59 protein-coding genes (1 of these 59 running past the window's edge) are annotated in these 55,329 nt (G+C 62.9%); 25 read left to right on the forward strand and 34 right to left on the reverse strand.

Translation table 11 applies throughout. The features are described 5' to 3' along the window. Positions 1-18: 18 nt before the first annotated feature. Genes ACQK2M_RS02635 through ACQK2M_RS02650 form a run of 4 tightly spaced genes read left to right on the forward strand, consistent with a single transcriptional unit; the run spans position 19 to position 1,889 of the window. Positions 19-813: a hypothetical protein gene (locus ACQK2M_RS02635; protein ID WP_425416510.1), complete on the forward strand. Its 795-nt coding sequence runs from the start codon at positions 19-21 to the stop codon at positions 811-813. Next, a complete protein-coding gene (locus ACQK2M_RS02640; protein ID WP_425416511.1) occupies positions 804-1,379 on the forward strand; it encodes a type II toxin-antitoxin system VapC family toxin in 576 nt (191 codons plus the stop codon). Before ACQK2M_RS02635 ends, ACQK2M_RS02640 begins: the two co-directional genes overlap by 10 nt. After that, positions 1,376-1,522, forward strand: coding sequence for a hypothetical protein (locus tag ACQK2M_RS02645; protein WP_425416512.1), 147 nt, complete (start codon positions 1,376-1,378; stop codon positions 1,520-1,522). The genes ACQK2M_RS02640 and ACQK2M_RS02645 overlap by 4 nt, the downstream gene beginning before the upstream one ends. Then, complete coding sequence (locus ACQK2M_RS02650) at positions 1,515-1,889, forward strand: hypothetical protein (protein ID WP_425416513.1); 375 nt, start codon at positions 1,515-1,517, stop codon at positions 1,887-1,889. Before ACQK2M_RS02645 ends, ACQK2M_RS02650 begins: the two co-directional genes overlap by 8 nt. 77 nt (positions 1,890-1,966) lie before the next feature. On the opposite strand, the gene ACQK2M_RS02655 is transcribed toward ACQK2M_RS02650, so the two are convergent. After that, positions 1,967-2,254: a hypothetical protein gene (locus ACQK2M_RS02655; protein ID WP_425416514.1), complete on the reverse strand. Its 288-nt coding sequence runs from the start codon at positions 2,252-2,254 to the stop codon at positions 1,967-1,969. Positions 2,255-2,625: 371 nt separating this feature from the next. On the opposite strand from ACQK2M_RS02655, the gene ACQK2M_RS02660 reads away from it, so the two are divergent. Next, on the forward strand, positions 2,626-3,102 hold the full coding sequence (locus ACQK2M_RS02660; protein WP_425416515.1) for a hypothetical protein: 477 nt from the start codon (positions 2,626-2,628) through the stop codon (positions 3,100-3,102). A 30-nt stretch (positions 3,103-3,132) separates the two neighbouring features. On the opposite strand, the gene gshB is transcribed toward ACQK2M_RS02660, so the two are convergent. From gshB to rph, 7 genes are read right to left on the reverse strand one after another with little or no spacing between them, the layout of a single operon-like run. Next, positions 3,133-4,071, reverse strand: coding sequence for a glutathione synthase (gene gshB, locus ACQK2M_RS02665; RefSeq protein ID WP_425416516.1), 939 nt, complete (start codon positions 4,069-4,071; stop codon positions 3,133-3,135). 57 nt (positions 4,072-4,128) lie between these two features. Beyond that, on the reverse strand, positions 4,129-4,500 hold the full coding sequence (locus ACQK2M_RS02670) for a YraN family protein (RefSeq protein ID WP_425416517.1): 372 nt from the start codon (positions 4,498-4,500) through the stop codon (positions 4,129-4,131). Further along, positions 4,490-5,380, reverse strand: a complete 891-nt coding sequence (rsmI, locus tag ACQK2M_RS02675) for a 16S rRNA (cytidine(1402)-2'-O)-methyltransferase (RefSeq protein ID WP_425416518.1) — start codon at positions 5,378-5,380, stop codon at positions 4,490-4,492. The genes ACQK2M_RS02670 and rsmI overlap by 11 nt, the downstream gene beginning before the upstream one ends. Beyond that, a complete protein-coding gene (gene hemW / locus ACQK2M_RS02680; RefSeq protein ID WP_425416519.1) occupies positions 5,377-6,579 on the reverse strand; it encodes a radical SAM family heme chaperone HemW in 1,203 nt (400 codons plus the stop codon). Before hemW ends, rsmI begins: the two co-directional genes overlap by 4 nt. Further along, positions 6,557-7,207 (reverse strand): RdgB/HAM1 family non-canonical purine NTP pyrophosphatase, encoded by a 651-nt coding sequence (rdgB, locus tag ACQK2M_RS02685; RefSeq protein ID WP_425416520.1) that lies wholly within the window; start codon positions 7,205-7,207, stop codon positions 6,557-6,559. The genes hemW and rdgB overlap by 23 nt, the downstream gene beginning before the upstream one ends. Further along, positions 7,204-7,617: a VOC family protein gene (locus tag ACQK2M_RS02690; RefSeq protein WP_425419971.1), complete on the reverse strand. Its 414-nt coding sequence runs from the start codon at positions 7,615-7,617 to the stop codon at positions 7,204-7,206. The genes rdgB and ACQK2M_RS02690 overlap by 4 nt, the downstream gene beginning before the upstream one ends. 8 nt (positions 7,618-7,625) lie before the next feature. Continuing rightward, positions 7,626-8,348, reverse strand: coding sequence for a ribonuclease PH (rph, locus tag ACQK2M_RS02695; protein ID WP_223477691.1), 723 nt, complete (start codon positions 8,346-8,348; stop codon positions 7,626-7,628). Positions 8,349-8,494: 146 nt separating this feature from the next. Here rph and hrcA point away from each other — a divergent pair, with 146 nt between their 5' ends. The 3 genes from hrcA (at position 8,495) to ACQK2M_RS02710 (ending at position 11,116) form a co-directional block, all read left to right on the forward strand. Next, positions 8,495-9,565, forward strand: coding sequence for a heat-inducible transcriptional repressor HrcA (hrcA, locus tag ACQK2M_RS02700; RefSeq protein ID WP_223477690.1), 1,071 nt, complete (start codon positions 8,495-8,497; stop codon positions 9,563-9,565). A gap of 149 nt (positions 9,566-9,714) precedes the next feature. Next, complete coding sequence (gene grpE, locus ACQK2M_RS02705) at positions 9,715-10,443, forward strand: nucleotide exchange factor GrpE (RefSeq protein WP_425416521.1); 729 nt, start codon at positions 9,715-9,717, stop codon at positions 10,441-10,443. Between the two features lie 103 nt (positions 10,444-10,546). Further along, positions 10,547-11,116, forward strand: coding sequence for an outer membrane protein (locus tag ACQK2M_RS02710; protein ID WP_425416522.1), 570 nt, complete (start codon positions 10,547-10,549; stop codon positions 11,114-11,116). A 56-nt stretch (positions 11,117-11,172) separates the two neighbouring features. On the opposite strand, the gene ACQK2M_RS02715 is transcribed toward ACQK2M_RS02710, so the two are convergent. Then, positions 11,173-12,171, reverse strand: coding sequence for an adenosine kinase (locus ACQK2M_RS02715; protein ID WP_425416523.1), 999 nt, complete (start codon positions 12,169-12,171; stop codon positions 11,173-11,175). 116 nt (positions 12,172-12,287) lie between these two features. On the opposite strand from ACQK2M_RS02715, the gene ACQK2M_RS02720 reads away from it, so the two are divergent. Then, positions 12,288-13,019, forward strand: a complete 732-nt coding sequence (locus ACQK2M_RS02720; RefSeq protein WP_425416524.1) for a sulfate transporter family protein — start codon at positions 12,288-12,290, stop codon at positions 13,017-13,019. A 6-nt stretch (positions 13,020-13,025) separates the two neighbouring features. On the opposite strand, the gene nth is transcribed toward ACQK2M_RS02720, so the two are convergent. Next, positions 13,026-13,784, reverse strand: a complete 759-nt coding sequence (nth, locus tag ACQK2M_RS02725) for an endonuclease III (RefSeq protein WP_425416525.1) — start codon at positions 13,782-13,784, stop codon at positions 13,026-13,028. 22 nt (positions 13,785-13,806) lie between these two features. Here nth and ACQK2M_RS02730 point away from each other — a divergent pair, with 22 nt between their 5' ends. From ACQK2M_RS02730 to ACQK2M_RS02740, 3 genes are read left to right on the forward strand one after another with little or no spacing between them, the layout of a single operon-like run. Beyond that, on the forward strand, positions 13,807-14,313 hold the full coding sequence (locus tag ACQK2M_RS02730; protein ID WP_425416526.1) for a DUF2244 domain-containing protein: 507 nt from the start codon (positions 13,807-13,809) through the stop codon (positions 14,311-14,313). Between the two features lie 40 nt (positions 14,314-14,353). Further along, the gene (locus ACQK2M_RS02735) at positions 14,354-14,890 is read left to right on the forward strand and encodes a GrpB family protein (RefSeq protein WP_425416527.1); all 537 of its coding nucleotides are present in this window, start codon (positions 14,354-14,356) and stop codon (positions 14,888-14,890) included. A 25-nt stretch (positions 14,891-14,915) separates the two neighbouring features. Continuing rightward, on the forward strand, positions 14,916-15,803 hold the full coding sequence (locus tag ACQK2M_RS02740) for a methylated-DNA--[protein]-cysteine S-methyltransferase (protein ID WP_425416528.1): 888 nt from the start codon (positions 14,916-14,918) through the stop codon (positions 15,801-15,803). A 20-nt stretch (positions 15,804-15,823) separates the two neighbouring features. On the opposite strand, the gene ACQK2M_RS02745 is transcribed toward ACQK2M_RS02740, so the two are convergent. The 7 genes from ACQK2M_RS02745 to ACQK2M_RS02775 all read right to left on the reverse strand — a co-directional run bounded on the left by ACQK2M_RS02745 (position 15,824) and on the right by ACQK2M_RS02775 (position 23,721). Continuing rightward, positions 15,824-16,465, reverse strand: a complete 642-nt coding sequence (locus ACQK2M_RS02745; RefSeq protein WP_425416529.1) for a 2,3-bisphosphoglycerate-dependent phosphoglycerate mutase — start codon at positions 16,463-16,465, stop codon at positions 15,824-15,826. 25 nt (positions 16,466-16,490) lie between these two features. After that, positions 16,491-17,306, reverse strand: a complete 816-nt coding sequence (gene dapB / locus ACQK2M_RS02750) for a 4-hydroxy-tetrahydrodipicolinate reductase (protein ID WP_425416530.1) — start codon at positions 17,304-17,306, stop codon at positions 16,491-16,493. A 28-nt stretch (positions 17,307-17,334) separates the two neighbouring features. Continuing rightward, positions 17,335-19,146, reverse strand: a complete 1,812-nt coding sequence (locus ACQK2M_RS02755; protein ID WP_425419972.1) for an ABC transporter ATP-binding protein — start codon at positions 19,144-19,146, stop codon at positions 17,335-17,337. 125 nt (positions 19,147-19,271) lie between these two features. Then, positions 19,272-20,303 carry a glucokinase gene (locus ACQK2M_RS02760; protein ID WP_425416531.1) on the reverse strand — a complete coding sequence of 344 codons (1,032 nt, stop codon included), beginning with the start codon at positions 20,301-20,303 and terminating at the stop codon, positions 19,272-19,274. Positions 20,304-20,328: 25 nt separating this feature from the next. Continuing rightward, positions 20,329-20,712, reverse strand: coding sequence for a methylglyoxal synthase (locus ACQK2M_RS02765; protein WP_425416532.1), 384 nt, complete (start codon positions 20,710-20,712; stop codon positions 20,329-20,331). 77 nt (positions 20,713-20,789) lie between these two features. After that, a complete protein-coding gene (gene mepA / locus ACQK2M_RS02770; RefSeq protein ID WP_425416533.1) occupies positions 20,790-21,824 on the reverse strand; it encodes a penicillin-insensitive murein endopeptidase in 1,035 nt (344 codons plus the stop codon). A gap of 82 nt (positions 21,825-21,906) precedes the next feature. Beyond that, positions 21,907-23,721, reverse strand: coding sequence for a GtrA family protein (locus ACQK2M_RS02775; RefSeq protein ID WP_425416534.1), 1,815 nt, complete (start codon positions 23,719-23,721; stop codon positions 21,907-21,909). Positions 23,722-23,888: 167 nt separating this feature from the next. Between ACQK2M_RS02775 and ACQK2M_RS02780 the strand changes: the two genes are divergently transcribed. Next, complete coding sequence (locus tag ACQK2M_RS02780) at positions 23,889-24,296, forward strand: GtrA family protein (RefSeq protein WP_425416535.1); 408 nt, start codon at positions 23,889-23,891, stop codon at positions 24,294-24,296. A gap of 41 nt (positions 24,297-24,337) precedes the next feature. Next, the gene (locus ACQK2M_RS02785) at positions 24,338-25,471 is read left to right on the forward strand and encodes a zinc metalloprotease HtpX (RefSeq protein WP_425416536.1); all 1,134 of its coding nucleotides are present in this window, start codon (positions 24,338-24,340) and stop codon (positions 25,469-25,471) included. 35 nt (positions 25,472-25,506) lie between these two features. On the opposite strand, the gene ACQK2M_RS02790 is transcribed toward ACQK2M_RS02785, so the two are convergent. From ACQK2M_RS02790 to rpmI, 7 genes are all read right to left on the reverse strand, one after another. Continuing rightward, on the reverse strand, positions 25,507-26,493 hold the full coding sequence (locus ACQK2M_RS02790) for a Gfo/Idh/MocA family protein (protein WP_425416537.1): 987 nt from the start codon (positions 26,491-26,493) through the stop codon (positions 25,507-25,509). 87 nt (positions 26,494-26,580) lie between these two features. After that, positions 26,581-26,946: a DUF1304 domain-containing protein gene (locus tag ACQK2M_RS02795; RefSeq protein ID WP_425416538.1), complete on the reverse strand. Its 366-nt coding sequence runs from the start codon at positions 26,944-26,946 to the stop codon at positions 26,581-26,583. A 62-nt stretch (positions 26,947-27,008) separates the two neighbouring features. Beyond that, on the reverse strand, positions 27,009-29,417 hold the full coding sequence (pheT, locus tag ACQK2M_RS02800; RefSeq protein ID WP_425416539.1) for a phenylalanine--tRNA ligase subunit beta: 2,409 nt from the start codon (positions 29,415-29,417) through the stop codon (positions 27,009-27,011). A gap of 3 nt (positions 29,418-29,420) precedes the next feature. Further along, entirely contained in the window at positions 29,421-29,573 is a 153-nt protein-coding gene (locus ACQK2M_RS02805) for a hypothetical protein (protein WP_425416540.1), read from the reverse strand. After that, positions 29,570-30,658 (reverse strand): phenylalanine--tRNA ligase subunit alpha, encoded by a 1,089-nt coding sequence (gene pheS / locus ACQK2M_RS02810; protein ID WP_425416541.1) that lies wholly within the window; start codon positions 30,656-30,658, stop codon positions 29,570-29,572. Before pheS ends, ACQK2M_RS02805 begins: the two co-directional genes overlap by 4 nt. 124 nt (positions 30,659-30,782) lie before the next feature. Further along, the gene (gene rplT, locus ACQK2M_RS02815) at positions 30,783-31,184 is read right to left on the reverse strand and encodes a 50S ribosomal protein L20 (protein WP_223477668.1); all 402 of its coding nucleotides are present in this window, start codon (positions 31,182-31,184) and stop codon (positions 30,783-30,785) included. 31 nt (positions 31,185-31,215) lie between these two features. Next, entirely contained in the window at positions 31,216-31,416 is a 201-nt protein-coding gene (gene rpmI / locus ACQK2M_RS02820) for a 50S ribosomal protein L35 (protein ID WP_223477667.1), read from the reverse strand. Positions 31,417-31,643: 227 nt separating this feature from the next. Between rpmI and ACQK2M_RS02825 the strand changes: the two genes are divergently transcribed. Beyond that, entirely contained in the window at positions 31,644-32,270 is a 627-nt protein-coding gene (locus ACQK2M_RS02825; RefSeq protein ID WP_425416542.1) for a class I SAM-dependent DNA methyltransferase, read from the forward strand. Positions 32,271-32,326: 56 nt separating this feature from the next. Here the strand turns inward: ACQK2M_RS02825 and infC are convergent, their stop codons facing one another. Then, the gene (gene infC, locus ACQK2M_RS02830; RefSeq protein ID WP_223477720.1) at positions 32,327-32,863 is read right to left on the reverse strand and encodes a translation initiation factor IF-3; all 537 of its coding nucleotides are present in this window, start codon (positions 32,861-32,863) and stop codon (positions 32,327-32,329) included. A 180-nt stretch (positions 32,864-33,043) separates the two neighbouring features. On the opposite strand from infC, the gene ACQK2M_RS02835 reads away from it, so the two are divergent. From ACQK2M_RS02835 to ACQK2M_RS02880, 10 genes are all read left to right on the forward strand, one after another. Continuing rightward, the gene (locus ACQK2M_RS02835; protein ID WP_425416543.1) at positions 33,044-33,823 is read left to right on the forward strand and encodes an alpha/beta hydrolase; all 780 of its coding nucleotides are present in this window, start codon (positions 33,044-33,046) and stop codon (positions 33,821-33,823) included. A gap of 239 nt (positions 33,824-34,062) precedes the next feature. Then, the gene (locus ACQK2M_RS02840; protein ID WP_223477664.1) at positions 34,063-34,533 is read left to right on the forward strand and encodes a DUF2852 domain-containing protein; all 471 of its coding nucleotides are present in this window, start codon (positions 34,063-34,065) and stop codon (positions 34,531-34,533) included. Between the two features lie 121 nt (positions 34,534-34,654). Next, a complete protein-coding gene (locus tag ACQK2M_RS02845) occupies positions 34,655-35,419 on the forward strand; it encodes a M48 family metallopeptidase (RefSeq protein WP_425416544.1) in 765 nt (254 codons plus the stop codon). 94 nt (positions 35,420-35,513) lie between these two features. Beyond that, complete coding sequence (locus ACQK2M_RS02850) at positions 35,514-36,176, forward strand: phosphoribosylanthranilate isomerase (RefSeq protein WP_425416545.1); 663 nt, start codon at positions 35,514-35,516, stop codon at positions 36,174-36,176. 4 nt (positions 36,177-36,180) lie between these two features. Further along, positions 36,181-37,401, forward strand: a complete 1,221-nt coding sequence (trpB, locus tag ACQK2M_RS02855) for a tryptophan synthase subunit beta (RefSeq protein WP_425416546.1) — start codon at positions 36,181-36,183, stop codon at positions 37,399-37,401. Beyond that, a complete protein-coding gene (locus tag ACQK2M_RS02860) occupies positions 37,398-37,646 on the forward strand; it encodes a hypothetical protein (RefSeq protein ID WP_425416547.1) in 249 nt (82 codons plus the stop codon). Before trpB ends, ACQK2M_RS02860 begins: the two co-directional genes overlap by 4 nt. Next, positions 37,643-38,068: an arsenate reductase (glutaredoxin) gene (arsC, locus tag ACQK2M_RS02865; RefSeq protein WP_425416548.1), complete on the forward strand. Its 426-nt coding sequence runs from the start codon at positions 37,643-37,645 to the stop codon at positions 38,066-38,068. The genes ACQK2M_RS02860 and arsC overlap by 4 nt, the downstream gene beginning before the upstream one ends. Then, positions 38,065-38,904, forward strand: a complete 840-nt coding sequence (gene trpA / locus ACQK2M_RS02870) for a tryptophan synthase subunit alpha (protein ID WP_223477658.1) — start codon at positions 38,065-38,067, stop codon at positions 38,902-38,904. The genes arsC and trpA overlap by 4 nt, the downstream gene beginning before the upstream one ends. A 42-nt stretch (positions 38,905-38,946) precedes the next feature. After that, a complete protein-coding gene (gene accD / locus ACQK2M_RS02875; protein WP_425416549.1) occupies positions 38,947-39,894 on the forward strand; it encodes an acetyl-CoA carboxylase, carboxyltransferase subunit beta in 948 nt (315 codons plus the stop codon). Between the two features lie 25 nt (positions 39,895-39,919). Continuing rightward, positions 39,920-41,299, forward strand: a complete 1,380-nt coding sequence (locus tag ACQK2M_RS02880; protein ID WP_425416550.1) for a bifunctional folylpolyglutamate synthase/dihydrofolate synthase — start codon at positions 39,920-39,922, stop codon at positions 41,297-41,299. 52 nt (positions 41,300-41,351) lie between these two features. Here the strand turns inward: ACQK2M_RS02880 and trxA are convergent, their stop codons facing one another. The 9 genes from trxA to ACQK2M_RS02925 all read right to left on the reverse strand — a co-directional run. After that, positions 41,352-41,675 carry a thioredoxin gene (gene trxA, locus ACQK2M_RS02885; RefSeq protein WP_223477656.1) on the reverse strand — a complete coding sequence of 108 codons (324 nt, stop codon included), beginning with the start codon at positions 41,673-41,675 and terminating at the stop codon, positions 41,352-41,354. An 84-nt stretch (positions 41,676-41,759) separates the two neighbouring features. After that, positions 41,760-45,266 carry a double-strand break repair helicase AddA gene (gene addA / locus ACQK2M_RS02890; protein WP_425416551.1) on the reverse strand — a complete coding sequence of 1,169 codons (3,507 nt, stop codon included), beginning with the start codon at positions 45,264-45,266 and terminating at the stop codon, positions 41,760-41,762. Beyond that, a complete protein-coding gene (gene addB, locus ACQK2M_RS02895) occupies positions 45,259-48,390 on the reverse strand; it encodes a double-strand break repair protein AddB (protein WP_425416552.1) in 3,132 nt (1,043 codons plus the stop codon). The genes addA and addB overlap by 8 nt, the downstream gene beginning before the upstream one ends. A 60-nt stretch (positions 48,391-48,450) precedes the next feature. After that, positions 48,451-49,185 carry a nucleotidyltransferase family protein gene (locus tag ACQK2M_RS02900; RefSeq protein WP_425416553.1) on the reverse strand — a complete coding sequence of 245 codons (735 nt, stop codon included), beginning with the start codon at positions 49,183-49,185 and terminating at the stop codon, positions 48,451-48,453. A gap of 2 nt (positions 49,186-49,187) precedes the next feature. After that, positions 49,188-50,702, reverse strand: a complete 1,515-nt coding sequence (gene tsaE / locus ACQK2M_RS02905; RefSeq protein ID WP_425416554.1) for a tRNA (adenosine(37)-N6)-threonylcarbamoyltransferase complex ATPase subunit type 1 TsaE — start codon at positions 50,700-50,702, stop codon at positions 49,188-49,190. A 36-nt stretch (positions 50,703-50,738) separates the two neighbouring features. Continuing rightward, the gene (locus ACQK2M_RS02910) at positions 50,739-53,243 is read right to left on the reverse strand and encodes an ATP-binding protein (RefSeq protein WP_425416555.1); all 2,505 of its coding nucleotides are present in this window, start codon (positions 53,241-53,243) and stop codon (positions 50,739-50,741) included. Positions 53,244-53,456: 213 nt separating this feature from the next. Further along, positions 53,457-54,857, reverse strand: coding sequence for an adenosylhomocysteinase (gene ahcY / locus ACQK2M_RS02915; protein ID WP_425416556.1), 1,401 nt, complete (start codon positions 54,855-54,857; stop codon positions 53,457-53,459). A 96-nt stretch (positions 54,858-54,953) separates the two neighbouring features. Then, positions 54,954-55,229 carry an HPr family phosphocarrier protein gene (locus tag ACQK2M_RS02920; protein ID WP_223477649.1) on the reverse strand — a complete coding sequence of 92 codons (276 nt, stop codon included), beginning with the start codon at positions 55,227-55,229 and terminating at the stop codon, positions 54,954-54,956. Positions 55,230-55,245: 16 nt separating this feature from the next. Continuing rightward, a protein-coding gene (locus ACQK2M_RS02925) for a PTS sugar transporter subunit IIA (protein WP_223477718.1) crosses the window boundary here: on the reverse strand, positions 55,246-55,329 show its end. 318 nt of this gene lie beyond the right edge of the window; only the last 84 of its 402 coding nucleotides appear in the window; its start codon lies off the right edge, out of view — the gene reads right to left on this strand; it ends in the stop codon at positions 55,246-55,248.

A 55,329-nucleotide genomic window follows, 5' to 3' on the forward strand; every position in this document is an offset into this window, starting at 1 on the left:
GGATGGTTAGCCATATGCATGGGTGATGATCGGGAGAAGCTGACGCTAACCCTTCACGGGTTGCCCGCTTTCAACAAGGACGTTGATGGCGAGGCTTTCGCGCGGAAATTTTTCAAGTTTATGCAGGCGCTGGCGGAAGCCGACAAGCAAGCAAATGGCGAGCGTCGCTCCAAATATCTGATTGATGCCTTGGAAAAGAACACGGCGACAGCGCGTGTAAGGGAAATGCCATCCAGTTCCGCAGAACACCATTCCGGGGTGAGGTATTTTCGGGACGGAGTTTCCAGCATCTATTATGACCGGCCCGCCGCTCGGCGACTCTCTCTCCCGTTTGTGAACTACGTTCGTGAGCTTTCCTCCGATGTCGGGAACACTTTCGCGTTTGGAGAAATCAAATCTGACAATCAGAACACTGTCCGAATTGATGAAGGGCTGAGAAAGAACGCAGACAAGGTCGCAGCCGATATTCGGCGCATATCTTTGGGCGTTGTCCAACCGTTTGCGGGCGAGGCGCGGGCGTCTTTTGACGGGACTATTCTCGCATTGGACAGCCGAAAAGACAAAGACTTGGCGGTTATCCGCCTGACCGCTGGCGGTAGAGAGATTGAATGCAAAGTCGATCAAATCTCTGACGATGATATGGTGAGGTTCTACAAGAAGCGGTGCACGATCTTTGGTGTTGGTCATTATAGTGGAAATGACCGGCTGCCAGACTGGATACAGGTTGCTAAAATCGAATTGGTAGAGCCCAGTGGAAGTTGGGGCACTTGGAAGGCAGCTTTCCCTGAATTGAAATTGGATGAGTGGCACTAGATTTGGATCTTCCCCAAAACGTCTATTGGGATACATGCGTATTCATCGCTCATCTATCGGGCGATGCGGTAGCCTACGGTGACTATCTCGCAGATATTGACCAGTTTCTCCGGGAAGCCGAGAACGGCAAATTGTCCATTCATTGTTCAACAATAACCATCGCAGAAATCACCAGAGCCAATCTCGGCACAGGACTGGAATATTCTGATTTCGAAAAAATGTGGGGCAACGGCGTTGTGCCGATTTCGCCAGACGTAAATACTATGCGTGTGGCTTCTGAGCTGAGAAGCCTTGTCTATACAAAGACAGGAGGAAAGCGGAAGCTGTCCACCCCTGACGCTATCCATCTGGCATCGGCCTTGGAGCTTCAGGAAACGTACGGCGTTCCTCTTGATATGTTCCATACCTTCGATAGGGGGAACTCGCGTGACCACGACGGGAAGGGAGTGCCAATCATCGGGTTTGAAACATGGTGTGAGGCATGCCTGGATGACCCATTGGCGAAAAAGATAATTGCGCTGAACCGTTCTGAGCCAGCGCACCCAAACAAAGAGCTTGCGGTATGACTGACGGAAAGAAGACCCAAGCAGACAAGTTCCGCGAAGCCGCTCGCGAAGTCGAAACAGACGACGACGAAAAGCGCTTTGACGAGAAACTTAGGCGGATAACGAAAGCGCCTGAGAAGAAACCGGAGAAGGACGATGGCTGACGACCTTCAGACCTTTCGCGAGGTAACGCAAAGCCTAAGGGGCGTCCGCGTTGAGCTTCGCCTCTACGTGGCAGGCTTCGCGATTGCTCTGGGCGTTCTCGGGTGGGCGATGAATAAAGGCTTCGACAAGCTGGACGCGCTGGAGGCGTCAAACGCTCGCATCGAAGGCATGATGTCCACGCTGGTCACGGATGCGAAGCAGATCAAAGAGAACACCGCTCTCGCCAGCGCCGACCCGCTTAAGCCTGCGGCTGATAGCTTTGACGGCTACGTGGGTGTTCAAACTGAACGGCTTCAGGCCGATGCCGTGCCTGCCCTAATGGAGGGCAAAATAAAGGACGGGTGGGTCTTTCTCCCAGCCGAATAAGCCGAACATCAAGCAAATCTGAGGTCCGCCGTTTGAGCGGGCTTTTTCTATGGAGAAGTCGTGGCGTAGAGACCCGCCTAATTCCATTGTTGCCAAGTGCCGTCCTGATTGCACTGCAGGATCACTGGCGGCTGCGTGTCGGTGCTTTGCATCGCGCCAACACTAAAAAACTTACCGTCGCTGAAGCAGCCAGCCGCCCAAGTGTCAGTATTTTGCCAGCTAGATTCAGGAGTGCATACCATGATGGAATTGCCAGCCCGCACAGTTACTCCGGGGGAGAAGCTGGCGCTTCCCATCCAGCAGCGTTCCTCCGCCGCAGCGCCAAGAGAAAACAGCGCCATGACAATCGCAAGAGCTACCCGCATCGCAACCTCCTATGGTTGCTGAACCATACCAAACTCACGTGGGTTTGTAAAAGATAACATCGCCACTCATAAATAGGAACAAGACAAGAACATATTCGCAACTTGTGCACGCAAAGCGTGTTTCCGGGTTGTATCCGGTTGTGACCGCGGAACAAAAGGTTAAGTGCGCGAGCCTCATCGCTTCGCCCCGACCGCGCCCCGCAGCAGAGCGGAATTCTCCGCGCAATCGGATGATCGGCACATTTACTTAAGGAAGCCGACGGACTCGACCGATCAGAGGTCCTCAACTTTTCCAGGCAAACCAGCCCATTCATTGCTTTGACGCGAATATTTTCACGTTGCTGCAATTATTTTGGGATTTTCTGTCCGTCATGGACAGTCAGTACCGCGAAGTCGCCGGAGCAAACTCGCCCAGCCCGTTTCGAAAATGGGGCCTCTGGGCCGTACTCTTGGGCGCGCTGGCGCTGGCGCTCGTCTTCTTCCAGATCGCCGCGCCGTCCTTCGAACCGAAACCGTCCGTCGGAGCACAGATCGGCGAGATTGCCGGAGAGATCAAGCGGTCGGCCTGGCGCACATTTCTCGGGCTGCCGAAACCGGCGGTCAAGGCGGAATCCGCCCCGTTGACCTACTACCTCTCCTTCGCGACGCCCATCCTCGGCATCGTCGCCATTCTCCTCTCGCTGATCTCCGGCATCCTGCGCGAAAACTGGCGATATGCCGCCTATGGCGTCAGCCTCGGCGCGACCGCGATCGTCTTCCAGTATTTCTGGTGGCTGGCGCTTGTCGTCGCGGCTGTGGTCCTGCTGGTCGCGATCATCGAGAATATCGGCGACATCTTCAGTTTCTGACAAGGGTTGCGGGCGCGCCGTCCGGAAGCCCTAAATCTTCGCCTCAACGGCATCCCAGAACAGCGCGGCAATGTCGGCGCCGCCGAATTTCTTCACCTCGCGCACGCCGGTGGGCGAGGTGACGTTGATCTCGGTCATCAACCCGCCGATCACGTCGATGCCGACCAGGGTAAAGCCCCGATCACGCAGGGACGGGCCGATGCGGTCGCAGATTTCCCGCTCGCGTTCGGTCATCACGGTTTCGACGGCCTTGCCGCCGACATGCATGTTGGAGCGCGCGTCGCTTTCATCCGGGACACGATTGATCGCGCCGACCGGCTCGCCGTCGATCAGAATGATCCGCTTGTCGCCGCCGCGCACGTCGTCGAGATAACGCTGCACGATGAGCGGCTCGCGGGTGAGCTGGGAGAACATCTCCATCAAAGACGTCAGGTTGCGGTCGCCGTCGCGCAGGTGGAAGACACCCGCGCCGCCGTTGCCGTAAATCGGCTTGATGATGATGTCGCCATGGTCCCGGCGGAAGGCGCGAATCTCCTCCATGTCCTTGGTAATCATCGTCTCCGGCATCAGGTCCGGGAACTCCATGACGAAGATCTTCTCGGGCGAATTGCGCACCCAGACCGGATCGTTGACGACCAGCGTCTCGGGGTGAATGCGCTCGAGCAGATGCGTGGTGGTGATGTAGTTCATGTCGAAGGGCGGGTCCTGGCGCAACAGGACGACGTCCATCTCAGAGAGGTCCGTACGCACGGCGGCGCCGAGCGTATAATGATCGCCTTCGACATCGCGCACCGAAAGCGGCTCCAAGCGCGCCGACACGGTTCCGCCGAGCATGGTCAGCCGGTCGGGCGTATAATGAAAGAGTTCATGGCCGCGCTTCTCGGCTTCGAGACACAGCGCGAAAGAGGTGTCACCGGCGATCTGGATGCCGGAGATATGGTCCATCTGGACCGCGACCTTGAGAGGCATGGAACGGTTTCCCTTGAATTCGACCCGTTAAGTGGCGCGCGCGGCGCGGAAAATCAATCAGGGATATATGCCGGGAACGTGAACCGGCCAACGGCGCGGCAGCACCGCGACGAGATCGAAGCGCATCGATAGGCGGGCGTGGTCCGGCTGACGGGAGAGCCACAAATCGGCTGCGGACTCGATACGGTGAAGCGCATTGGGCGTCACGGCATCCATCGCTTCCGTCAAAGTGGGCCGCGCCTTGACCTCGACGATGGCGACAAGATCGCCCCGCCGGGCAATCAGGTCGATCTCGCCGGCCGGCGTACGGTAGCGGCGAGAAAGGATGCGGAAGCCTTTTAGACGCAGGGCAAGCGCGGCGAGAAACTCACCGCGATGGCCGAGACCATAGGCGGCGCGCCGCTTTTGTTTTGCCGGCTCAGTTTTCATCCTTCAAAGCCAGCAGACGCGCATAGAGATCGGATTTCGGCAGGCCCGTCGTTTGCGCGGCCTCACGGGCGGCCTTCGACACGGACATGGACTGCAGCAGGTCGCGCAGCAGCGCATCGGTGCTTTCCGGCGTCCATCGCGTTTCGCCCTCCGGCGCTGGCGCGATGAGGATTACGATCTCGCCCTTGATCGTTTCAGTTTCGAATCTCTCCGTGATTTCCCTGGCCGCTCCCGTCCGGATCGTTTCAAACCGCTTCGTGAGTTCGCGCCCGACGGACACGATACGATCCGGGCCGAAAATTTCCGCTATCGACGCCAATGCGGCCTGCAGGCGGTTCGGCGATTCGAAAGCGATAAGCGTGGACGATTCATGCGCCAGTTCCGAAAGACGGGTACGGCGCGCCGTATCCTTTGCCGGCAAAAAGCCTATGAATCGAAAATCGTCGCTCGGCAATCCGGCGGCGGAGAGCGCGGTCAGCGTCGCGGATGGGCCTGGAATCGGAATAACACGAATGTCGGCGTCGCGGACGGTCCTGACAAGCCGAAAGCCAGGGTCGGAGACGAGCGGCGTTCCCGCATCGGAGACGAGCGCCACGGTCTTTCCCGCTTCCAGCGCCTCGACGAGTTTCGGGCCGGCCACATCGGCATTGTGTTCGTGATAGGCGACGGGTTTCGCCCGGATGCCATAGCGATCGAGCAGGCGGCGCGTTACTCGTGTGTCCTCACAGGCCAGCACATCACAGGCCGCCAGCGTTTCCAGCGCGCGGATCGTGATGTCGCCCAGATTCCCGATCGGTGTGGCGACGACATAAAGACCGGGCTCAAGCGGCGGCGCGGAAATCTCGTGGCCACCGACGATGAATCCGCGCCCGCCACTCATGCCGCCAGTTCCGCGACGAGGGCGTTCAGCACCAAACGCCCGGCCGGCGTGGCGCGCAGACGGCTGTTGGCGACAGGCTCGACCAGTTTCTCGGCCTGCAACATGGCGAGCCGCGCGGGGTCGAAAGCCCGGCCGGAAAGGGATTCATAGCGCGCGACATCGATGCCTTCCGCAAGCCGCAGGCCCATCAGAAGCATCTCGTCACCCTGCGCCTCACTGTTGAGGATTTCCTCCTCGGTCACGCCATGGCCCCGTTGCTCGACGGACGACGCCCATGTCTCGGGATGCCGCTCCGTGATGGTGACGCGCTTGCCGCCGCCCGGCAGCGAGAAGCGGCCATGCGCGCCGGGACCGGTTCCGACATAGTCGCCATAGCGCCAATAAGTCAGGTTATGACGCGATTCCGCGCCAGGCGCGGCATGATTGGAGATCTCGTAAGCCGGCAGGCCGAGATCCGCCGTAACGGCATTGGTTAGGTCGTAGAGATCGGCTGCGCGGTCCTGATCGGGGATGGCGATCCTGCCGGCCTCGAAAAGCGCCTTGAACGGCGTGCCGTCCTCGATGGTGAGCTGGTAGAGGGACAAATGGTCGGCGGCATATCCGACAGCCTCGCGCAGCTCCGTCTCCCAGGCATCAAGCGCCTGGCCCGGACGGGCATAGATCAGATCGAAAGAGAGGCGCGGGAAGGTCGCGCGGGCCATGGCGATCGCCTGCAGCGCTTCCTTCGTATTGTGAAGGCGGCCGAGAAACTTCAGATCGGCATCGTTCAGCGCCTGAACGCCCAGAGACAGACGGTTGACTCCCGCCGATCGATAGCCGGCAAATCTTCCGGCGTCCGCAGAGGACGGGTTCGCCTCCATCGTAATCTCGATACCGGCCGGAAACCCCCATATCCGGTCGGCTGTCTCCAGAAGCGCCGCCACAGTCTCGGGCTGCATCAGCGAGGGCGTGCCGCCGCCGATGAAAACCGAGGTGACGTCGCGCGGGCCGGTCCAGCCGCGCATGGTTTCCATCTCCCGGCGAAACGCCTCGACGTAACGCGCCTGATCGACGGGCTTGTGGCGGACATGGGAGTTGAAGTCGCAATAGGGGCACTTGGCCGCGCAGAAGGGCCAATGGATATAGACGCCGAAACCGGGCGCGCCATCGTCGCCATTCGGCCGGGAGACGGCGGGTCTATTCGACACCGAGGCAGTCATGGGCGAAGGCCTTGAAGGCGCGGGCGCGATGCGACAGGGCGCTCGCGTCGCCGGGCTTCCAGCCATGTTTTTCCTCCGCGGACATCTCGCCGAAGGTAATGTCGTAGCCCTCTGGTTTGAAGGCCGGATCGTAACCGAAGCCGAGCGTGCCGCGCGGCGGCCAGACCAGCGTTCCTTCAACCTCGCCACGGAAATACTCGACATGGCCGTCCGGGAAAGCGAGGCAAAGGACGGATACGAAACGGGCGGTGCGGTCCTTCGGGTCGGATGCGCGCTTTTCCGCCAGCTTCTCCTCGACATTGCGCATCGCCATGGCGAAGTCGCGTGTGCCGTCGGGCATTTCCGCCCAGTCGGCGGTGTAAACCCCCGGCTGGCCCTCGAGCGCATCGACGCAAATGCCGCTGTCGTCGGAGAGCGCCGGAAGACCGGTCGCCTGCATCGCGGCGACGGCCTTGGTCCTGGCATTCTCCTCGAAGGTCGTGCCGTGCTCGGGTGGCTCGGCAAGTCCCAGTTCGCCGGCCGAGGTTACCTCGAAGCCGAACGGACCGATCAGGTCGCGCATCTCCGACAGCTTGCCGGCATTGTGTGTCGCGAGCACGAGCTTGCCGGGTTCGAGTTTGCGCGTCATTCCAGTCCCCAGAGTTTCGGTTCGGCGATTTCCAGGCTGTTGCCGGCCGGATCTCGGAAATAGAGGGAGCGGGCGCCATTCGGCCAGCGGAAATCGGCTTCGATTTCCACGCCCGCAGCCTCCAGATGGCCGCGCCAGGCATCCAGATCCACCGGCGTTGCCTTGAAACAGGCGTGGCCCGGGCCTGTCGCACCATGGGTCGGCACCGGCATGGCCGGATTCCTGGACGGCTGGAGCGTCTGGTCCGGCCGGAACAGGAGAAGCACGCCCGTGCCGCAGGCGAAGAAAACGTGCCGCCCCTCGACCTTGGCGATGCGATCGAGCCCCATCACCTCGCCATAGAAGCGCTCGGCGGCGTCGAGATCGGCCACGTAAAGCGCCGTCTCCAATATGCCGTCCGGGCGCAACATGGCCGGCATCAGGCCCCGACCGCCTGTTTCTGCATTTCGACGAGCTGCTGAATAGCGTTCGACGCCTGGTCGAACAGCGCATTGAACTCGTCGCGCGAGAACGGGACGCCTTCCGCGGTGCCCTGGATTTCGACGACCCCGCCGGAGCCCGTCATGACGAAATTGGCGTCGGTTTCGGCCTCGGAATCCTCGGCGTAATCGAGATCGGTGACCGGAGTTCCCTTGTAGATACCGCAGGAAACGGCCGCGATGTGGTCCTTGAGAACCCGCGTCTTCGACGCCATCTGACGCTTATGCATCCAGTCGAGGCAATCATGCAAAGCGACCCAACCGCCGGTGATCGACGCCGTGCGGGTGCCGCCGTCCGCCTGGATCACGTCGCAGTCGATGGTGATCTGGCGTTCGCCGAGGGCTTCGAGATCGACGATGGCGCGCATCGAGCGGCCGATCAGGCGCTGGATTTCCAGCGTGCGGCCGCCCTGCTTGCCCGCCGACGCCTCGCGGCGCATGCGATCGCCGGTGGAACGCGGCAGCATGCCGTATTCGGCGGTCACCCAGCCACGGCCGGAATTGCGCATCCATGGCGGGACGCGCTCCTCGAGGCTCGCGGTGCAAAGCACATGCGTGTCGCCGAATTTCACCAGGCAGGAGCCCTCGGCATGTTTGGAAACGCCACGCTCGAAGGAAATGGCGCGCATCTGGTCGGGCATGCGCCCGGACGGTCTCGTCATGAATGTACCTCTTGGACTCAAACGTGCGGGCGTTCTAGAGGAACGCCGCGCCCGTGCATAGGGTGCGTCGATCGACGTTTCCCGTGTTTGATCGGGCGAAGGCGCATTATATAGATGATGTGAAACCGGAGCTGTCGCGTAGCACGATGCCAACAAACCTCAATTTCAGTTCCGAGCTCGACGACCGGTCGCAGGAGATCTTCCGGCTGATCGTGGAGAGCTACCTGCAGGAAGGCGAGCCGCTGGGCTCGCGTACCCTGTCGAAAAAGCTGCCCATGTCACTGTCGCCCGCCTCGGTGCGGAATGTGATGAGCGATCTCGAGGCTCTCGGCCTGATCTACTCGCCGCATGTCTCGGCCGGCCGCCTGCCAACCGAACAGGGACTGAGATTCTTCGTCGATGCCTTCATGGACACCGGCGAGGTGAACGACACCGAGCGGTCGCTGATCGAATCGCAGATCAAGCGCGACGGCCAGCACCAGTCGATGGAGAAGCTGCTGACCGACGCCAGCCAGATGCTGTCCGGCATTTCGCGCGGCGCGGGGCTCGTCATGACGACCAAGCGCGAAGGAATCCTCAAGCACATCGAGTTCATCCGGCTCGAGGAAAAGAAGGCGCTCGCCGTTTTGGTGTGGGAATCCGGTGAAGTGGAAAACCGTGTCATAGACCTGCCCGCCGGGACGACCGCCGCGCAGCTCTCGGAAGCGGCCAACTATCTCAATCACCACGGCCGTGACCGCAGCCTGTCGGAAGCGCGGCGGGCGATCGGCCAACGCCAGGAAATCCTGCGTTCCGAAGTCGATGCGGTCAGCGCCGACCTGATCGCCCGCGGCCTCGCCATGTGGTCCGGCAATGGAGACGGGCAGCCGGCACAACTGATCGTGCGCGGCCGCTCCAACCTGATCGAGAACGTCCAGGACAAGGAACAGATCGAGCGGCTGAAGCTCCTGTTCGACGAGCTGGAGCGAAAGGACGAGATCGCGCGCATGCTCGAACTCACGGAATCGGGCTCCGGCGTGAAGATCTTCATCGGGTCGGAGAACAGGCTGTTCTCGCTGTCCGGCTCCTCGCTGGTGGTCGCCCCCTACCGGGACTCGAACCGCCACGTGGTCGGCGCCATCGGCATCATCGGCCCGACGCGTCTCAACTACGCTCGGATCGTGCCGGTGGTGGACTATACCGCGCAGCTGATCGGAAAACTGCTGGAAGACGGCTAGTTATGGCGGCTTGTCGCGCGTGACCGAGACCGGGCGGCAAGGGCTTGCGCATCGCGACCGGCGAATCTCGCGCCTGCCCTTGATTTTTCACGGTCAAACCTCGATATCGCCGACAAAAGAAATCCCCGAACATCATGGAAGACATCCAGATGGCTGACGAGAAAAAGACGGCTGCCGAAGACATGAACACCAATATCAATCCGAACGACCGCGATGCGCTGAAACGCGCCGCCGACGACATCCTCAAGAAGGGTCGCAAGACGAACGCGGCCGAGAAATCGGCATGGGCGAACGACTCCGAAGGAGAGGAAGGCGAGACCTCCAGCGAAGAGGCCGTCAATATCGGAGACGAGATCGCGGCGATCCAGGCCGAGAATACGGATATGAAGGACCGGCTGCTTCGGTTGGCCGCCGACATGGAAAACCTGCGCCGGCGTACGGAGCGCGAAGTGCGCGACGCTAGGACATTCGCGATTTCCAAATTCGCCGCCGACATGCTGGGCGTCGCCGACAATCTGCGCCGTGCCCTCGACCATGTCACCGAGGAACAGCGCGAAGCCGCCGACGAAACGCTGAAGACACTCCTCGAAGGCGTCGAACTGACCGAACGCTCCATGCATTCGACCATGGAACGCCACGGCGTGAGGAAGCTGGAGCCCGAAGGGCAGAAGTTCGATCCGAACTTCCATCAGGCGATGTTCGAAGTGCCCAATCCGGAGGTGCCGAACAACACGGTCGTCCAGGTCGTGCAGGCCGGATACCAGATCGGCGACCGCGTGCTGCGGCCTGCCATGGTCGGCGTCGCCAAGGGCGGTCCGAAGCAGACGGCGGAAGCGGAACCGGGCGCACCGAACCCGGAATCCGAAAAAGACGCCTGAAAACAGAGTCGATTCAGCGGCGTTAACCATGCCGCTTCACGCTTCGAAAAGAAATTTTAACTAATCCGGTAGCCATCGCTTAACCAAAGCCATGGAGCTACCGATGAAAATCAACGTCTTTCTGACGACCGCAGCGGCCCTTGCCTCGCTGAGCGCGGTGGCGAACGCTGCCGACACGACTTACTACGATCCGGCTCCGCAGCCGCAATACTCCGCCCAGACGCAGTACCAGTCGCCGAACTGGCAGGGCGCCTATGCCGGCGTTCAGCTTGGCGGCGGGCAAATCCGGACCGATAACGGCAACGATACGGCGATGGTTGCCGGCGGGCATGCCGGTTATCTGATGCAGCGCGGCCAGTTCGTTGCCGGGCCGGAAGTGGATGTTAACTGGGCCGGTTGGGATGTCGGCGGCATGGAAGTCGATGCGACCGCGCGTGCAAGGGTTCGCGCCGGTGTCGCCATCGACAATCTCCTCGTCACCGGCTCCGTCGGGTACGGCCACATGTGGGCCGACGGCGAGAGCGATGGCGGCCTCTCGGTCGGCGCGGGTGCCGACATGCAGCTTTCCGACCATATCGTCGGCGGCGCGGAGTATCTCCACACGAATATCGGTGGCGGCGCGGACGTGAAGACCCACGAGGTCCGCGGACGTCTCAGCTACAAGTTCAACTGACCGGCCGAACATCGCCGGGGGACGGAAAGGGCCGCGTGAGCGGCCCTTTTTATTTGTCAGCCCTTCAGCAGGCCGGCGTCGATCGCTGCCTGGCGCAGCGAGACCTGGGGGCGCGGTCCGATCTGCTGGATGACCACGGACGCGGCAAGCGAGCCGAGATGGGCGCAATCCTCCAGCGAGCGGTCTTGGGTATAGCCCCACAAAAATCCGGCCGCATAGAGATCGCCGGCGCCGGTCGTATCGACGAGAGTATCGATTTCGAAAGCGGATACGCTTGCGGTTTCGCGGGACGTCATCGCGATCGAGCCCTTCTCCGAACGGGTGACGACGGCGATATCACAATCGGCGCGCATCGCTTCAAGAGCGGTCTCGAAATCGCCGGTCTGATACAGCGCTTTCGCCTCTTCCTCATTGGCGAAGACGATATCGACGGTGCCGGACCGCATCAGGTCCAGGAAATCGTCGCGGTAGCGATCGACGCAGAACGGGTCCGACAAGGTCATCGACATCTTTCGTCCATTGGCATGCGCGATTTCGGCGGCCATGCGAATGGCATCCTTGGCGCGCGGCGGGTCCCACAGATATCCCTCGAAGAAGGTGACCTTCGATCCGGCGACCTTGTCCTCCTCGATGTCCTCCGGGCCGAGTTCGACGCAGGCGCCAAGATAGGTGTTCATAGAACGCTCACCATCCGGCGTGACGAAGATCATCGATCGCGCAGTCGGCGGCGGGCCCGCGAGCGGCTTCGTATCGAAAGCGACACCCTGGGCGCGAATGTCGTGGCGGTAGATGCCGCCCAGATGATCGTCGGCGACCTTGCCGAAGAATGCAGCGGCACCGCCGAGGCTGGCGACGCCCGCCGCGGTGTTACCGGCGGATCCGCCGGACGTTTCCACCGCCGGGCCCATGCGGTCATAGAGCAATTCGGCGCGGTCTGCGTCGATCAGGTTCATCGCGCCCTTGATGATGGTGTTTTCGTGCAGGAAGTCGTCTTCGGCACGGGCGATGATATCGACAATGGCATTGCCGATGCAAAGTACGTCGAACTCGGACATGGATTCCCCAAAATGAAACGTTTCCCGGCGTTTAACGGCTCGTGCCGCGCTTGCAAAGTGCGAGCAGCGAAAAGCCGCATCTTGCATGCCGGCGCATTCGTCGCCATTTGGCCTGCATGATTTTCGATTCCGCCCTCAATGCGCTGCGCTCGCTTCTGCATCCCGGCATGCGCGCGACCTTCTGGAAATCGCTCGGACTGACCGTTCTCGCGCTGATCGGCGCCTGGTTTGCGATTTCATCCGGGTTCACGGAACTGGCGCTGCCGTGGGTTTCCGACTTCTTCCAGCTCGATTTCGAACTGCCGAAATGGACCGGATGGATCTCGTTTTTCGCGCTGATGATGGCCGGGTTCGGACTGGCGGCGGCGCTGGCCTTCCTGATCGGGCCTGTCAGCGCACTGATCGCCGGCATCTTCCTCGATGACGCGGCGCAGGCTCTGGAGGAAACCTATTATCCGGACGACCCGCCGGGCAAGGCGATGCCGATTGGCGAAGGCATATGGCTGGCGATCAAGTTCACCGGCGTCGTCATCCTCGGCAATTTGCTCGCCTTGGTGTTGCTGCTGGTGCCGGGTATCAACCTGATCGCCTTCTTCGTCATCAACGGCTACCTGCTCGGCCGCGAATTCTTCGAGTTCGCTTCGAGACGGTTCGGTCCGGACGACTATGCCCGCCGGCTTCGTGCGAAACACGGGCTGACGATTTTCGGCGCCGGACTGGTGATCGCTGCCTTCATGGCGGTGCCGATCCTCAACATCCTGACACCGCTTTTCGGCGCCGCGCTGATGGTGCATCTGCACAAGGCGATCGCCGTGCGTGATATCAACCGGGCGGCCTCGGCCGCCTGATTCCGCTCAGCCGATCACCTGCGCCGGCAGTTCGACGAGCGGCGCGGGGATGTCGCTGGTCTTTTCCTTCGACTTGCAGATATCGGCGATGACGCAAATCTCGCATTCGGGCTTTCGCGCCTTGCAGGTGTAGCGGCCATGCAGGATCAGCCAATGATGGGCGTGGAAGAGATAGTCCTCGGGGATCACGCGCATCAGGTTTTCCTCCACCTCGTCGGGGTTCTTGCCCGGCGCGAGACCGATGCGGTTGGCGATGCGGAAGATGTGGGTGTCGACGGCCATGGTCGGAATGCCGAAAGCCATCGACATGACCACATTGGCGGTCTTGCGGCCGACGCCCGGCAGGGTGACCAGTTCCTCTCGGGTGCGCGGGACCTCGCCGCCGAACTCGTCGACCAGCTTTCGCGACAGGGCAATCACGTTCTTCGCCTTGTTGCGCCAAAGCCCGATGGTACGGATATGCTCTCCGACCTTCTCCTCGCCGAGCGCCAGCATCTTTTCCGGCGTGTCGGCGACCGCGAAGAGCGCCTTCGTCGCCTTGTTGACGCCCGCATCGGTCGCCTGCGCGGACAACGCGACAGCGACGACCAGCGTGAACGGATTGACGTGCGCGAGTTCACCCTTCGGTTCGGGCCGCTGGACCGAAAACCGCCAGAAAATCTCGCGCACCTCGTCCTTCGAATATTTCGAGCGCGGAAGGCTTTTCCTGCGCCGCTTCGGCCCCGCCACCGGGGCTGCGGCATTTTTGGACTTTGGTTTTTGCATACCTCCCCTATAAATATCAGTCATGGCAGAGACAACGCATGAAGACGGGGCACCGGAAGACCACGCGGAGAAGACGCTCTTCTCGGCGCTATTGACGCCGCATCGCTCGCTGTCGCGCAATGGTTTCACCGTCCTGATGATCCTCGCGGGCGCCGTGTTGCTCGTGCAGGGTTTCTTCTTCTTCGTTGCCGGCGCATGGCCGATCGCGACATTCTGCGGCCTCGATCTTCTGGCGCTTTATGTCGCCTTCAAGCTGAATTACCGGGCGGGGCGGGCGCGCGAGGAAGTTCAGGTGTCGCGCCGCGAACTCCTGATCCGCAAGATCACGCCGGCAGGCCGGGCCACCGACCACCGTTACAATCCGTTCTGGGCGCGGTTCCTCGTCGACCGGCATGACGAGATCGGCATCACATCGATGAAGGTTAGCGGCGAGGGCCGTACCACGCCGGTCGGGGCCTTCCTCAATCCCGACGACCGGGAGAGCTTCGCCGACGCCTTCTCGAACGCGCTGGCGATGGCGCGGCGTTAGCGCAGCACGATTGGAAAGGTAAGCGTAATTGCCGAGACGCGTGGAACTGGTCCCGCATAATCCTGGCTGGCGGCAACTTGCATGTGAGGAAGCCCAAGTTCTTCGCAAGAGCGCCGGAAGTATCTTTCTTGCGATTCATCACATTGGCTCGACCGCAGTCCCAAGCATACGGGCAAAGCCTGTTATCGACCTGATGGCCGAGGTCGCAAACTTCGATCTGCTGGATGAAAATCAGGCGGCAATTGAATCGGCTGGTTATGAATGGCGCGGGGAGAACGGCGTGCCCGCCCGTCGATATTGCGTAAAGAACGATCCGCAGAGTGGGGTCCGCCTTGTCCATTTGCATTGTTTTGAAAGAGGCAATGCGGAGATCGACAGACATTTAGGGTTCCGCGATCTTCTGCGTGCAAATCCGCGGATCGCGCGCGCCTACGAGGCCGAAAAGCATCGCTGCAAAGAACTTCATCCTGACGACAGCAATGCCTATTCCCGTTGCAAGAGTGAGTGGATTCAGAATGTCGAGCGGGGAGCTGGCTTCGTCAAGAATCGGGTGGCGAGGCCCCTCGCTTCGTGGTGAATTTCATGAAGATGAGGATTTCGCCATGAACGCCATGACCCGACCGCAAACCATCCTGACCGACGAGATCACCACCGGTGCCGATTACGAGATCGTACGCCGCGTGATCGAGACAATTTCCGAAAACTACCGCGAGCAGCCCTCCCTCGAAGACCTCGCGGCTTCCGTCGAGATGGAGCCGACAGCGCTTCAGAAGCTGTTCACCCGCTGGGCCGGGCTTTCGCCGAAGGGTTTCCTGCAGGCCGTGACGCTCGACCATGCAAGGCGGCTTCTGTCCAGCGACCTGCCACTGCTCGACACGGCCTATGAAGTCGGGCTTTCCGGACCCGGGCGATTGCACGACCTGTTCGTCACGCATGAGGCGATGTCGCCGGGCGAATACAAGGCAAAGGGCGCGGGGCTGACATTGCGCTACGGCTTCCATGTCTGCCCGTTCGGGCTGGCGCTGATCATGGTCACGGACCGCGGCCTTGCTGGTCTCGCCTTCTGCGATCCCGGCGGCGAGAAGGCGGCGCTGGACGACATGACGGGGCGCTGGCCACAGGCAGGCTATGTCGAGGACATGGGCGCGACCGCCCTCTATGCGGCCCGGATTTTCGATCCGGCCAACTGGCGCCCCGACCGGCCGCTGCGCGTGGTCCTGATCGGGACGGACTTCCAGGTCTCCGTCTGGAACGCACTGCTCAAGATCCCCATGGGCAAGGCGCTTGCCTATTCGGAGATCGCCGACAGGATCGGCCGACCGGAAGCGCCCCGCGCCGTCGGCGCGGCTGTGGGCGCCAATCCCGTTTCCTTCGTGGTGCCGTGCCATCGCGCCGTCGGCAAGTCAGGCGCACTGACCGGCTATCATTGGGGCCTGACACGCAAACGCGCGATCCTCGGCTGGGAGGCGGGACAAATCGGCGACGTTTGACAGGTCCCGGAAGCCGGCGCTCAGTGCGCGCCGGACATGTCTCCCAGGATTTCCTTTGAGGCGACCGTGGAATCGGCGTTGAGCCTGTAGACCATCGGCACACCGGTCGCGAGGTTCAGCTTGGTGACCTCGTCGTTCGACAACCGATCGAGGATCTTCACCATCGCGCGCAGAGAATTGCCATGCGCGGCGACCAGCACTTTCTCGCCGCGCAGCACGCGCGGCAGGATCTCGGTCATGTAGTAGGGCCAAACGCGGGCGCCTGTATCCTTCAGGCTTTCACCCTCGTCGCCCGGCGGCGGCACGTCGTAGGAACGGCGCCAGATATGAACCTGCTCCTCGCCCCACTTGGCGCGGGCATCGTCCTTGTTGAGGCCGGCGAGATCGCCGTAATTGCGTTCGTTGAGCGCCTGGTCGTGGATCGTCTCCAGATCGGACTGGCCGATTATGTCGAGGATGATCTCGCAGGTCTTCTCGGCGCGCTTGAGAACAGAGGTGAAGGCGATATCGAAGGTGATGCCGTAGTCCTTGATCGCCCGTGCGCCCTCCTGCGCCTCTTCCACGCCCTGTTCCGTGAGGCCGGGATCCTTCCAGCCGGTGAAGAGATTAAGCTTGTTCCACTCGCTCTGGCCGTGACGGACGAGAACCATTGTTCCGGACATGAAAAACTCCCTCGATCGATCGGTGTCAGCTGGTAAGACCCAGCACGTCATACATGGAATAAAGGCCGGGCGCACGGCCATGGGTCCAGAGCGCGGCCTTGACCGCGCCCCGTGCGAAGATCATGCGGTCCTCAGCGTGGTGGGACAGCGTTACACGCTCGCCCTGTCCGGCGAGGATCACCGAATGATCGCCGACGACCGAGCCGCCGCGCAAGGTGGCGAAGCCGATGGAGCCGTTCTCGCGCGGACCGGTGTGGCCGTCGCGCACGCGCACGGAGTGTTCCTCCAGATCGATGCCGCGACCCTTCGCCGCCGCCTCGCCGAGCAGCAACGCGGTTCCCGACGGTGCGTCGACCTTGTGGCGATGATGCATTTCCAGAACTTCAAGATCCCAGTCGGCTGCATCCAGCGCACGCGCCGCCTGCTCGACGAGAACCGAGAGCATGATGACCCCCATGCTCATATTGCCGGACCGGACAATGGCGGTCATTTCCGCGGCTGCGGCGAGGGCGTTGTCGTCATCGTCCGAAAGGCCGGTCGTTCCGATGATATGGGCAATGCCGTTCTTCGCCGCGTGACGAGCGACGGCAACGGTCGCAGCGGGAGCGGTAAAATCCAGTATGGCGCGCGCGCCGGAAAAGGCTTCTTCCATCGAGGCCGAAACAGCGACGCCGTTCGGCTCGAGCCCTCCAAGAACGCCGCAATCGGCACCGATCTGGGCTGCACCTTCGCGCTCCAGCGCGCCTGACAGTTCGACGCTCTCGTTCTCGTCGATCGCGCGAATGAGATTGCGGCCCATCCTGCCGCCGGCCCCGACAATCGCGATGCGCATCTTGTCCATGGTTTCGCTTCCTTCAGCCATCGGTCCGTTAGCTTTCGCCCGGGGCCGCTCCGGTTTCCTTGTCCGCTTGCACCGCCCGCTTGTCGAGCAGGTCCGGTGCGTTCGTATCCTGCAACGCGAAAAACCGCGCATAGATGCCGTTCGGACGCGCGATCAGGGAAGAGTGGTCGCCTTCCTCGACGACACGGCCCTCTTCCATGACGAGAATATTGTCCGCATCGACAACGGTGGACAGGCGGTGCGCCACAACAATCGTCGTGCGTCCTTTCATGACCGCCAGGAGCGCCTGCTGCACCAGTTTTTCGGAGTCGTTGTCGAGGGCGGAGGTCGCTTCGTCCAGCAACAGGATCGGCGCGTTGCGGACGATCGCGCGTGCGATTGACAGGCGCTGACGCTGGCCACCGGAAAGCGTGACACCGTTTTCGCCGACCGGCGTGTCATAGCCCTGCGGCTGGGCAAGCACGAAGTCCTCGGCATGGGCGAGGCGCACCGCTTCCTCGATCTCGGCGTCGGTCGCATCCGGACGCCCGTAACGGATATTGTCACGGATCGAGCCCTCAAAGAGATACGGTTGCTGGGACACGAAGGCGATGGAGCCTCGCAGCGACGCCTTGGTGACGTGGCCGATGTCCTGGCCGTCGATCGTGATCGTTCCGCCCGTCGGATCGTAGAAACGCTGAAGCAGGGCGATGACGGTGGATTTGCCCGCGCCCGATGCGCCGACGATTGCCGTCGTCCGGCCGGCCTCGGCGACAAAGCTCAGTTCGCGCAGAACCGGCAATTTGGGCGTATAGGCGAAATCGACCTTGTCGAAGACGATCCGGCCCTGGTCCACGTCCAGTTTCGCCGCGTCGGGGACATCGGTCTGACCGACCTCCATGTCGAGGATCTCGTAGATCATGCGCGCATTGACGACGGCGCGTTCCAGATTGACCTGGACCCTGGCGAGCCGCTTGGCCGGTTCGTAGGCGAGCAGGAGCGCCGCGATGAAGGAAATCACGGCGCCGGGCGGCTCCGTCATGAAGATCGCCCGATAGCCGCCATAGGCAAGAACGCCTGACACGGCGACACCGGCGAGCAGGTCGGACAGCGGCGTCACACGCTCCGAGATGGCGGCGAGCTTGTCGGCGCGTTCATGTGCGCGGTCGATCAGGCCCCTGATCTTTTCCTTGAGCTGATCTTCCATGGTGAAGGCTTTCACCACGGTGATGCCCTGCGACACCTCCTGCATCGTTCCCGCCACATGCGCGCCGAGCATGACCGTGTCGCGCACGACGCTTCTGATACGCCTCGAAACATAGGCGACAGCAATGATCACGGGCGGACCGATGAGAAGAGAGGCGAGCGTCAGCGCCCAATCCTGAACGATCATCACGATGATCAGTGCGATCAGCGTCAGCAGGTCGCGGGCGATCGACGTCACGATCGTGTTCAGAATATCGCGGATGGCTGTGATGTTCTGGCTGATTCGAGCGGCGAGTTCGCCCGAGCGCGAGTCGGTGAAGAAGTCGACGCTCAGGCTCATCAGCTTGTCGAAGATCCGCTTCTGGTAGCGGGCGACGATGTCGTTGCCGATCCGTGCGAGAAGCACTGCCTGGACATAGCTCCCCACGCCGCGGATCAGGAAAGCCAGGAAAATGGCCACGCAGATCCAGACAAGCATGTCGCGGCGCTGGCGATAGAAGATCTCGTCGATGATGTCGCGCAGAATCCACGCCGTGAACGCGGTGGATGCGGCCACGAGAACCAGGCTGACAATCGCGATTGCATAATAACGGACATAGTCGCGCGCGTTCTCGGCGACGATGCGTTTCATGAGCAGGAATGTGCCTTCCGGCATCGATACCTTCTTGTGCCGGTCCGCTTTCAACGGTTTTTCCTTATGCCCCTTCGGAAAACGCGGGAGCTATACATGACGCATCCTCGAAAAGATACCATGCGAAATCAAGCAATCCGCGGTACGGGTCAATCCTCGCGCCACCAGCGCCCGGATGTGTCGACACCGAAGCGGGCGGGCATGCGCGCATAGGCCGACAGTCCTTCCAGAGGCGCCTGATCGTGGGTGATCACGAAGACGGGCGTCTGTTCGAGCAGGTTGCGGTGCGGCTCCTTGTTGTCGAAGGCCGCGCGGAAACGGTCCGCATCGATCACCGGCAGGATCTTGTGAGTGATGCCACCGGTCAGGTAGATGCCGCCGCGCGCCATGAAGACGAGCGCCATGTCGCCGGCGACACGCGCCAGATACTCGATGAAAAGCTGCACGGTCTCGACCGCCACCGTGTCACTGCCGTCGAATGACGCCGCCGTGATCTCCTCCGGACGGGAAAAGACGACCGGGCGTCCGTCGGCCTGGGCGATCGCCTTGTAAAGATTGACGAGCCCGCGCCCGCACAGGATCTGCTCGCCCGATACGCGGCCGCCGATCGTCTCGAGATGCGGGAAAATCTCGTAGTCGCGTTCGGTGCGCGGTCCGAGATCGACATGGCCGCCCTCGCCCGCGACCGGGATCCAGGTGTTGGAGCCATGCACGATGCCGGCAACGCCAAGGCCGGTGCCCGGCCCGATGACGACCCTGTTGGCATGGGTGATCCGCTCTCCGCCGCCAATCGGCTCGAGAAACTCGGCGTCGAGAGCGACCACCGCCAGCGCCTGTGCCTCGTAGTCGTTCATCACCATGACGTCGCTGAAACCGAGTTCGGCGATCAGGCGTTTCGGCCGGACGATCCAGTGGCAATTGGTCAGGTCGATTTCGTCGCCATCCGTCGGCCCCGCGACGGCCAGCACCGCCGATTTCGGCAAGATGGAGGTCTTGTCGAGAACAACCTGCTGGATCGCCGCGTCGAGCGTCGGATAATCCGCGGTCTTTATGGGCTCGAAACGCTTGGGCTCGGCATTCGAGTCGATCACGATCGCAAACCGCGCATTGGTGCCGCCGATATCGGCGATCAGCACGGGAAAGGGCAACCTCTGTTCTGCTTCCGTACGGCCGTTGGACATGTGCCTCTCCTTGATCCGGCTTTGGTCAGGCCCCGGGCAGGGACGCGAGCAGCATGCCCGCGGACCTTCGATTTAGCGCAAGGGGAATGTCATAGACAATGGCAAGCCGCATCAACGCCTTGACGTCTACGTCATGGGGCATGGGTGTGAGCGGGTCGACGAAGAAAACGACGGCCTCGACGAGGGCTTCGGCAATCATCGCGCCGATCTGCTGATCGCCACCCAGCGGGCCGCTCTTCAGCGGCGTCAGGGCAAGGCCGGGACATGCCTCGGTAATCCGGGCGCCGGTGGTGCCGGTCGCGACGAGATCGTAACGCGAAAAAGCCGCTTCGTGCTCACGCACGAATTCCACGAGGTCGTCTTTCTTCTGGTCGTGGGCGACCAGTGCGATCCTGCGCGTCTGGCTCATGGCAATGTCCGTTTAAATCGTTTGAACCCGCATAATCGAATTGGTCCATGGAGAAAAGCCGAAATCGCGGCGCGACATCAATTCGGTTTCGCCGCGGGGATCGGAACGAGGACCGGAACGCGATTGCCCGGTATGGCCGGCGCCTTAACAGGCACCGCCGTCGCGCGCGCCAGCGTCGGGTCGTAACCATCGACATAGGTAACCAGCGATGCATCGGCGGGAGCCGGCTCTCCGAGAATGCGCGCGCAGGCCGGCGGCAGGTCGGAAAGCGTGACCGCTCGCGGTTTTACCGGTTTCTTGCCCGGTTCCGGCTTCGCCGGCGCCCAGGGCTCGTCGGTAAACCACCATGCGAGGCTCTTGCCGCAGCCATTGCCCGAGCCGGTCGACTGCTGCGGCCGGCAATTCGGCGAATCGTCCGGACAGAAGATACGAACATGGAAATGGTAGTGGTGACCGTAATAGGGCCGAAGCTTGTTCATCCAGTCGTCATTGGCGCGCGATCCGCCATAAGCCTCGCACATCGCCTCCTTGATGCCTGGATGGATGAAGATACGCTGGACCTCGTCATAGGACGCCGCGCGCTTGAGCAATCTTGCATGCGCGGGCGTGAATTTCTTCGGATCGACGTGCAGCGAGTCCTTTTTCAGCATCGATGTCGCGCTGGTGTTGGCGCGCTCGCTGCGCGTCAGCGTGCGGTTCGGCATCGGCGTCAGCCAGATATCCGCATCGAGGCCGACCTGATGCGAGGCATGGCCCGACAGCATCGGCCCGCCACGCGGCTGCGCGATGTCACCGACGAGCAGGCCCGGCCAGCCGTCCTGCACTGCCTCGCGCGATAGCCTCTCCAGAAGAGCGATCATCTTCGGGTGGCCCCAGCGACGGTTCCGTTCGAGCCGCATCGCCTGCCAGGTCTCACCGTCGGTCGGCAACGCGACCGCGCCGGCGATGCAGCCCTTCGAATAGAAGCCGACCGAAGCCGGCTCGGAGACGCTGGGAAGCGGCATGCGGCCGAAGAGTTCCTTAGCGGCAGGCTCGGCGGCGGCAGGTGCGGCGACGGCAGTCAGCGCCGCGACCGCGCCGGCGATCTTCATGATGCGGGAAATGAATGCCATGCCTGTCACGTCCGGCCCTGTCTGGCGCTTCCTTGCATTGCATCCAGAACTAAACTGATTTGCGGCTTTCACCAAGGGCCGTTCACGGCAGGACCCTGTAGATCACCAGCGGCTCTCCAACGGTCGATGGAACCGCTTCCAGCCAGTCCGGAACCGATCCGCCACGCAGTGCCGCCTGGAAGCCGTTTGGCGCGGCGGCTATGAAGTCGAAACCGTCGGCGCCGTTCAGACAATCGGCGATCAGCGTCACGCCATGGGCCCGCAGCATGGATCGGGCCTCCTGCGGCGCGGCCAACATGGCGTCGATCAAAAGCAAATTGCCGGCGATGTTGCGGTGATACGGTCCGGCCACGGCGCGGTGGCCTGTGTAGAGCAACACGCTCGCGCCGATGTCGGTCGCACCCAGCACGACGCCTTCGGGTTCGCCGGCAAGCGGCGCGTATAAATCTGACGTGTAGCAATAGTCGCGCGGGGATGCGGAAGCGACCTGTTGCTGCAATGTCGGACCAGCGGAAAACAGCGCGGCTGCCTGCGCGCCCGCGATCCACCAGACGAGATTGAGCGACACCGCCCAGGCGCCGGCAAGACCCAGCGTCGCCGGGATCGACCGTCCTTCCGGCATGTTTTCGCGCATTCGTCCGATCCAGAAACCAAGCGGCAGGACCGCGAAAGCTGCGGCGAATGTGAAACCGCGCTGCTGCCACGCCGTGACCGCGATTCCCATTGCGAGAAATGCGGTGAAGACCACTGCCTGCCCGCGCGGCAATGGTTTTCCGCGCAACGCCGAGATGACGGACACGACAAGGGCGCAGACCGCCATGCCGTAGAACCCGAACAAGGCAAAGGGATCTGCCGCCCAGAGGTCGGCAAGGGACCGGGTCTCGACGACGCCTTCCAGCCAGAACGTCTTCAGGCGCGGATCGAGGCCGGCGAGCGGATTGGCGAGACAATGGGGAAAGAATACCGCGACGAGGCCGGCGACGGCAGCGCCCAGAAGCCCGATCCCGGCGAGCCGCAGCATCGTGCCGCGCATGAATGACACGGCGGCCAGGCCGAGGCCGCCGGCCGACGCTGCCACGAGATGAAAGGAGGAATAGGCATCGCAGGCATTGCCCGTCCAGTTCGCCGGCGCGACGGTCGCCACGAAAATTGCAGCGGCGGATGCGGCAACCGAAAGTCCGAATGCGCGCGCGGCGGCTGGCGAGACCGCGCCAAACACGAAACCGAGCGCGACGGCGACGCCGGCCAGCGCGACATAGGGCAGGACTTCCATGCCGATGGCAATCATCGCCACAGCGACGAGGCCTGCCCAGGCATGTGCCGCGACGGCGCGTTCACCGGGCAGAAGCAGTGCAAGGAGCCAAAGCGCCAGCGCAATCTGGATATTGTGATGGTCCAGTGCGCCCGGCCCGAAAGCGCCCGTCGTCCAGAGCGCGACCGCGCCGATGACAGCGACGGGAAGGCGCCAGGCGGCATTGCCGGTGCGCCCGCACGCGCTCATCAACGCCGCCATGGCGAAAAGCAGCGTGATCGCAGGCCAGAGGATTTTCGCGACCGCCTCGCCAAGCGCTGCGTCGCCGGTCATTGCCGTCACGATCATGACGATGCCGGCAATCGGCGCATCGACCAGGCGCGACCAGTGCATCACAGTGCCGCCATCGAGACCGAGCCTGTACTGGGTCAGATCGAACCAGCTCTGGCCGGCAAGGAGGTCACGCACTTCGACGAGCCTCAGGAGGTCGTCGGAATTGGGAATGCCCTCGGTATCCGAGCCGCTCAATCCGATCAGCGTGACGAAGAGCGTCGCGAAAAGCGCGAGCAGGACAGGCTCGCGGCGCGCAGAGGCAGCCCCGGAAGCCGTCCGCACGCTGTCGCGTTGTCCGGAAAGATAAGTCATCGGCAGGAATTCCGCTTGGCGATCGTCGGATTAAACCTAGCCTTAACCGGATCAAGAAAAGGTAAAATGCGAACGATCCGGCATTGAAAGACCGGATTCGGATCGACGGCGCCGCGACCTAGGTGTATCAGCGCCGCAAGGCGATTGCGGAGCGCCAGGACCACACAATGCGCGATATCGTATCGAAAAACCTGCTTTTCAGGCTCGGCAGCTTCGCCGTAGCGGGCGGCACCGGGTTTATTGTCGATGCGACGGTGCTGACGGTGCTGATGCATTTCACGCCGCTCGGTCCGTTCACGGCACGTATCTTCGCCATCGCGGCGGCGATGTTCACGACATGGATGATCAACCGCACCGTGACCTTCGGAAAGAGCGACCGGCATGTGGTGCAGGAAGGCGCACGCTACGGTTTCGTGGCGATACTCGGCGCTGCGCTGAATTACGCCATCTATTCCGGCCTGCTGCTTGCCGCGCCGGGTACGATCACCCCGCTCATTGCGCTGGTGATCGCCGTCGCGGCCGTGACCGTGTTTTCCTATCTGGGCTACTCGCGATTCGTCTTCAATCGCTCGTGAAGGACTCATCAAAGCCGACGGCAATGCCCATATAAGAGCGCATGAGACCGCCGTTCCTGAACGAAGATCACATCATTCACCGCCAGCACCGCGCGCTGAATGCGCTGCATACATGGTTGCTGGCATCCGGGAGCCTCGTGCTGCTCGCGGTGACCGCCTGGGCCATCGCCGGGACGACCGGGCTGCTTTACGCCATCGCAATCGGCGCGTTCATGCTCGGCGCGGCGCGGCGGGTCTCCCCCAACATGGTTCTGCGCATGTACAAGGCGCGGCCGGTGACTGCGCACAATTTCCCGGCCGGCTACCGGATGATCCAGGAACTCGCGTCACGCGCCAACCTACCGGCGACGCCGAAACTCCATGTCATCCCGTCGAGGATGATGAACGCCTTCGCCGTCGGGCGGCGCGACGACTCCGCGATCGCGGTTACCGACGCTCTCCTGCGCAACCTCACTCTGCGGGAGTTGGCGGGCGTTCTGGCGCATGAAACCACCCATATCGCCAATGAAGACATCAAGGTGATGTCGCTCGCCGACATGGTGTCGCGCATGACCTCGACACTTTCGACCGTCGGCCTGTTCGCGATCCTGTTCAATATCTCGGGTTTCTTCGGGCAGATTCCGTGGCTTGGCATTCTCGCCATGGTCGCCTCGCCGACAATCGGCGGACTGTTGCAACTGGCGTTGTCGCGTACCCGCGAGTTCGACGCGGACTATGGCGCGGCGCTGCTGACCGGCGATCCGGACGGCCTGTCCTCCGCACTTCTCAAGCTGGAGCGGGCGCGGGGAAAACGCTGGGAAGGCATGATGCTGCCCGGCAGCCGTATTCCGGAACCTTCCATGCTGCGCACCCACCCCGCAACCGAAGAGCGCATCGCGCGGCTTTCGGCGCTGAAGGGCGCCCTGCGCGGTCAGCCTCCGCTCCGCGATACGTCGCCGACCGGCGGAGATCGCCCGGCCAGCGGTCACTCGCCGGTGCCGCAGATCCGGCTCGGACGCCGCGACCGGGCACGTTTCGGCCACTGGGCGGCGCTCGCCGGCGAGATGCCCGAGCGCCAATCCATGGTCGAGGATCCGGAGTGCAACGATCCCGCCTGCGCGGAAAGCCTTCATCCCTGGGAGAAACAGGGCAAGAAGCCACGCATCCGGGTCACGCGAGGCGGCGTCTGGTGGTAATATTATCCGGCTAATCTTTTACGAAAGATTGCCGGCTAAACAGTTTCCCAATTCCCGGTCTCGCCGGCGCGGAAGACAGCGTCGATGAACTTCTGGTTGGCGACGGAATTCTCGAGATCGAAGATCGCCACGTCCTCGCCGCGCGCCCTGCGGGCAAAGGTCTCGACCTGCAGCCTGTATTGGCGCACGCCCGGAAAACGGAAGACTTCCGCCTGGTTATGGCCGACATTGTGAAGCGTGATGCGGGCGTGTTCGTAATCGCCGGCATTGAAAGGGCCATCCACCTCGATGAGGCCCTTCTCACCGTGGAACACCATCATCTGGCGCAGCGCCATCTGGGTGGAACAGTAGAAGGCGAGTTCGAAACCGTCGAATTTCGCGCGCACATCCGAATAGATGTCCGTACCGAATGTCGGATCGCGCTCGACCGTCGCCGAGACGGAGACCGGCTCCTTGCCGGTGACGAAACGGGTCGTCACGGTCGGGTAGACGCCGATATCCGGCAGGCCGCCACCTCCCAGTTCCGGGATGTTGCGCGTGTTCGTCGGGTCGGTGTTGAAATAGGTGAATGCGCCCTGCACCTGGCGCAGGCGACCAATCGCGCCGTCGGCGATGAGATCGCGCACCTTCATCCATTGCGGATGATAGGTGACCATGAAAGCCTCGGAGACCACCACGCCGGCGCGATCCCGCGCGGCAATAAGCGGCTCGATCTCGGCGGCGTTCAACGCGATCGGTTTCTCGACGAGCACGTGTTTGCCCGCCTCTGCCGCCTTCACGGCCCACTCGATGTGCTGCGACGTCGGGACGGGGATATAGACCCCGTCGATCGAATCGGAGGAGAGCATCGCCTCATAGGAGCCGAAGGCATGCGGCGCGCCGAACCGGTCGGCAAGCGCGCGGGCGCGGCCCTCGTCACGGCTGGCGACGGCGGTCAGAACGCCGTTCTCCGCATCGCAGATAGCCGGAATGACCTGCTCGCGGCCGATCTTCGCGGTCGATAAAACTCCCCAACGAAACATGACGTTCCTCCTGCTTGATTCGGTGGCCATACTACTCACGGCGTCCGTGCTGTCACCCTGTGCCCGATGCGAACATAGGCACCGGCATCAAAGCAGCCAAACGACGGCCAGCGCGACCAGCGCCGGTGCGGCCTGTACCCAAAGAATGCGGCGCGATACACTCAGCGCGCCGTACAGACCGGCGACAATCACGCAGAGCAGGAAGAATGTTGCGATGGACGACGCGGCAGCCGGCGCGCCGAGCGGTATCAGCGACCAGATCAGCCCGGCGGCGAGAAAGCCGTTATAGAGACCCTGATTGGCAGCGAGCACTTTCGTCCCCGCGGCAGCCTCCGGCGTGTTGCGGAAGACCTTCATGCCCTGCGGCTTGTCCCAGAGAAACATTTCGAGGACGAGGAACAGGATATGTTCCAACGCGACGATTGCGATCAGGATTTGTGCCAGAACGGACATAGTCTTCTCCCGGAGTTCGGGAGAAGACTATTCCGGAAACGGAACGCGGGAAAGCCGGCGGATCAGCCCCGCAGCACCCCGCCTGCCGATTTGCCGACATTCTCGACGATCTTCGTCGACAGTGCGTCGAGATCCTCGTCGGTGAGCGTGCGGTCCGTCGGCTGGATGGAGACTTCCAGCGCCACCGACTTCTTGCCCTCGCCCAGCGATGCGCCCTCGAAGATGTCGAAAACATTGACGCCTGTGATCAGCTTCTTGTCGGCTCCGGAGACAGCGCGGACGAGGGTCGCCGCCGGGGTGTCCCGGTCGACCACGAAGGCATAGTCGCGCCTGAGCATCTGGAAAGGCGAGATTTCCAGTTTCGGCTTGGTGCGGGTCGGCTTCTTCTTCGGTTCGGGAATGGCGTCGATGAAGACCTCGAAGCCGCAAAGCGCGCCGGACACGTCGAGCGCCTCCAGCGTGCGCGGATGGAACTCTCCGAAATGGCCGAGCACGACCTTCGGGCCGAGCTTGATGACGCCGGAACGGCCGGGATGATACCAGCCGGGCGCGCCGCGCTCGATCTGGAGATTGGCGACCGGAGCGCCGCAGGCTTCAAGCGCCGCGAGCGCATCCGCCTTGGCGTCGAACACGCCGACCGCCTCGCCGTTTCCAGCCCAGTGGCGACCGCCTCCGGTCAGCGCTGCCGTGCCGCGCCGGATGCCGCCCGCGACGCGGCGCTGCGCGTCCGGCGTGTCGCCCTCGTAAGTCGCCGCGACCTCGAACAACGCGACATCGCCGACGCCCTGGTCGGCGTTGCGCTGCGCGGCTGCAAGCAGGCCCGGCAGCAGCGAAGGGCGCATGTCCGACATGTCGGCAGCGATCGGATTGGCGAGTTTCAGCGCGGCGCTGCCGCCGCCGAACAATTCCGCATGCTCCGCCGGGATGAAGGACCAGGAGACCGATTCCATCATGCCGCGCACGGCCAGCGCGCGCTTGGCGAGACGCGTGCGGATCTGCAACGTCGTCAGGATCTTCGCATTGACTGCGCCATGGCTCGGCAGCGGCTGCGGGTCGATATTGTTCTCGCCGTGAATGCGCATGATCTCCTCGACGAGATCGGCCTTGCCCTCGACGTCATACATGCGCCAGGACGGCACCGTGACCTTCGCCTCGACGCCCGATCCCTCGACGCCGAACCCGAGGCGCTTGAAGATGTCGATCTGCTCCTGCGACGTCACTTCGATGCCGACGAGGCGCTTCACTTCGGTGAACGGGAAATCGATCACTTTCGGCGTATAGGCTTCATAACCGACGACCTCCGGCTCGGACGGCGTGCCGCCGCAGAAGTCGAGCACGAGTTCCGTCGCCATTTCCATGCCGTCGACCATGAATTGCGGATCGACGCCGCGCTCGAAGCGATAGCGCGCATCGGTGATGATGCCGAGATCGCGACCGGTGCGGGCGATGTTCATCGGGTTCCACTGCGCCGACTCGATCAGCACGTCTGTGGTGTTCTCGTCGCAGCCGGAATGTTCGCCGCCCATGATGCCGGCGATCGATTCGACGCCGTTGTCGTCTGCGATGACGCACATGTACGGCGTCAGTTCGTATTCGCGCTCGTCCAGCGCGAGAACCTTCTCGCCTTCCTTCGCGCGGCGCACGACCAGATTACCCGCGACCTTGCCGGCATCGAAGACATGCAGCGGACGGCCGCGATCCATCGTGATGTAGTTGGTGATGTCGACCAGCGCATTGATCGGGCGCAGGCCGATGGCGAGCAGGCGCTGCTGCATCCAGGCCGGCGACGGTCCGTTCTTGACGCCGCGAACCATGCGCAGCGCAAAGCCGGGGCAAAGGTCAGCATCCTCGATGGTCACCTTGACCGGGCAAGCGCCGTCGCCAGCGGCCGGCTCGACCTCGGGCGTCTTCAGCGTGCCAAGACCGGCGGCCGCGAGATCGCGCGCGATGCCCGCAACGCCTGTGCAATCGGCGCGGTCCGGCGTCAGGCCGATTTCGATCACCGGATCGTCGAGGCCCGCATAAGCGGCGAACGATGTGCCGACCGGCGCATCCTCGGGCAGGTCGATAATGCCGGTATGGGCATCCGACATCTGCAATTCGCGTTCAGAACACATCATGCCGTGGCTCTCTACACCGCGGATCTTGCCGACGGAAAGCGTGACGTCGATACCGGGCACGTAAGCGCCGGGCGCCGCGAAAGCGCCCACAAGGCCCGCACGCGCGTTGGGCGCGCCACAGACGACCTGGACCGGCATGCCGTCACCGGTGTCCACCGACAGGACCCGCAGGCGGTCGGCGTCGGGATGCTGCTCGGCGGTGAGAACCTTCGCGATCACGAACGGCTTGAACTGAGCCTTGTCGTCAACTGCTTCGACCTCAAGGCCGATATTCGTCAGCCGCTCGACGATCTGGTCAAGCGAGGCGTCGGTGTCCAAATGTTCCTTCAGCCAGGAAAGGGTGAATTTCATCGTTCAGTCATCCGTGTCGGTTTCGAGCGTTTCGACGAGGCGAAAACGCTCGCAAACAAGTTCCATGTCCGGCGCATAGCCGCCATCGCGCCATTTCGGGCTGTCGCCGAAAGAGAAGGTCTCCGTGCCGTGCAGGGTCTGCGGCAAAGACGTCACGCGCTCAGCCCCCCGAACAGCGTTGGCATGTCGAGCGGGCGGAAGCCATAATGGCTGAGCCAGCGCACATCGGCGTCGAAGAAGGCGCGCAGGTCCGGCATGCCGTATTTCAGCATGGCGAGGCGGTCGATGCCGATGCCCCACGCAAAGCCCTGGAATTCGTCGGGATCGAGCCCACTCATGCGCAACACATTCGGGTGGACCATGCCGCAGCCGAGAATCTCCATCCAGTCATTGCCCTCACCGAAGCGCACCTCGCCCGGCTTGGAGCGGTCGCACTGGATATCGACCTCCATGGACGGCTCGGTAAAGGGGAAGAAGGACGGCCGGAAACGCATGGCGATGTGTTCGACCTCGAAGAAGGTCTTGCAGAATTCCGTCAGCACCCATTTAAGATTGGCCACATTGGCGTGGCGGTCGATCACCAGTCCCTCGACCTGATGGAACATGGGCGAGTGGGTGGCATCCGAATCCTGCCGGTAAGTCTTGCCCGGAATGATGATGCGGATCGGCGGCTTCTGCGTTTCCATGGTGCGGATCTGCACCGGCGAGGTGTGCGTGCGCAGGAGCTTGCGCTCGCCCTCCTCGTTCGCGTTGAAGAAGAAAGTGTCGTGCATCTCGCGGGCCGGATGGCCCTCGGGGAAGTTCAGCGCAGTGAAATTGTAGTAGTCGGTCTCGATATCCGGCCCCTCGGCGATCGAGAAGCCCATGTCGGCGAAGATCGCGGTCAGTTCGTCGGTGACCTGGGTGATCGGGTGTATCCGACCGGTTTCCGCGGGCGCGGGGCGTACCGGCAAAGTGACATCGACAGTCTCGGTCGCCAGCCTCGCCTCGATGGCGGCATCGCGCAGTTCGGTCTTGCGCGCGGCGATCGCCTGGGTGATCCGGTCTCGCAGGCCGTTGATCGCCGGGCCCATGACCTGACGCTCCTCCGGCGTCATCTTGCCGAGCGTCTTCAGCCGTTCCGACACGGAGCCCTTCTTGCCGATGGCACCGACGCGCACCGCCTCGATGGCCGGTTCGTCAGCCGCGGCGGCGATCTCGTCCATCAGTTTTCGTTCGAGGCTTTCGAGTTCCTGAAGCATGTCGCATTTCCGGTTTGCGGTTGCGCGGGTTTGTTTAGCCGCGCGATGTGAAAGGTCAAAGAAAAACCCGCGTCTGGACCAGCCAGCGCGGGTTTCTCAGGGTCTCGGTCGAGAAAGCGCTGACTTAACGGACAGCGCTTTCAAACGCGTTCGGCGTAGTGTCCTTGAGATAGGCAAGGGCTTCCTTGGCCTTGCCGACCAGTACCTCGAACGCCTGCGGCTCGTGGATCGCCATGTCGGACATGACCTTGCGGTCCATCTCGATGCCGGCCTTGTTCAGGCCGTCGATGAAACGGCCATAGGTCAGGCCATGCTCGCGCACGGCGGCGTTGATGCGCTGGATCCACAGCGAGCGGAAATTCCGCTTGCGGGTCTTGCGGTCGCGGTAGGCGTATTGCTTCGACTTGTCGACAGCGGCCTTCGCGGTACGAATGGTGTTCTTGCGGCGGCCGTAGAAGCCTTCCGCCTGCTTGAGGACTTTCTTGTGCTTGGCGTGGGCTGTCACGCCGCGTTTTACACGTGCCATGATCTAATCTCCTGGTTCGGGTCGTGACGGCTCAGTCGCCGTAGGGCATCATCTTCTTGACGATCTTCGCATCCTGATCGGCGAGCACCATGGTGCCGCGCGCGTCGCGGATGAACTTGTTGGACCGTTTGATCATGCCATGGCGCTTGCCGGCGGCAGCGACCTTGACCTTGCCAGTAGCCGTGATCTTGAAGCGCTTCTTGCAGGAAGACTTCGTCTTCATCTTGGGCATTTTGCTCTCCGTTATTGTGCGCCATCGCTGCTTCACGAGACTTGCCGCAAATTCCGCCTGCCGCATGAAACTCATGCGAAGCGGGCCCGGCCGTCGAACGATGTGCGCTGTTCTTGCATTCGGAACGGACACGGCATGCCCTGCCGGACCGTTCGGGACGCAGCTCTATAGACTCGGAGCGGCCGGAATGCAAGCATTGGAGACCGTTGTGAGAGGGCAATGTCACAATGGCTGAGAAGAGACGGTTTCTTTCGACGGCCTATACCGTCAAGAGCGATGCCGAAACCAGGGCATTCTACGACAGTTGGGCCGAGATCTATGACGATGAGCTGACGGAGAACAGCTATCGCCAGCCGGCGCGTTGCGCCGAAACTCTGCGCCTGATGGCCGATCCCGACGGCTGTGCCGTTCTCGATGTCGGCTGCGGGTCGGGCATGTCCGGGCTGGCGTTGTGCAGCGTCGGTTTCGAGACCGTGGATGGTTGCGATTTCTCTTCCGGCATGCTCGCCAAGGCGGCAAAGACCGGCACCTATCGCCGACTGTTCGAGACCAATCTGAACGAACCGCCGATGGACGTGCCGGACGACACCTACAGGGCCGCGGCCTGTGTCGGCGTGTTCTCGTTCGGCCATGTCCGGGCCGATGCGCTTGACGACATCTTGCGGGTTATCCGGCCCGGCGGCGCGCTGGTGATCGGACTGAACGACACATTCTACCGGGAGGGGTCGCTGATCGCGAAACTCGATGCGCTGGCAACGCTCGGCCGAATCACCATCCGCGAGCAAGAGCACGGCGAACACATTCCCGGGACCGGTCTGACCGGCTGGGTGATCAGCGCCTACAAAATCGCCTGACCGCACAAAAAAGCGGGCCGAAGCCCGCTTTCACAATGTCAGCAATGGTCGCGGCCTCAGCGGGGCGCGAGCACCATCATCATCTGGCGGCCTTCGAGCTTCGGCTCGGCCTCCACCTTGGCGATCTCGTCTGTGTCTCCCTTGACCTTCTGCAAGAGTTCCATGCCGAGATACTGGTGCGCCATTTCGCGGCCGCGGAAACGCAGCGTCACCTTGACCTTGTCGCCTTCGTCGAAGAAGCGGCGCATCGCCTTCATCTTCACCTCGTAATCATGGGTGTCGATATTGGGACGCATCTTGATCTCCTTGATCTCGACGGTCTTCTGCTTCTTGCGCGCGGCGGCGGCTTTTTTCTGTTGTTCGTATTTGAGCTTGCCCAGATCGACGATCTTGGCAACGGGCGGATTGGCGTTCGGGACGATCAGGACGAGATCCAGCCCCGCCTCTTCCGCGACCCGGAGGGCTTCGGCTGTATCCGTGACGCCCTGGTTCTCGCCTTCGGCGTCAATCAACTGAATCTGTGGGTCGCGAATGTCGCGATTGGCGGTCGGGCCTGTTTTTTGAGCCGGAGGGGCTCGGAATGGACGGCGAATGGTCGTTGTCTCCTGTACTGTTTCGGTACGAGTTCAATGGGAAGTCCGCGCAATGTCGGGATTCCCGGCGCCGAGTCAATAGCACGGCCCACGAGAAAAATCATCATCGTACGGCATGGGGCTTCACATAGGGCGCCGAGCCGCGCAAAACACGGCGCAAAGCCAAAGGAGAGGACCGCGATGACCGAACAGCCCGAAAAACTCGACGTTTCCGGTGTCGACATCGCGGTACGGCACCGTTCCGGCGGCGTTCCCGGCCTCGTCTGGCTCGGCGGCTATCGCTCCGACATGCTCGGCACGAAGGCCGAGCGGCTCGACCAGCTGGCCGGAGATCTCGGCCTCGCCTATACGCGCCACGACTATTCGGGCCACGGAGAATCGGGCGGCGCGTTCACCGACGGCACGATCTCGAAATGGCTGGCCGAGAGCATCGCCGTCTTCGAACGCTACACGAAAGGTCCGCAGATCCTCATCGGTTCGTCGATGGGCGGGTGGATCGCGCTCCGAATGGTGCAGGAGCTCAACAGGGGCGGTCCGGACGACCGGATCGCCGGGATGGTGCTGCTCGCGCCCGCGCCGGACTTCACGCACGAGCTGATGGAGCCGGAACTGACGGAAAAGGAGCGCGCCGACATGGAAACGAAGGGCTATTTCGAGGAATTCAGCGAATATTCGCCGGATCCGAACATCTTCACCAAGGCGCTGTTCGAGGACGGGCGGCGCAACCGCGTCATGGTCGAGCCCCTCGACACGCATTGCCCGGTGCACATCCTGCAGGGCATGGCCGACCCGGACGTACCTTACACGCATGCGCAAAAATTGATGGAATTCCTGTCCAGGGATGACGCGGCGCTGACCATGATCAAGGACGGCGATCACCGGCTTTCACGGCCGCAGGACCTCGACCTTCTCGCCCGCACCGTGACGGCGATGGTCGAACGGATCCGCGCGACGCGCTGACCGGCCAGCGGCCCAGGCGCGCCGCACGGCCTGTTCACGTCCTGTTTTCGACGGTCAAAACAGCCTTTCGGCGGCTCAAGAACAAAATTTTTCATCGCGTCCCGTGTGGAGAAAACTCCAGTGAGTTGCCCTCGGAAGCCCGGAACTCCGGGCTTTTCAACTTGCAAAATATCTTGAGCGTACCCACCTCGTTTGCAGGCAGCGACCACCGCCGCCTTGAACTCGAAAAGGGGTAGCGAATGACACAAACCGCTCTGATCCGCCCGGCTTGGACACCCGCGACGATCGCGCTGATGGTTCTGGGTTTCATCATCTTCTGGCCGCTCGGCCTGGCGATGCTGGCCTATATCCTGTGGGGCGACAGGCTCGACGACTTCAAGAGGGACGTGAACATGAAAACCGACGAAGTATTCCGGGGCTGCAGCGGCATCGGCCGCAAACGCCGCGGCCGGCATGCCCACTACCATGCCCGTACGGGCAACGTGGCCTTCGACGACTGGCGCGAAGGGGAACTGAAGCGCCTGGAAGAAGAACGCCGCAAGCTCGACACGATGCGCGAGGAGTTCGACTCCTACATGCGCGAACTGCGTCGTGCAAAGGACCAGGAAGAGTTCGACCGCTTCATGCGCGAACGTCCGAGCCGCCACAACAATGGCGACAATGGCAACAATCATGGTCCCTCTGTGCCGAATGTCACAGATCACGGCTGACTTTCGAGCCTAATCTCGGTCTGACCTCCAAACTGACCTCCATGGCTCCAGCCCGCGGTTTTCCAAACCGCGGGCTTTTTTTCTTTATCCTCCCGACACGAGAATCGGCTAAATCCCAAGCATGGGATTCGGGTTCATGCGCAAGAAATCCGTCGGAGCGGACGGCAAGGCCGTGCAACACCTCACGCATGAGGTGGCCGGGCGAACCTTGCCGCTCCGGATCGCCGAAAACCCGCGTGCCCGGCGCCTGACGCTGCGCATCAGGCCGGGCGCACAGGGGCTAACGGTCACGACGCCCGTCGGCGTGCCGATGCTCGAGGTCGAGCGCTTCCTGTTCCGCAACCGCGACTGGCTGGAGGAAAAGATCGGCACGATCCCCGACCGGCCGCAGGTGCGTCCGGGCATCAAGGTGCCGATCCGGGGCGTCAACCACGAGATCGTGCACGAGCCGGGGCGCGGCGTCACACAGGCGGTGCGCGATGCGGACGGCGCGAAACTGATCGTGCGCGGCGAGCACATCCATCTGCCCCGCCGCGTTGCCGACCATCTGAAGAAGGAAGCGAAAGCCGAAATCGGCGCCCTGGTCGAAAAACACACGAAAACCATCGGCAGGAATGCGAAATCCATTCGCTACAAGGACACGGTCAGCCGCTGGGGTTCCTGTTCGTCGGAAGGCAACCTCTCGTTTTCATGGCGCATCATGATGGCGCCCCGCCCGGTGATCGACTATCTCGTCGCCCACGAGGTGGCGCATCTCAGGCACATGAACCACGGACCGAAGTTCTGGGCGCTGTGCGAGGAACTCTGCCCGGACACCAAACGCTGCAAGGCATGGCTGAAGAAGAACGGCTCGGCGCTGCAGGCGATCGGATTCGAAAAAGACTGAGGGCGCACGCGCGGCGCAACGTTTCGCATCAAGACGGATCATATTCCCCGACTCGCGTCTCGACTCTTGGCCGCCGTCCCCTTATTTCCCCCGCATGGCACTGGACATCAAAATCTGCGGGCTGAAGACGGAGGAAGCGGTCGATGCGGCGCTTGACGGTGGCGCGAACCATATCGGCTTCATCTTCTTCGAAAAAAGCCCGCGCCACGTGGAGGCCGAAGTCGCGCGCGATCTTTCCGTGCGGGCGCGGCAGCGGCTGGCGATACCCGTGGCCGTCACCGTCGATGCGGACGACGCGACACTGGCCGACATCGTCGCCACGGTGGAGCCCGGCATGCTGCAGCTACACGGCAAGGAAAGCCCGACACGCGTCGCCGATGTGCGTGCGAAATTCGGCCTGCCGGTGATGAAGGCGTTTTCCATCCGCGAAGCCGGGGACCTGGACGCGATCGAGCCCTATTACGGCATCGCGGACCGCTTTCTGTTCGACGCGAAGCCGCCGGCGAATTCGGCGCTTCCGGGCGGAAACGGCGTCTCCTTCGACTGGTCCCTGCTGGCGGCGCTTGACGGTAAGGTGAATTACATGCTTTCCGGGGGTCTCGATCCCGAAAACGTAGCGGAAGCACTGGCGGTTTCGGGCGCCAGGGCCCTCGACGTTTCGTCGGGCGTGGAAAGCGCGCCGGGCGTGAAGGACATCAACAGGATCGCCGCCTTCCTGAAGGCGGCGCAAGCGGGCGAGACCCGCAATCGGGAGTGACGCCATGAACAAGCCGCCTTCACCCAACTCGTTTCGCACCGGACCCGACGAACAGGGCATGTTCGGGATTTTCGGCGGCCGTTTCGTCGCCGAGACGCTGATGCCGCTCATCCTGGACCTTCAGGATCACTGGGCGAAAGCCAAGGACGATCCGGAATTCCAGGCCGAATTGCAGTCGCTCAACACGCATTATACCGGCCGACCGTCACCGCTCTATTTCGCTGAGCGGCTGACCGAGCATCTCGGCGGCGCGAAAATCTATTTCAAGCGCGACGAGCTGAACCACACCGGATCGCACAAGATCAACAACTGCCTCGGGCAGATTCTCCTGGCGCGCCGCATGGGCAAGACGCGGATCATCGCGGAGACCGGCGCCGGACAGCACGGTGTGGCCTCCGCAACGGTCTCGGCCCGCTTCGGCCTGCCGTGCCATGTCTATATGGGCGCGACCGATGTCGAGCGGCAGGCCCCGAATGTCTTCCGCATGAAATTGCTCGGCGCCGAAGTAACCCCGGTGACCTCCGGCCACGGCACGCTCAAGGACGCGATGAACGAGGCGCTGCGCGACTGGGTGACGAATGTCGAGGACACCTATTACCTGATCGGCACGGCCGCCGGCCCGCATCCCTATCCGGAGATGGTGCGCGATTTCCAGTCGGTCATCGGTCAGGAAACCAAAGAGCAATTGATGCAGGCCGAGGGACGACTGCCCGACATGCTCGTTGCCGCGGTCGGTGGCGGCTCCAACGCGATCGGCCTGTTTCACCCGTTCCTCGACGACAAGGATGTCCAGATCGTCGGCGTCGAAGCGGGCGGCAAGGGGCTTTCCGGCGAGGAGCATTGCGCCTCGCTGACGGCGGGATCGCCGGGCGTGCTGCATGGCAATCGCACCTATCTGCTGCAGGATGGCGACGGCCAGATCAAGGACGGACACTCGATCTCCGCCGGTCTGGACTATCCGGGCATCGGGCCGGAACATAGCTGGCTCAAGGATTCGGGCCGCTGCGAATATGTGCCGATCATGGACGATGAGGCTCTGGATGCCTTCCAGCTCCTCTGCCGCATCGAGGGCATCATCCCCGCGCTCGAGCCCTCTCATGCACTCGCCGAGGTCATCAAGCGCGCTCCGTCCATGGGAAAGGACCAGATCATCGTGATGAACCTGTGCGGACGCGGCGACAAGGACGTCTTCACGGTCGGCAAAATACTGGGGCACGACCTTTGACCGCGTTCGAGATCTATCAGTCGAAACAGAACCCGCTGCACTATGTGGCGATCGAGGAAGGCGACACGCGCGAGAACGCCGAGGGCGTGCGTACGAGCCAGAACCTGCAATTCCTGACGCGCGTCCCCGACGACGGCGAGCCACGCATCGCCTTCGATCCCAGGGAAGCCGTCTCGCGTATCGCAAAGAACGGGTTCTACGCTTTCAATGTGACGATCACGATCCGGGAGTCCGCCGACGGATGAGCGTGACGATCTACCACAATCCGAAATGCGGTACGTCGCGCAATGTGCTGGCGATGATCCGCGCATCCGGCGAGGAGCCGGAGGTGGTCGAGTATCTGAAGACACCGCCCGGACGCGAAAAGCTCGTCGAACTGATCGGCGCGACCGGACTTCCGGTCCGCGAGATCCTGCGCCGCAAGGGCACGCCCCATGACGAGCTCGGGCTCGACGACCCGAAATGGAGTGACGACGAACTGATCGATTTCATGGTCGAACACCCGATCCTGATGAACCGACCCATCGTGGTCACACCGCTGGGCGCGGCGCTTTGCCGGCCGTCGGAGAAGGTACTCGACATTTTGCCGAATGCAGAGGGCGTCGGCGCATTTGAGAAAGAAGACGGGGAGCGCGTCGCGGCCCGGACAAAGGACGACAGAACATGACTGCACGCATGGATGCCCGTTTCGCGAAGCTGAAGGAAGAAGGCCGCCCGGCCCTCGTCACCTTCGTGATGAGCGGCGACCCGGATTACGACACCTCGCTCGCCATCCTAAAGAAACTGCCGGCCGCCGGCGCGGATGTGGTCGAACTGGGCATGCCGTTTTCCGACCCGATGGCCGACGGGCCGGCGATCCAGGCTGCGGGCCTGCGCGCGCTAAAAGCCGGGCAAACGCTGAAAAAGACGCTCCAGATGGTCGCGACGTTCCGCGAGACCGACGACGACACGCCGATCGTCCTGATGGGCTACTACAATCCGATCTATATCTACGGCGTCGATACCTTCCTGGCGGATGCGAAGAAAGCCGGCGTGGACGGTCTGATCATCGTCGACCTGCCGCCGGAAATGGACGATGAGCTTTGCATTCCGGCGCTTTCGGCCGATATCAACTTCATCCGGCTCGCGACGCCGACAACCGACGACAAGCGCCTGCCGGCGGTTCTCAAGAACACGTCGGGCTTCGTCTATTACGTCTCCATGACGGGGATCACCGGCGGCGCGATCGCCTCCACCTCGAAGATCGCCGACGCGGTCACCCGGATCAAGAACCATACGGACCTGCCGGTCTGTGTCGGTTTCGGGGTCAAGACCGCGGAGCAGGCGAAGGTCATTGGCCGCGATGCCGACGGCGTCGTTGTCGGCACAGCCATCGTGCAGGCCGTGGCCAATACGCTCGACAAGGACAATCGCGCCACCACCGATACGGTGGAAGCGGTCGCAACGCTGGTCGGCGGGCTCGCGGCGGGCGTTCGCGCCTCGCGCCTTGAAGCCGCCGGATAGACGCGCCACATTGGCCTGACTGGATAAAACGGGACAAATCCCATGAACTGGATCACCAATTACGTCCGTCCGCGGCTGAACTCGATGCTTGGCCGGCGCGAAATGCCGGAAAACCTCTGGATCAAATGTCCCGAGACCGGGGAAATGGTGTTCCACCGCGATCTCGAGGCAAACCAGTGGGTGGTGCCGTCATCCGGCTATCACATGAAGATCTCGGCGCGCGACCGGTTGCAACATTTCTTCGACAACGGCGTTTACGAGGTCCTCGACAATCCCGAAGTGCCGGTCGATCCGCTGCGCTTCCGCGACCAGAAGAAATACACGGACCGGCTGCGCGAGAACAAGGCGAAGACCGGGCTCGACGATTCGATCGTCAATGCGCTGGGGTCGCTCGAAGGCATGCCGATCGCCACCTGCCTGCATGATTTCAACTTCATGGGCGGATCGCTTGGCATCGCGGCGGGCGAGGCGATCGTCAAAGGCTTCATGACCGCGATCGAGAAGAAACGGCCCATGGTGCTGTTCGCGGCTTCCGGCGGCGCGCGCATGCAGGAAGGCATCCTTTCGCTGATGCAGCTGCCGCGCACCACCGTCGCGGTCGAAATGCTCAAGGAAGCCGGGCTTCCCTATATCGTCGTGCTGACCAATCCGACGACCGGCGGCGTCTCGGCGTCCTACGCCATGCTCGGCGACATCCACATCGCCGAACCGGGCGCGGTGATCGGTTTCGCGGGCGCGCGCGTGATCGAGCAGACGATCCGCGAGAAGCTTCCGGAAGGTTTCCAGCGGTCCGAATACCTGCTCGAACACGGCATGGTCGACATGGTCGTGCACCGCCACGAATTGCGGCCGACCATCGCCCGGCTGCTGCGCATCCTGATGAAACAGCCCGCGGCCACCCCAAGCTTGCCCGCGCCGGAGCCGGAGGCCAAGGCCGAGGAGCCGCCACAGGAAGCCGAGGCCGCGCCCGAAACAGCGGACGCATCCTGACCCGCCCAGACGATCGGACACCGACTTGACGATACCGGCACAGCGCCGATCCGACCCGATTGCCGGAAACGGCGCCGGTGGCGCGGCAAAACGCGAAATCGAGCGACTGGAAACCGTCCACCCGCAGGGATTCGACCTGTCTCTGGACCGTCTCCATCGCCTGCTCGACCGGCTCGGCAATCCGCAGGACAAGCTGCCGCCGGTGATCCATATCGCCGGCACCAACGGCAAGGGATCATGCGCCACGATGTGCCGCGCCCTTCTGGAAGCGGACGGCAAGTCGGTGCATGTCCACACCTCGCCGCACCTCGTGCGTTGGCACGAACGTTTCCGCATGGGCCGCACGGACGGTCCGGGACAGTTCGTCGACGACGAGGTGCTCGCTGACGCCATCCGCCGCGTCGCCGAGGTCAATGGCGACGAACCCACCACCGTCTTCGAGATCATGACAGTCGTCATGTTCGTGCTGTTTTCCGAACATCCGGCGGATGCCGCGATCGTCGAGGTCGGTCTGGGCGGCCGTTTCGACGCGACCAACACGATCAGCACTCCCGCCGTCAGCGTGATCATGCCGATCGGGCTCGACCACGAAGCCTATCTCGGCGACCGGATCGAACTGATCGCCATGGAAAAGGCCGGTATCATGAAACCGGGTGTGCCGGTGGTGATCGGCGCACAGGACAATGACGTCGCCCGAGAGGTGCTGATCGACACGGCGGAACGCAGAGGCTGTCCGCTCGCGGTCTACGGCCAGGATTTCCTCGCATTCGAGGAACATGGGCGCATGGTTTTCCAGAGCCAGGCCGGGCTGATGGACCTGCCCCTGCCCAAACTGCCGGGTCGCCACCAGATCGCCAACGCGGCGACTGCGCTGGCCGCGGTCGCGACGGCGGGTTTCGACATTCATTTCGAGACGGCCGAGCGCGCCCTGACCGACATCAAATGGCCCGGACGCATGCAGCGCCTGATCGAAGGGCCCCTGCCCGCCCTCTTGCCCGGCGGCTCGGAACTGTGGCTCGATGGCGGCCACAATCCACATGCTGCGATGATGATCGCCGAGACGCTGGCCGGAATGCAGGACCGTATCGAGCGTCCGCTTTTCCTGATCACCGGCATGATCGACGGCAAGGATGCGCGCGGCTATTTCCGCGCCTTCGAGGGCATGGCGCGGCATGTTTTCACCGTACCGGTTCATTTCAACGATGCAGGACTCGATCCCGAAACGCTGGCGCGAAGCGCGGAGGAAGCCGGGCTGACGGCCCAGCCGATGAAGGATGTCGAGGAAGTGTTGAGATTGCTCGGCGAGGGCTGGAACAGGCTTGAGCCGCCGCCGCGCGTCCTGATCGGCGGGTCGCTCTATCTCGCTGGCGAGGTGCTGCGCGACAACGGGATGCCGCCGGAATGAAAAAAGCCCGGCCGAAACCGGGCTGATTTCGATTTTCGGAAACGGTCGCCCTTCAGGCGGTGGCGTTCTTGATCCAGTCCATCAGACGCGCCTTCGGCGCGGCGCCGATCATCTGGTCGGCGATCTCGCCGTCCTTGAACATGAGCAGCATCGGGATCGAGCGCACGCCATACTGCACGGCGAGATCCTGGTTCTCGTCCACATTGACCTTGGCGATCTTCACCTTGCCTTCCATCTCCGCGGAGATTTCCTCAAGTGCAGGCGAAATCATCTTGCACGGGCCGCACCATTCGGCCCAGAAATCCACCACGACCGGCTCGGAAGACCCGAGAACGTCGCTCTGAAAATTGCTGTTGTCGATATTAACGGTCGCCATGTCGGCACTCCTTGTCTCAAAAGTCCGTCTGCATCTGGGTATCATCGACGCTGATTCAAGACCAGCGCAACATTTGCCGCAGGGTCAAAGCTGCGTGAACGAGGCGAGCGCAACATCGAGGATCGCGGGCGGCAATGCGATCATTCGAGGGCCCGCAGTATAAAGCAGTTTCGCCTCGATGGCGCTGTCCGGGTAGAGCGGCGCGACGAGCGCCCGGTAGAGCGCCATCTGGCGCAGATAGACATCGGGCACATCCGACGCGTCGGCCGGCGGAAACGCATTCGTCTTGTAATCGACAAGCAGGACGCGACCCGGCTCCACCGCGATTCGGTCGATCACGCCAGAGATCGCGCGGTCCTCGCCACCCAACCGCAATGTTCCCATCACGGGCGCTTCGGCGGCCGTGTTCTCGCCGAACAGGAGGGCATGGGCCGGATCGTCGATAATGGCGAAAGCCTGGTCGAGAATCTTGCCGATGTCCTCCGACGTCCAGCGGCTCTCGAAGCGCCGGCAATATTCGGCAGCTTTGTCGCGCCGCTCTTTCGGCGGCACGGATGGCAGCATCTGCAGAAGCCGGTGCATGGCGATGCCCCGGCGCACCGCGAGCGAGGGCGGCTCGCCACCTCCCGGCGCAAGAAGCGACGGCGCGCCAGCGGCTTCGGCCGTGTCCCGTTCGCGCTCGATAGCGATGCCCGACGCGCCGGAGGGCGAAAGTGGACGCGGCAGGGGCGGTTCCGGGGGAACCTTGTCTCGAAACGATCCGGGAAGCGCGGTCGAAGCGGGCGGTTCCGGTTCATCGCCGGATGGCGGCGCCACCGGCGCCGCTTCGGTGGCCTGGAAGCGCAGCGCCTCAAAGTCCGGATAAGAGACCGGTTGAGACCGTGATTCCAGGGCCCGCTCGACGACGGCGCGCCACGTTTCGTCGCCGCCACCGCGCGGACCGGCATAGCCGGCAACGATCAGGCGGTCGGCGGCTCGCGTCATGCCGACATAAAGCAGCCGGCGATATTCTTCTTCGGCGGCAAGCGCGACCTTCGCCTTTGCCGCTTCACCCACTCCCGATTTCACGTTGCTTGCGCCGTTCCACAGGACGGCTTCGACGCCGCTTTCCGATTCGACGTCGAGAAATGCACCCGTATTGCGCGAACTGTGTGGCGGCGCACCACGATCCACCAGGAAGACGACGGGCGCTTCGAGACCCTTGGCGCCGTGCACCGTCATGATGCGCACCTGTTTCTGCGACGGGTCCATCTCGCGCTTGATGACCGGGCTCGCCGACTCCAGAACGGAGACAAAGTTCTGCAGCGACGGGAGACCGGCTCGCTCCTGCGCGAGCGCGAAGCGCATGAATTCATCGAGCATGTCGGGCGTTTCCGGTCCGAGCCGGCCGACCAGCCTTTCACGGCCGCGCTCGGCCGCGAGGATCTCCGCGTAGAACTCATAGACCGGCAGGTGCCCTGCGCGCTCCCGCCAGCGCGCAAGCGTGGCGTGAACATCACGCAGCACCGCATCACCTTCCGCCATATCCGCGAGTGCTTCGAACAGGGTCGCATCGCCCCGATCGTGGGCCAGGCGGAACAGGGCTTCCTCGGAGAGGTCGAACAGCGGCGAGCGGATCAGGGCGGCAAGCGACAGATCGTCGGCAGACTGGAGCACGAATTTGGCGACGGCAAGCAGGTCAAGGACCGCGATATGGTCCGTCATCTTGAGCCGGTCCGCACCCGCGACATCCACGCCCTTCTCCTTGAGCGCGCGCGACAGGGTGGCGATGAACCCGTCGCGGCTCCTGACAAGGATCAGGATGTCGCCGGCCGTGACGGGATTGCCGGTCCCTTCCAGCCTCTCGCCCGACTCGATCCATCCGGCGATCGTCGCGGCGACCCGCTCGGCGACCGTGACTGCGGCGGGGCGCGGCATATCGACTGGCGCGGTCCAGTCTTCCTGTTCGCCGCCATCCTCGTCGCGCACCAGCGGCCAGACCTCGACCCGTCCCGGCTGGCCGCTTCGCAAGGATTTGTGCCGGATCTCGCTGCGGCCATAGGCGACGCCGCGCTTGTTCGTTTCCGATTCGAACACGATATCGACGGCTGTAAGCACATCCTCCGTCGAGCGGAAGGACGTTTCCAGCGGCACGTCACGAAACGCGTCCTCGCCATGGGCGGCTTTGGCGAGGTCCCGCACTGCATCGCCGGTCTCGCCGAACAGCTTCGGGTTGGCGCCCTGGAAGGAATAGATCGACTGCTTTTCGTCACCGACCGCAAACAGGGTCCGCGTCACCTCGCGCGCAGCCTCGCCTGAAAAGAACTCGTCGGACAGCGCGCGAATGACCGCCCACTGCTCGGGGCTCGTATCCTGCGCTTCGTCGACGAGAATATGGTCGATGCCCTGGTCGAGCTTGTAGCGCACCCACGCGCCGACATCGGGTCGCGCAAGCAGGCTGGCCGTACGGCCGATCAGATCGTCAAAATCGAGATAGCCTCGTGACCGCTTGAGCGCTTCATAGCCGGCTAACAGCCTGTCGATCACCGTCAATGCGGCGAGCGTGTTTTCGATCTGGGCGAGCAGCGCCGACCGGTCGCGCGCCGTTATGACGGCCGCCAAGGCTTCGGCGTGGGCCGGTTCGAAACCCGGCACGGCCTGCACCGCCTTGTCCTTGATCAGATTGCCCGTCGAACGCGGCTCGCCATCCTTCTTGAGAAACAGCGATTCCAGTTGGTCAAAGGGGTCCGTCGCGCCGAGCGCATCGAGAAAGCCCTGCGCAAAATTGCGCCCGGTCTTCGTGGACACACCGGCGGCCGCATCGAGGACGTCACGCATGACGGGCGCAAGGGCGCGCAATTTTTCGACCGCATCTGCAGCGAAGCGGTCCGGCGTGTCATCCGGCCGGAATCCGAAGATCTCTCGGTAGAAAACCGCGCGCTCGCCGTGTACTCCAAGGCCACGCAGGAAATTGGTCAGCTTCGAGCGATTGCCGACCGCCTCGTCGAGAAGCCTGTCGAGGCCGCTTTCCCCGGCAAGGTCGATGACGGTTCGGAACGCCTCGGCAGTCTCCGCGCCATCGCCGCGGTCGATGCGCGACAACATCTCGGCGCGTGCCTCGCCGATCAATGCCGCGATCATGTCTTCGTCGAGCTGTTCGAAATGACCGGGCACGTTGGCTTCAAGCGGGAAGCGATGCAGCAGCGCGTCGCAGAAGGCGTGGATGGTCTGGATCTTCAGCCCGCCGGGGGTCTCGAGCGCCCGGGCAAACAGGCAGCGGGCGAAAGCGATCCTGTCGCGATCCGGCGTGCGGTCCTCCAGCTTCGCCAGCGCGTCGCGCAGCTCCGCTTCCGGCATGGTGACCCATTCGCCCAGGCGCTTGAAAACGCGGTCCTTCATCTCGGCGGCGGCGGTCTTGGTGTAGGTCAGGCAGAGGATGCGGGAGGGGTCCGTTCCCGACAACAGAAGCCGGATCACGCGCGTGGCCAGCACATAGGTCTTTCCCGAGCCGGCATTGGCCGACACCCAGACCGACCGTTCCGGGCTGGCGGCGATCTTCTGGCGCGACAGTGTGTCGGTGTCCGGCAGAACCTTGCGCGGTGCCTCACTCATCGCCGGTCCCTTCGGATGTACGCCATTCCTGTACGCGGGCGAGATGATCGTAGTCGCCCGTGCGGTCGAAGCTCTTCTGCGGCATGCGCTGCGAGAGGTAGCCGGTTGTTTCGGCTCCGTAATACGCCAGCATGGCCAATAGCTTCTCCCAGGCGCGTTCGCTGATGTCGACCGGATCGATCGGCCCGTTTTCCCGGTCGCCCTTCAGGACGTCTTTTTCCGTCACCGCGCCTTTCGCGCCGACCTGCACATAGGCCATGGCGGCAGGGTCCGCTTCGCGAAGGCCCAGGAAGGCGCCACGTCTCAACAATGCGCCTTCCAAGGGCAATTGCGGCGCGAGGAGCGCGGCAACCATGCGGGCACTCGGCAGCGATCCGGTCTTGAAATCGATGATGTCGACGCCTCCTCCGGGCCTGACATCCATGCGGTCGGCGCGGCCCGTCAGGCGGATACCGGTCGGCCCGACTTCCGTCGGAACCGCCTTGACCTCGGCGTGGCGGTCTCCAGCCGAAACGAAGCGCTCCGCTTCCCACTCGACCAGTCCGGCGACTGCGGTCTCGACGCGCGGCCACCATGTCGCGCGGATGTCCGGCGGCAGTTCCTCCGCATCGAAGAGCCGGCGCGCCACGGCAAGCGTACGTTCCAGCGCGTCGGGCGCAAACGGATCGATCTTTTCGGTAACCGCGGTTTCGAAGATCGCGTGGAACAGCGAACCGCGTTCCGCCGCACCGGGATCGCGCACCAGTTCCTCGACCGGGCGCAATTTCAGAACCTTCTTCGCATAGATCGCATAGGGATCGCGGATAAGGGTCTCGACTTCCGTAACGGATAGGGATTTCGGACGCGCCGACAACGGCGGGGCAAAACAGGGGCGCGGCGCCGGTCGTGATGTTATCCCGGCCTCCATGGTGCGTGCGAATCCCAGATAGCGATCGCCGGCAGACTTCATCGACTTGACGGTTTCTTCGCCGGCAAAGGTCATGAGCCTTTGCAGCCAGCGCGAAGCAATGGAGGGCGCGCCGTCGGCGCGTTCCGACCGCGACAGGATCACTCGTTTCTGGCCCATCGCCATCTGGAAATCATGCGCAGCGAGGCCGATCCGGCGTTCCGGCGGTTCGAGGCCGAGACCTTCCTTCATGCCGCGCGTCAGAAACTGGTCATTCTGGGTCTGGCGCGGCCAGACGCCCTCATTGAGGCCACCAAGGATTATCAGGTCGACGGTTTGCAAACGCGCCTCCAGCGTACCCCAGATGGAAATGCGCGGATGTCCGCCCGGCGCGGGTTTGACCGCAAGATCGGCGATCAAAGCGCGCACCGCCTGCGGCCAGTCGTCAGGCTCGAGAAACAGCGGTACATCGCAGGCGACGAGCCCGGACAGGAAATTCCGCAGCATCGCACCGGATTCGCCATCATAGAGCGGATCGTGAAAGCCGGTCTCGTCGCCTGCCAATGTCTCCAGAACGCGTATCGTCGCGGCGACAAGCGCATCGAGCGGGACGGAACCATGTCGTGCGACGAGGTCTGCAAGCGGTGCCAGTCCGGCTTCGATACGCGCGGCGAATTGCGTCAGGCGGTCGAGATCGTCTGACGTCAGGGCCGCCAGCCACGGCGGGAGATAGACACCATCCTCGTCCTCGCGGGCGTGCTCCTTCTTCCGCTTCTCCACGAGCGTGACAAGGCTGTCCGGCCCGATGCGTCCGGTTCCGCCGCGCAGGATCGCCATTTCGAACAGGCTGGCCAATGCCGCATGATCGTCCGGCGTCGCGCCAAGCGCCACAAGCGGATGCTTGAGGAGAGCGAGGAGCGCGGCGGGGTCACCGGGATTGAACACGGTCTCCAATGCGAGTTCGAGCAGGCGGCCCTGCGCGGTCGATGCCAGCGGCGTGCCGCCCGTATCGGCGGCAGCGATGCCGTAGCGCGCCAGTTCGGCGGCGACGCGACGCGCCAGTTCCCGGTCCGGAGTCACGAGCGCCGCGGTCGCCTGCGGATCGGCGACTGCCTCGCGCAGCGCCGCAGCGATCGACGCCGCCTCCAGATGCTCGTTCGGCGCCTGCAGCAAGGCGACATCGTCGAAGGCGATATCCGCGACCTCCCGGCGCGTTTCGGTCCAGCGGTCGGTGACCGGCGATGGGCGCAAGCTTTCCGACACCCACAGTCGCCGCGCGGCCAATGAAGCGGATTCGGGGCGGCCCAGCGTTTCGACCTGCTCAGGTGCGATCCCGATCCGTCCGACGAGCTTGTAGAGCCCATATTGCGGATGACCGATAACGGAGGCGATATCCTCATCGCCGGTCAGCAGCGCCCGCGACGCGTCGTCCATCGCACCGTCGAAACCCGGCAGGACGACCGCGCCCGACGGCAGCCGGGCAACGGTTGCAATCAATTCGGCGGTCGCGGGAATCGTGCCCGTCGAACCGGCGACGATAACCGGCCCTTTCGGCGGATTGCGCGCCAGACGCGCCGCCTCGGCGAGGAGCCGGCGATTGCGGTGTTCGCCCGGATCGAGCGCTCCCCGCCCGGCCAGAATATCCGGCCATTCACGGCGCATGATCTCCAGAAAGGCGAGAGTGACTTTCCACCACTCCGACAGTTCCGCCGTTTCGAGGCCGGAAATCTCGGAAACAGGCACCTGACCTGTGGAGAACTGGTCCATCAGCGCGGCGAGATCCCGCGCCAGCCAAAATGCGTCGGCGGTCGAGACCGGCGTCTCGATGGCTTCGCCGCCATAAAGCCTCTCTACATCGACCTTCAAATGCTTCGTCCATTGCCGAACCAGCGTGCCGAGCAACAGGAGCCGCTCTGTGCTGTCGATGGCGGGCGGTATGTCGATAAAGCCCGTCTCACCGCTCTCAAAGAAATCGACATCCTCGTCGAATTCGCCAAGCGGGCGGATATGCGGCAGCAAAATCGTCTCGCCGCCGAGATGGTCGAGAAAGGCCGAGCGCATCTCGCGGGCGGCGCGGCGCGTCGGCACATAGATCGATACGGTGGACAATCGCAACGGATCGCCGCCAGGGCTGAAGCCCGGCACCAGATCCCCATCGCAGAGCGCGCGTGTCACCGCCGGCAGGAAGGCTATGCCGGGTGCAACGGAATAGACGCGTGGATGGACATATCCGGCCAAGACAGTTCTTTCGATCGGGAAGCGAATCCGGGCACAGTTTCCATGGCCGGGCAGGACCGGTCAATCGGCGCGCTGTGCCTGCAATTGTTCCAGTTTGCGTTCCGCCGCCGGAAGAGCCTCCGGCGTGCCGACCGTGAACCAGTGCCCGTCGGCCATCACGTGACCAAACAGGCGGCCTTTGGCGATCGCGCGATCGTAATAGAGGTTGAGCGAATGCGGTTCGGCGGTCGCGCCGTCAAAGATCGCGGGATTGTAGATCGTCGCGCCAGCATAGAGCAGGCCCGCCGGATCAGTCTTGTCGGCAAGCCGCGTCAGGCGGCCTTCTTCATCCATCTCGAAATCCCCGCCGCCCGCGTGGCCTGTCGTGTCTTTCAGCTGGCAAAGCATCAGGAGGATGTCCATCCGCGCCGGATCGAAACCCGCCATCATGGCAGCAAGGTTGGGCGCTCCCCATTCGATCCAGAACGTATCGGCATTGAGCAGCAGGAAGGGATCGTTTCCCAGCAGCGGCAGCGCCTTGACGACCCCGCCGCCGGTTTCGAGGATCCGGTCCGTCTCGTCACTGATCGTCACAGGCGGATGGGCACGGGCGCGGCAATGCCCGACGATTTGATCCGCGAGGTAGTGAACATTGACCACGGCATTCTCGACACCCGCCGCTTCGGCGAGATCGAGACTGCGGTCGAGCATGTTGCGCCCGCCAACGGGAACAAGAGGTTTCGGGATCGTCTCCGTGATCGGACGCAGCCGCTTGCCGAAGCCTGCCGCCAGGATCATCGCTGTCTTGATGCGCATGCTCATTGCCGCGGTCCGATCCCGGCGTCGAGGATGCCGTACTTGTCGTACCAGGCCGCGAGCCCGGCAAGAGCGGGGTGGGCGAGGCTTTCGCGCAGATAGGCCTGCAGGCGCGGAATGTGGCCGAGATAGGCGGGCTTGCCGTCCCGTTCGTCGAGACGCACAAAGATGCCGAGGATCTTGGTCGCCCGCTGGGCGGCGAGGATCGCGAAGGCGAGGCGGAACGCCGCCTCGTCGAAACCGCCCTGCGCGGTTCGCGCCGCGCAATACCGGTCGAGCAGCGTGTTCTGCAGCGAGGACGGGATATCGACGCGTGCGTCCTGGATGATAGACGCAACGTCATAAGCGGTCGAACCGATCATCGCGTCCTGGAAATCGATCAGCCCGATCCGCGCCACACCCTCGGCCGAGCCGTCCCAGATGATGTTGGGCGAGTGGAAATCACGCATGAGCAAGGTCTTCTCGCCCGCATCCACGATGGCGAACAGTTCCATCCAGAGGTCGCGGAACGCCGCCACCGCGTCGGCGGACGGTTTCGTGCCGGATATGCGGGGCAGATACCAGTCCGTCAGAAGCTCGGTCTCGATCAGAAAGGCGTCACGATCGAAATCCGCGATGGCATATGCCCTTCCATCGACTTCCAGTCGATGCGGCCAATCCCGCGCATGCATCGCGGCGAGACAATCGACTGCCGCCGCGTAGCGGTCTGGCAGAGGCATACGGTTCTCGTCCAGCACGCCGTCAGACCCAAGGTGCTCCAGAAGAACGAAACCCTGATCCAGGTCGAAGGCATGGATTTGCGGCGCCCGAAAACCCGCCTCGGCAAGGTGTCGGCCTATCGCGACAAAGGGCAGGATGTCCTCGGCGAGATGCGCGATCTGCGAATAGGGCTTGCCGTCGCGTACCGGAGGTCCGTCCGGGCGGCGCGGCGCGTTCATCAGGATCAGGAGATCGCTTCCACGCTCCACAGTTTCATAAGCGCGCGTTGACGCATCACCGAGGAGAAAACGGCGAAACCAGTCGCCGCGCCCATGCGCTTGAAGAAACGCGCGCATGGATAGGCTGCGCTCCAGCCGCGCCATGAATTCCACCGGACCGGTTAACGTCACTTCGCGGCCATCCGCGCTTTCGCCGGTTTCCTCGATTTCGAACAGGATGCTGTTTGCAGGCAGGCGGGATTCGGCGCGTTCCGGCCATTCGACAAGCGCGACGCCTTCGGCCAGCGCATCCGTCAGGCCGAGTTCGTCGAGTTCGTCTGGATCGCCGAGCCGATAGAGATCGAAATGCGATACCGGCAGGCGGAGATCGTAGGTCTGAACCAGCGTGAATGTCGGACTTGGCACTTCGAGCTTGCCTGCCGGATCACCGGCGAGCATCCGGATGGCCGCGCGCGCGAAAGTGGACTTGCCGGCACCGAGATCGCCACGGAGAAGTAAACAGTCGCCCGGCTTGAGGGCCATGGCGACATCCTGCGCAAAACGCGTCAGGGCTTCTTCGGACGGAAAGGACTGTTTCACGGGGCGGTTTCCGATGCCACGCTCGATGCCGGGCTTCTATTCGGCCGCGACGCGCGCGCCGGGCGGGACCTGGGGGAACTGCAAAATGACTTCCGTGCCGCGCTCCGGTGAGGAATCGATGGAGACCTCCCCCTGATGCAACGATACGAAGCTCTTGACCAGCGAAAGACCGAGACCCGCACCACGCTTGCGCCCCGGCTTGCCGGTTTCGAACGGATCGAAGATCTCCTTGAGCGCCTCGGCCGGAATGCCCGGGCCGCGATCGCGGACCTTGAACACGACGCCGTCCTGCAAACGCTCGCAGGTGAAGGTGACGGTCGAACCTTCCGGCGCGAAATCCGCCGCATTGGCGAGCACGTTGAACATGATCTGGCGAAGCCGGTCGGCATCGGCGAAAATGGCGCCCGTATCCGGCGCGACGCGTACCACGAGGTCGAGGTTGTGTTCCCCGAAGCGCGACGCGAGCCCGGCAGCGACCTCGCGCATCATGGGCTCGATCTCCACCTCGGCGAAATCGAGCTCCATGATCCCGGCATCGATCGTGGCCAGGTCGAGTATGTCGTCAACGATGAGCTTCAGAGCCTCGGAGGACGAGGCGATATAGCCCAGATAGTCCTGCTGTTTCTCGTTGAGCGGGCCGGTCGACGGATTTTGCAAGAGCGTCGTGAAGCCTGAAATATTGGTCAGCGGCGTACGCAGTTCATAGGAGACGTGGCGGATGAAGCGTGTGCGAAGGAGCGCCGTCGAGACTAGCGCTTCGTTGCGTTCGCGAAGCGCCCTTTCGACCTCCTCCGTCGCAGTAACGTCCACAAAGGTAATCATTGTCTGACCATTGGGCAGCGGCACGACCATCCATGACAGGATCGTGTCACCGACGGCCCAGCGACCCGTTTCGTCGGCACGGTCGTCGCTGAAGCCGGTGACCATCCCGGCAAACTGGCGCCATGGCTCTGCATCACCGAGGCGCTGTCGACAGGATTCGGCGATCTCACGGATATGGACCGATTCCTTTTCGAGCAGCTCTTCGATGCCCCAGAACCTGGCGAATGCAGGATTGGAAAGCCTAAGCTTACCATCTTGTCCGAACACGGCCACGCCTTCTGCCAGGTGGTCCAGCGTTTCACCCTGCACGCGCATGAGCGTCTTGTAGCGGCTTTCCAGATCGATCTGTTCGGTCAGGTTCTCGAACACCCAGGTCAGGCCGCCCTTGGGATGCGGATTGGCGACGACGCGGATCGTCTGGCCGTCGGGCAGGTACCAAACGTCTTCCTGCGGCTCGACGGCGCGATAGGCGGCGAGGATACCTTCCTTCCAGCGCCGCCACTCCGGCTTTTCCTCGAGCCGGCCGTCGGCGCGCAGCCGATCCAGGAACATCGCGTTGTCGGGCTTGGAATCGAGGAACCCCTGGTCGAGGTCCCACATTTTCTGGAATGCCTGGTTGTGGAAGCGCAGACGCGCATTCTCGTCGAACATCGCAACGGCGGTGGTCAACCGGTCGAGCGTCTCCTCGTGGCTCCGGATGGTCCTGTTGAGCTCGCTTCGCATGGCGTCATAGTCGGTCTTGTCGACGGCGAGCCCGGCCGAGCCGTAGGGCCCCTTCGCATCGGCGACGTCGTAGACCAGCCGATCTCCGCCGACGACGGTGGAGACGGAAGCCCTGTATTCGCCATCGGCCTCCAGTCCCGTTGAAATCGTCTTCAGCGCCTGATTGCCGAACAGCTCGACATTGGCCGCGATCGTGTCCGCCGAGTTGGCGTGACCGGTCGCTTCCGCGAAGGCGCGGTTGACCCAGGCAAGCGCGCCATCGGCGTTGCGCAGCCAGAACGGCGCGTCCAGTGAATCGAGAAGCGCCTGAAGGGTTTCCAGCGTATCGACGACACGATTGTGTTCGAGCGCCAGACGGGCATGCTCCGCGCGTTCCCCGGTCAGACTCTCGAAACGGACCACCGCGCTCGATCCATTGGTCCGGCCGGTCACCTCGATTGGAACGCCGTGCCGGGTCTCGACGGTATCGTTGAAAGGCCTCGCCTCGTCACGCAGCTCGGCGACAAGATGATCGATGCGCGCCGCCGAACGCGGTTCAAGCCACCGTCCGAATGCGAGGAAAGCACTCCGCTCGGCGGGCGCGCCGCTGGCGGGGTCAAGCGTGCCGATGATGACGGGTTTCTGTTCGCGGTCTTCCCAGATGATGGCGCGCTGGCCCTCGGTGGTCGCCAGCGCTTCGAGCTTGGCGACCTGGGCGTTGAGCGCGGAGACCCTGGCGCGCAGCGTCGTATTCTGGCGCGCAGTGCGGCCGCGCTCGCGGATCAGCCAGAGCGCGGAGGCGAGCGCAGCGGTCATCGCTCCGGTGAAAAGCGCGAACTGGACGACTTCCGGGGTGCCGAGATGATAGGACAGGACCGCGTCGAGGAAGGAGATCTGATCCTGCGCGGAAGCAGGGGCCGGTACAGCGAAAAGCGCCGTCGATGCGCCAAGCAGCGCAAGGCGTCCGGAGCGAAAGACGCTTCCGCCCGGTCTTCTTGCACTTTGCGATTCCGGCATTCTTCGTCCCCTCGCCGCAGGCACGCGAAACGGCCACTTTCATGTGAAGTCCGCGCGGACACTTCGCGATTTCTGCGCCGCCCGCGCGCATTCGCGAATCACCCCAAAATACCCGCACGACGAATCGGCGTGAAGCGTCAAGGTCGTAAAAAAAGGCCGAAGAACAGAATGCGTTCTCCGGCCACAATATCTGGTATGTTCAGGTATTGCTTATCAATACCTGTAGTGTTCCGGCTTGTAGGGGCCCGACGGCGTAACGCCGATATAGGCGGCCTGCTCGTCCGACAGCTCACTGAGCCGTGCGCCGAGCTTGTCGAGATGCAGCCGGGCCACCTTTTCGTCGAGATGCTTGGGCAGGACATAGACCTCGTGGCCGTATTCATCACCCTTGGTGAAGAGCTCGATCTGGGCCAGCACCTGGTTGGTGAAGGACGCGCTCATGACAAAGCTCGGATGCCCGGTGGCGTTGCCGAGGTTCAGCAGGCGGCCTTCGGACAGCAGGATCATGCGGTTGCCGCCCGGAAACTCCACCATGTCGACCTGCGGCTTGATGTTGGTCCATTTCAGGTTCTTCAGCGCCGCAACCTGGATCTCGTTGTCGAAGTGGCCGATATTGCCGACGATAGCCATGTCTTTCATCGCACGCATGTGCTCGAGACGGATGACATCCTTGTTGCCGGTGGTGGTGATGAAGATGTCGGCCGAGGAGACGACATCCTCGAGCTCGACAACTTCGTAGCCGTCCATCGCCGCCTGCAGAGCGCAGATCGGATCGATCTCGGTGACCTTGACGCGTGCGCCGGCGCCGCGCAGCGACTGCGCCGAACCCTTGCCGACGTCGCCATAACCGCAGACCACGGCGACCTTGCCGGCCATCATCACGTCGGTGGCACGGCGGATGCCGTCGACCAGCGATTCCTTGCAGCCATATTTGTTGTCGAATTTCGACTTCGTGACGCTGTCATTGACGTTGATCGCCGGGAAGGGCAGCAGACCCTTCTTCTGCAACTGGTACAGGCGGTTCACGCCGGTCGTCGTTTCCTCGGTAACGCCCATGATGGCGTGGCGCTGCTTGACGAACCAGCCGGGAGAGGCCGCCATGCGCTTCTTGATCTGCGCGAACAGGACTTCTTCTTCTTCCGAACCGGGGTTCGACAGGACATCCTCGCCCTCCTCGGCGCGGGCGCCGATCAGGATGTACATGGTGGCGTCGCCGCCATCATCAAGGATCATGTTCGACAAGCCGCCATCGGCCCATTGGAAGATGCTGTCCGTGTAGGACCAATATTCCTCCAGCGTCTCGCCCTTGACGGCGAAGACAGGCGTGCCGGTCGCGGCGATCGCTGCGGCAGCGTGATCCTGGGTGGAGAAGATGTTGCAGGACGCCCAGCGGACTTCGGCGCCGAGCGCCTTCAGCGTCTCGATCAGCACGCCGGTCTGGATCGTCATGTGAAGCGATCCGGAGATGCGCGCACCGGCAAGCGGACGCGCTTCGCCGAATTCCTCGCGGCAGGCCATCAGGCCCGGCATTTCTGTTTCGGCAATGTCGAGTTCCTTGCGGCCGAAATCGGCAAGCGAAAGATCCGCGACCACATAGTCGTTCGAATTGGACATGGGAGTACTCCGTTCGGTTTGGCGCGCTGACTAGCAGAGCGCGACCGAACTGACAATCATAATATAAGGAAATCCTTATATGCTGATCCGCGATTGTTACTCGCCCTCGCCGAACTTGTCGTCCAGAAGGGCGGCGACCGCGTCCAGCGCGGCATCGGCATCGGGTCCCTCCGCGGTCACCTCGATATGACAGCCGGGACCGGCTGCGAGCAGCATCAACCCCATGATCGACGTTCCATGAACCGAAAGCCCGTCACGGGCCACGGTGATAACGGCGTCGAACTGCTCGACCAGCTTGACGAATTTCGACGATGCACGGGCGTGAAGGCCCCGTTTGTTGGTGATTTTCAGGCTGCGCGTCGCAGTCTTCATCACACCGCCCAACGCGTCATTTCCCTGCAAGGATCTGGCTTGCGACATTGATGTATTTGCGACCTGCCTCGCAGGCTTGGGAAAGCGCTTCGCTCATGGG

Source organism: Oricola indica, from assembly GCF_965227485.1.
GTDB lineage: Bacteria > Pseudomonadota > Alphaproteobacteria > Rhizobiales > Rhizobiaceae > Oricola > Oricola indica.

What these genes read in the sequence shown, in the direction of transcription:
- ACQK2M_RS02765 (WP_425416532.1), bottom strand. Translation starts at nt 20,712, where the DNA reads ATGAGCCAGACGCGCAGGATCGCACTGGTCGCCCACGACCAGAAGAAA.
- ACQK2M_RS02835 (WP_425416543.1), top strand. Translation starts at nt 33,044, where the DNA reads ATGACCGAACAGCCCGAAAAACTCGACGTTTCCGGTGTCGACATCGCG.
- hemW (WP_425416519.1), bottom strand. Translation starts at nt 6,579, where the DNA reads ATGACTGCCTCGGTGTCGAATAGACCCGCCGTCTCCCGGCCGAATGGC.
- rplT (WP_223477668.1), bottom strand. Translation starts at nt 31,184, where the DNA reads ATGGCACGTGTAAAACGCGGCGTGACAGCCCACGCCAAGCACAAGAAA.
- rpmI (WP_223477667.1), bottom strand. Translation starts at nt 31,416, where the DNA reads ATGCCCAAGATGAAGACGAAGTCTTCCTGCAAGAAGCGCTTCAAGATC.
- ACQK2M_RS02690 (WP_425419971.1), bottom strand. Translation starts at nt 7,617, where the DNA reads ATGTTGCGCCCGGACGGCATATTGGAGACGGCGCTTTACGTGGCCGAT.
- ACQK2M_RS02900 (WP_425416553.1), bottom strand. Translation starts at nt 49,185, where the DNA reads ATGCGCATCAAGACAGCGATGATCCTGGCGGCAGGCTTCGGCAAGCGG.
- ACQK2M_RS02740 (WP_425416528.1), top strand. Translation starts at nt 14,916, where the DNA reads ATGAACGCCATGACCCGACCGCAAACCATCCTGACCGACGAGATCACC.
- ACQK2M_RS02840 (WP_223477664.1), top strand. Translation starts at nt 34,063, where the DNA reads ATGACACAAACCGCTCTGATCCGCCCGGCTTGGACACCCGCGACGATC.
- arsC (WP_425416548.1), top strand. Translation starts at nt 37,643, where the DNA reads ATGAGCGTGACGATCTACCACAATCCGAAATGCGGTACGTCGCGCAAT.
- ACQK2M_RS02715 (WP_425416523.1), bottom strand. Translation starts at nt 12,171, where the DNA reads ATGTCCGAGTTCGACGTACTTTGCATCGGCAATGCCATTGTCGATATC.
- accD (WP_425416549.1), top strand. Translation starts at nt 38,947, where the DNA reads ATGAACTGGATCACCAATTACGTCCGTCCGCGGCTGAACTCGATGCTT.
- ACQK2M_RS02825 (WP_425416542.1), top strand. Translation starts at nt 31,644, where the DNA reads ATGGCTGAGAAGAGACGGTTTCTTTCGACGGCCTATACCGTCAAGAGC.
- ACQK2M_RS02795 (WP_425416538.1), bottom strand. Translation starts at nt 26,946, where the DNA reads ATGTCCGTTCTGGCACAAATCCTGATCGCAATCGTCGCGTTGGAACAT.
- ACQK2M_RS02910 (WP_425416555.1), bottom strand. Translation starts at nt 53,243, where the DNA reads ATGCCGGAATCGCAAAGTGCAAGAAGACCGGGCGGAAGCGTCTTTCGC.
- ACQK2M_RS02660 (WP_425416515.1), top strand. Translation starts at nt 2,626, where the DNA reads ATGGACAGTCAGTACCGCGAAGTCGCCGGAGCAAACTCGCCCAGCCCG.
- dapB (WP_425416530.1), bottom strand. Translation starts at nt 17,306, where the DNA reads ATGGACAAGATGCGCATCGCGATTGTCGGGGCCGGCGGCAGGATGGGC.
- mepA (WP_425416533.1), bottom strand. Translation starts at nt 21,824, where the DNA reads ATGGCATTCATTTCCCGCATCATGAAGATCGCCGGCGCGGTCGCGGCG.
- addA (WP_425416551.1), bottom strand. Translation starts at nt 45,266, where the DNA reads ATGAGTGAGGCACCGCGCAAGGTTCTGCCGGACACCGACACACTGTCG.
- ACQK2M_RS02755 (WP_425419972.1), bottom strand. Translation starts at nt 19,146, where the DNA reads ATGCCGGAAGGCACATTCCTGCTCATGAAACGCATCGTCGCCGAGAAC.
- ACQK2M_RS02650 (WP_425416513.1), top strand. Translation starts at nt 1,515, where the DNA reads ATGGCTGACGACCTTCAGACCTTTCGCGAGGTAACGCAAAGCCTAAGG.
- ACQK2M_RS02710 (WP_425416522.1), top strand. Translation starts at nt 10,547, where the DNA reads ATGAAAATCAACGTCTTTCTGACGACCGCAGCGGCCCTTGCCTCGCTG.
- rdgB (WP_425416520.1), bottom strand. Translation starts at nt 7,207, where the DNA reads ATGACGCGCAAACTCGAACCCGGCAAGCTCGTGCTCGCGACACACAAT.
- ACQK2M_RS02645 (WP_425416512.1), top strand. Translation starts at nt 1,376, where the DNA reads ATGACTGACGGAAAGAAGACCCAAGCAGACAAGTTCCGCGAAGCCGCT.
- ACQK2M_RS02845 (WP_425416544.1), top strand. Translation starts at nt 34,655, where the DNA reads ATGGGATTCGGGTTCATGCGCAAGAAATCCGTCGGAGCGGACGGCAAG.
- ACQK2M_RS02785 (WP_425416536.1), top strand. Translation starts at nt 24,338, where the DNA reads ATGAGACCGCCGTTCCTGAACGAAGATCACATCATTCACCGCCAGCAC.
- ACQK2M_RS02790 (WP_425416537.1), bottom strand. Translation starts at nt 26,493, where the DNA reads ATGTTTCGTTGGGGAGTTTTATCGACCGCGAAGATCGGCCGCGAGCAG.
- gshB (WP_425416516.1), bottom strand. Translation starts at nt 4,071, where the DNA reads ATGCCTCTCAAGGTCGCGGTCCAGATGGACCATATCTCCGGCATCCAG.
- ACQK2M_RS02720 (WP_425416524.1), top strand. Translation starts at nt 12,288, where the DNA reads ATGATTTTCGATTCCGCCCTCAATGCGCTGCGCTCGCTTCTGCATCCC.
- ACQK2M_RS02850 (WP_425416545.1), top strand. Translation starts at nt 35,514, where the DNA reads ATGGCACTGGACATCAAAATCTGCGGGCTGAAGACGGAGGAAGCGGTC.
- pheS (WP_425416541.1), bottom strand. Translation starts at nt 30,658, where the DNA reads ATGCTTCAGGAACTCGAAAGCCTCGAACGAAAACTGATGGACGAGATC.
- ACQK2M_RS02760 (WP_425416531.1), bottom strand. Translation starts at nt 20,303, where the DNA reads ATGTCCAACGGCCGTACGGAAGCAGAACAGAGGTTGCCCTTTCCCGTG.
- ACQK2M_RS02780 (WP_425416535.1), top strand. Translation starts at nt 23,889, where the DNA reads ATGCGCGATATCGTATCGAAAAACCTGCTTTTCAGGCTCGGCAGCTTC.
- ahcY (WP_425416556.1), bottom strand. Translation starts at nt 54,857, where the DNA reads ATGTCCAATTCGAACGACTATGTGGTCGCGGATCTTTCGCTTGCCGAT.
- ACQK2M_RS02670 (WP_425416517.1), bottom strand. Translation starts at nt 4,500, where the DNA reads ATGAAAACTGAGCCGGCAAAACAAAAGCGGCGCGCCGCCTATGGTCTC.
- ACQK2M_RS02745 (WP_425416529.1), bottom strand. Translation starts at nt 16,465, where the DNA reads ATGTCCGGAACAATGGTTCTCGTCCGTCACGGCCAGAGCGAGTGGAAC.
- ACQK2M_RS02635 (WP_425416510.1), top strand. Translation starts at nt 19, where the DNA reads ATGGGTGATGATCGGGAGAAGCTGACGCTAACCCTTCACGGGTTGCCC.
- ACQK2M_RS02775 (WP_425416534.1), bottom strand. Translation starts at nt 23,721, where the DNA reads ATGACTTATCTTTCCGGACAACGCGACAGCGTGCGGACGGCTTCCGGG.
- trxA (WP_223477656.1), bottom strand. Translation starts at nt 41,675, where the DNA reads ATGGCGACCGTTAATATCGACAACAGCAATTTTCAGAGCGACGTTCTC.
- grpE (WP_425416521.1), top strand. Translation starts at nt 9,715, where the DNA reads ATGGCTGACGAGAAAAAGACGGCTGCCGAAGACATGAACACCAATATC.
- trpB (WP_425416546.1), top strand. Translation starts at nt 36,181, where the DNA reads ATGAACAAGCCGCCTTCACCCAACTCGTTTCGCACCGGACCCGACGAA.
- ACQK2M_RS02655 (WP_425416514.1), bottom strand. Translation starts at nt 2,254, where the DNA reads ATGCGGGTAGCTCTTGCGATTGTCATGGCGCTGTTTTCTCTTGGCGCT.
- ACQK2M_RS02730 (WP_425416526.1), top strand. Translation starts at nt 13,807, where the DNA reads ATGGCAGAGACAACGCATGAAGACGGGGCACCGGAAGACCACGCGGAG.
- rph (WP_223477691.1), bottom strand. Translation starts at nt 8,348, where the DNA reads ATGACGAGACCGTCCGGGCGCATGCCCGACCAGATGCGCGCCATTTCC.
- trpA (WP_223477658.1), top strand. Translation starts at nt 38,065, where the DNA reads ATGACTGCACGCATGGATGCCCGTTTCGCGAAGCTGAAGGAAGAAGGC.
- ACQK2M_RS02920 (WP_223477649.1), bottom strand. Translation starts at nt 55,229, where the DNA reads ATGAAGACTGCGACGCGCAGCCTGAAAATCACCAACAAACGGGGCCTT.
- nth (WP_425416525.1), bottom strand. Translation starts at nt 13,784, where the DNA reads ATGCAAAAACCAAAGTCCAAAAATGCCGCAGCCCCGGTGGCGGGGCCG.
- hrcA (WP_223477690.1), top strand. Translation starts at nt 8,495, where the DNA reads ATGCCAACAAACCTCAATTTCAGTTCCGAGCTCGACGACCGGTCGCAG.
- rsmI (WP_425416518.1), bottom strand. Translation starts at nt 5,380, where the DNA reads ATGAGTGGCGGGCGCGGATTCATCGTCGGTGGCCACGAGATTTCCGCG.
- pheT (WP_425416539.1), bottom strand. Translation starts at nt 29,417, where the DNA reads ATGAAATTCACCCTTTCCTGGCTGAAGGAACATTTGGACACCGACGCC.